This window comes from Roseateles sp. FW301-B2 (assembly GCF_058788955.1).
The window spans coordinates 1-56,464 of record NZ_JBYTBE010000019.1; the positions used below are offsets into that span (position 1 = coordinate 1).

General features: G+C 69.2%; 47 protein-coding genes (1 of these 47 cut by a window edge). 29 read left to right on the top strand and 18 right to left on the bottom strand.

The genetic code is table 11. From position 1 onward, the window contains the following. Positions 1-136: 136 nt before the first annotated feature. The 4 genes from AC3WQY_RS14125 to AC3WQY_RS14140 all read left to right on the top strand — a co-directional run bounded on the left by AC3WQY_RS14125 (position 137) and on the right by AC3WQY_RS14140 (position 3,735). The gene (locus tag AC3WQY_RS14125; RefSeq protein WP_492709218.1) at positions 137-1,057 is read left to right on the top strand and encodes a class I SAM-dependent methyltransferase; all 921 of its coding nucleotides are present in this window, start codon (positions 137-139) and stop codon (positions 1,055-1,057) included. A 92-nt stretch (positions 1,058-1,149) separates the two neighbouring features. Continuing rightward, positions 1,150-1,740 carry a LysE family translocator gene (locus AC3WQY_RS14130; protein WP_285234470.1) on the top strand — a complete coding sequence of 197 codons (591 nt, stop codon included), beginning with the start codon at positions 1,150-1,152 and terminating at the stop codon, positions 1,738-1,740. A gap of 10 nt (positions 1,741-1,750) precedes the next feature. Then, the gene (locus tag AC3WQY_RS14135; protein WP_492709221.1) at positions 1,751-3,193 is read left to right on the top strand and encodes an aminotransferase-like domain-containing protein; all 1,443 of its coding nucleotides are present in this window, start codon (positions 1,751-1,753) and stop codon (positions 3,191-3,193) included. 71 nt (positions 3,194-3,264) lie between these two features. Continuing rightward, a complete protein-coding gene (locus tag AC3WQY_RS14140) occupies positions 3,265-3,735 on the top strand; it encodes a c-type cytochrome (protein ID WP_492709223.1) in 471 nt (156 codons plus the stop codon). A 6-nt stretch (positions 3,736-3,741) separates the two neighbouring features. Here AC3WQY_RS14140 and AC3WQY_RS14145 read toward each other — a convergent pair whose 3' ends face one another. Then, a complete protein-coding gene (locus AC3WQY_RS14145; RefSeq protein WP_285234467.1) occupies positions 3,742-4,179 on the bottom strand; it encodes a universal stress protein in 438 nt (145 codons plus the stop codon). A 168-nt stretch (positions 4,180-4,347) separates the two neighbouring features. On the opposite strand from AC3WQY_RS14145, the gene AC3WQY_RS14150 reads away from it, so the two are divergent. The 3 genes from AC3WQY_RS14150 (at position 4,348) to AC3WQY_RS14160 (ending at position 7,024) form a co-directional block, all read left to right on the top strand. Further along, positions 4,348-4,599 (top strand): DUF3297 family protein, encoded by a 252-nt coding sequence (locus AC3WQY_RS14150; protein ID WP_285234466.1) that lies wholly within the window; start codon positions 4,348-4,350, stop codon positions 4,597-4,599. An 88-nt stretch (positions 4,600-4,687) separates the two neighbouring features. Next, positions 4,688-6,652 (top strand): RDD family protein, encoded by a 1,965-nt coding sequence (locus AC3WQY_RS14155; protein WP_492709226.1) that lies wholly within the window; start codon positions 4,688-4,690, stop codon positions 6,650-6,652. Positions 6,653-6,655: 3 nt separating this feature from the next. Continuing rightward, positions 6,656-7,024, top strand: a complete 369-nt coding sequence (locus AC3WQY_RS14160) for a hypothetical protein (protein WP_492709228.1) — start codon at positions 6,656-6,658, stop codon at positions 7,022-7,024. 25 nt (positions 7,025-7,049) lie between these two features. Here the strand turns inward: AC3WQY_RS14160 and AC3WQY_RS14165 are convergent, their stop codons facing one another. Genes AC3WQY_RS14165 through AC3WQY_RS14175 form a run of 3 tightly spaced genes read right to left on the bottom strand, consistent with a single transcriptional unit; the run spans position 7,050 to position 10,340 of the window. Further along, the gene (locus AC3WQY_RS14165) at positions 7,050-7,175 is read right to left on the bottom strand and encodes a hypothetical protein (RefSeq protein ID WP_492709230.1); all 126 of its coding nucleotides are present in this window, start codon (positions 7,173-7,175) and stop codon (positions 7,050-7,052) included. Positions 7,176-7,188: 13 nt separating this feature from the next. Further along, the gene (locus AC3WQY_RS14170) at positions 7,189-9,600 is read right to left on the bottom strand and encodes an FtsX-like permease family protein (RefSeq protein WP_492709232.1); all 2,412 of its coding nucleotides are present in this window, start codon (positions 9,598-9,600) and stop codon (positions 7,189-7,191) included. Beyond that, positions 9,597-10,340 (bottom strand): ABC transporter ATP-binding protein, encoded by a 744-nt coding sequence (locus AC3WQY_RS14175; RefSeq protein ID WP_492709234.1) that lies wholly within the window; start codon positions 10,338-10,340, stop codon positions 9,597-9,599. The genes AC3WQY_RS14170 and AC3WQY_RS14175 overlap by 4 nt, the downstream gene beginning before the upstream one ends. A gap of 94 nt (positions 10,341-10,434) precedes the next feature. Here AC3WQY_RS14175 and AC3WQY_RS14180 point away from each other — a divergent pair, with 94 nt between their 5' ends. The 6 genes from AC3WQY_RS14180 to AC3WQY_RS14205 all read left to right on the top strand — a co-directional run bounded on the left by AC3WQY_RS14180 (position 10,435) and on the right by AC3WQY_RS14205 (position 19,276). Beyond that, positions 10,435-11,013, top strand: a complete 579-nt coding sequence (locus AC3WQY_RS14180) for a TetR/AcrR family transcriptional regulator (protein ID WP_285234463.1) — start codon at positions 10,435-10,437, stop codon at positions 11,011-11,013. A 94-nt stretch (positions 11,014-11,107) separates the two neighbouring features. Then, positions 11,108-12,154, top strand: a complete 1,047-nt coding sequence (locus AC3WQY_RS14185) for an ABC transporter substrate-binding protein (protein WP_492709237.1) — start codon at positions 11,108-11,110, stop codon at positions 12,152-12,154. Between the two features lie 41 nt (positions 12,155-12,195). After that, on the top strand, positions 12,196-14,388 hold the full coding sequence (locus tag AC3WQY_RS14190) for a helicase-related protein (RefSeq protein ID WP_492709239.1): 2,193 nt from the start codon (positions 12,196-12,198) through the stop codon (positions 14,386-14,388). Between the two features lie 182 nt (positions 14,389-14,570). Beyond that, a complete protein-coding gene (locus AC3WQY_RS14195; RefSeq protein WP_492709349.1) occupies positions 14,571-16,379 on the top strand; it encodes an FAD-dependent oxidoreductase in 1,809 nt (602 codons plus the stop codon). Then, a complete protein-coding gene (locus AC3WQY_RS14200; protein ID WP_492709241.1) occupies positions 16,376-18,211 on the top strand; it encodes a 2-oxoacid:acceptor oxidoreductase subunit alpha in 1,836 nt (611 codons plus the stop codon). The genes AC3WQY_RS14195 and AC3WQY_RS14200 overlap by 4 nt, the downstream gene beginning before the upstream one ends. Before the next feature lie 12 nt (positions 18,212-18,223). After that, complete coding sequence (locus tag AC3WQY_RS14205) at positions 18,224-19,276, top strand: 2-oxoacid:ferredoxin oxidoreductase subunit beta (RefSeq protein WP_492709243.1); 1,053 nt, start codon at positions 18,224-18,226, stop codon at positions 19,274-19,276. On the opposite strand, the gene AC3WQY_RS14210 is transcribed toward AC3WQY_RS14205, so the two are convergent. From AC3WQY_RS14210 to AC3WQY_RS14230, 5 genes are read right to left on the bottom strand one after another with little or no spacing between them, the layout of a single operon-like run. Further along, entirely contained in the window at positions 19,257-20,057 is an 801-nt protein-coding gene (locus tag AC3WQY_RS14210) for an arginine N-succinyltransferase (RefSeq protein ID WP_492709245.1), read from the bottom strand. The two genes, AC3WQY_RS14205 and AC3WQY_RS14210, sit on opposite strands and share 20 nt — an antisense overlap. Then, a complete protein-coding gene (locus AC3WQY_RS14215) occupies positions 20,054-21,130 on the bottom strand; it encodes an arginine N-succinyltransferase (RefSeq protein WP_492709247.1) in 1,077 nt (358 codons plus the stop codon). The genes AC3WQY_RS14210 and AC3WQY_RS14215 overlap by 4 nt, the downstream gene beginning before the upstream one ends. After that, positions 21,127-22,158 carry a GlxA family transcriptional regulator gene (locus AC3WQY_RS14220; RefSeq protein WP_492709249.1) on the bottom strand — a complete coding sequence of 344 codons (1,032 nt, stop codon included), beginning with the start codon at positions 22,156-22,158 and terminating at the stop codon, positions 21,127-21,129. The genes AC3WQY_RS14215 and AC3WQY_RS14220 overlap by 4 nt, the downstream gene beginning before the upstream one ends. Positions 22,159-22,191: 33 nt before the next feature. Continuing rightward, positions 22,192-23,322, bottom strand: a complete 1,131-nt coding sequence (locus AC3WQY_RS14225; RefSeq protein ID WP_492709251.1) for a succinylglutamate desuccinylase/aspartoacylase family protein — start codon at positions 23,320-23,322, stop codon at positions 22,192-22,194. An 11-nt stretch (positions 23,323-23,333) separates the two neighbouring features. Beyond that, complete coding sequence (locus AC3WQY_RS14230; protein ID WP_492709253.1) at positions 23,334-24,746, bottom strand: cyanophycinase; 1,413 nt, start codon at positions 24,744-24,746, stop codon at positions 23,334-23,336. 267 nt (positions 24,747-25,013) lie between these two features. Between AC3WQY_RS14230 and AC3WQY_RS14235 the strand changes: the two genes are divergently transcribed. From AC3WQY_RS14235 to AC3WQY_RS14260, 6 genes are all read left to right on the top strand, one after another. Further along, positions 25,014-27,743 (top strand): TonB-dependent receptor, encoded by a 2,730-nt coding sequence (locus AC3WQY_RS14235; RefSeq protein ID WP_492709255.1) that lies wholly within the window; start codon positions 25,014-25,016, stop codon positions 27,741-27,743. Further along, on the top strand, positions 27,700-28,842 hold the full coding sequence (locus AC3WQY_RS14240) for a serine hydrolase domain-containing protein (RefSeq protein ID WP_492709256.1): 1,143 nt from the start codon (positions 27,700-27,702) through the stop codon (positions 28,840-28,842). The genes AC3WQY_RS14235 and AC3WQY_RS14240 overlap by 44 nt, the downstream gene beginning before the upstream one ends. Positions 28,843-28,894: 52 nt before the next feature. Then, positions 28,895-30,958, top strand: coding sequence for a M13 family metallopeptidase (locus tag AC3WQY_RS14245; RefSeq protein WP_492709258.1), 2,064 nt, complete (start codon positions 28,895-28,897; stop codon positions 30,956-30,958). A gap of 63 nt (positions 30,959-31,021) precedes the next feature. Next, positions 31,022-32,137: an ABC transporter substrate-binding protein gene (locus tag AC3WQY_RS14250; protein WP_492709260.1), complete on the top strand. Its 1,116-nt coding sequence runs from the start codon at positions 31,022-31,024 to the stop codon at positions 32,135-32,137. Positions 32,138-32,390: 253 nt separating this feature from the next. Continuing rightward, positions 32,391-32,858, top strand: a complete 468-nt coding sequence (locus AC3WQY_RS14255) for an Lrp/AsnC family transcriptional regulator (protein ID WP_285234449.1) — start codon at positions 32,391-32,393, stop codon at positions 32,856-32,858. Positions 32,859-32,861: 3 nt separating this feature from the next. After that, positions 32,862-33,827: an extracellular catalytic domain type 1 short-chain-length polyhydroxyalkanoate depolymerase gene (locus AC3WQY_RS14260; RefSeq protein ID WP_492709262.1), complete on the top strand. Its 966-nt coding sequence runs from the start codon at positions 32,862-32,864 to the stop codon at positions 33,825-33,827. Here the strand turns inward: AC3WQY_RS14260 and AC3WQY_RS14265 are convergent. Continuing rightward, positions 33,803-35,515: a phospholipase D-like domain-containing protein gene (locus AC3WQY_RS14265; protein WP_492709264.1), complete on the bottom strand. Its 1,713-nt coding sequence runs from the start codon at positions 35,513-35,515 to the stop codon at positions 33,803-33,805. The two genes, AC3WQY_RS14260 and AC3WQY_RS14265, sit on opposite strands and share 25 nt — an antisense overlap. 154 nt (positions 35,516-35,669) lie before the next feature. Here AC3WQY_RS14265 and AC3WQY_RS14270 point away from each other — a divergent pair, with 154 nt between their 5' ends. Further along, a complete protein-coding gene (locus tag AC3WQY_RS14270) occupies positions 35,670-36,047 on the top strand; it encodes a SirB2 family protein (protein ID WP_285234446.1) in 378 nt (125 codons plus the stop codon). A 6-nt stretch (positions 36,048-36,053) separates the two neighbouring features. Here AC3WQY_RS14270 and AC3WQY_RS14275 read toward each other — a convergent pair whose 3' ends face one another. Both AC3WQY_RS14275 and AC3WQY_RS14280 read right to left on the bottom strand, forming a co-directional pair. After that, positions 36,054-36,476 (bottom strand): VOC family protein, encoded by a 423-nt coding sequence (locus AC3WQY_RS14275; RefSeq protein WP_492709266.1) that lies wholly within the window; start codon positions 36,474-36,476, stop codon positions 36,054-36,056. 100 nt (positions 36,477-36,576) lie between these two features. Continuing rightward, positions 36,577-37,554, bottom strand: coding sequence for a hypothetical protein (locus tag AC3WQY_RS14280; protein WP_492709268.1), 978 nt, complete (start codon positions 37,552-37,554; stop codon positions 36,577-36,579). A gap of 206 nt (positions 37,555-37,760) precedes the next feature. Here AC3WQY_RS14280 and AC3WQY_RS14285 point away from each other — a divergent pair, with 206 nt between their 5' ends. Both AC3WQY_RS14285 and AC3WQY_RS14290 read left to right on the top strand, forming a co-directional pair. Further along, entirely contained in the window at positions 37,761-38,624 is an 864-nt protein-coding gene (locus tag AC3WQY_RS14285; RefSeq protein ID WP_492709270.1) for a hypothetical protein, read from the top strand. A 40-nt stretch (positions 38,625-38,664) separates the two neighbouring features. Continuing rightward, the gene (locus AC3WQY_RS14290) at positions 38,665-39,795 is read left to right on the top strand and encodes a helix-turn-helix domain-containing protein (RefSeq protein ID WP_492709272.1); all 1,131 of its coding nucleotides are present in this window, start codon (positions 38,665-38,667) and stop codon (positions 39,793-39,795) included. A 9-nt stretch (positions 39,796-39,804) separates the two neighbouring features. On the opposite strand, the gene AC3WQY_RS14295 is transcribed toward AC3WQY_RS14290, so the two are convergent. Further along, complete coding sequence (locus tag AC3WQY_RS14295) at positions 39,805-40,038, bottom strand: hypothetical protein (protein WP_492709274.1); 234 nt, start codon at positions 40,036-40,038, stop codon at positions 39,805-39,807. After that, on the bottom strand, positions 40,035-43,148 hold the full coding sequence (locus AC3WQY_RS14300; protein WP_492709276.1) for a diguanylate cyclase domain-containing protein: 3,114 nt from the start codon (positions 43,146-43,148) through the stop codon (positions 40,035-40,037). Before AC3WQY_RS14300 ends, AC3WQY_RS14295 begins: the two co-directional genes overlap by 4 nt. Positions 43,149-43,411: 263 nt before the next feature. Between AC3WQY_RS14300 and AC3WQY_RS14305 the strand changes: the two genes are divergently transcribed. Both AC3WQY_RS14305 and AC3WQY_RS14310 read left to right on the top strand, forming a co-directional pair. Then, positions 43,412-44,383 (top strand): nuclease-related domain-containing protein, encoded by a 972-nt coding sequence (locus AC3WQY_RS14305; protein ID WP_492709278.1) that lies wholly within the window; start codon positions 43,412-43,414, stop codon positions 44,381-44,383. A gap of 147 nt (positions 44,384-44,530) precedes the next feature. Beyond that, complete coding sequence (locus AC3WQY_RS14310) at positions 44,531-45,469, top strand: phosphorothioated DNA-binding restriction endonuclease (RefSeq protein ID WP_492709279.1); 939 nt, start codon at positions 44,531-44,533, stop codon at positions 45,467-45,469. Between the two features lie 20 nt (positions 45,470-45,489). On the opposite strand, the gene AC3WQY_RS14315 is transcribed toward AC3WQY_RS14310, so the two are convergent. The 4 genes from AC3WQY_RS14315 to dnaA form a co-directional block, all read right to left on the bottom strand. Further along, positions 45,490-46,647 (bottom strand): protein NO VEIN domain-containing protein, encoded by a 1,158-nt coding sequence (locus tag AC3WQY_RS14315; RefSeq protein WP_492709281.1) that lies wholly within the window; start codon positions 46,645-46,647, stop codon positions 45,490-45,492. Between the two features lie 28 nt (positions 46,648-46,675). After that, positions 46,676-49,228, bottom strand: coding sequence for a DNA topoisomerase (ATP-hydrolyzing) subunit B (gene gyrB, locus AC3WQY_RS14320; protein WP_492709283.1), 2,553 nt, complete (start codon positions 49,226-49,228; stop codon positions 46,676-46,678). Between the two features lie 97 nt (positions 49,229-49,325). Next, on the bottom strand, positions 49,326-50,450 hold the full coding sequence (gene dnaN / locus AC3WQY_RS14325; RefSeq protein ID WP_492709285.1) for a DNA polymerase III subunit beta: 1,125 nt from the start codon (positions 50,448-50,450) through the stop codon (positions 49,326-49,328). A gap of 129 nt (positions 50,451-50,579) precedes the next feature. Next, the gene (gene dnaA / locus AC3WQY_RS14330) at positions 50,580-52,079 is read right to left on the bottom strand and encodes a chromosomal replication initiator protein DnaA (protein ID WP_492709287.1); all 1,500 of its coding nucleotides are present in this window, start codon (positions 52,077-52,079) and stop codon (positions 50,580-50,582) included. A gap of 447 nt (positions 52,080-52,526) precedes the next feature. Here dnaA and rpmH point away from each other — a divergent pair, with 447 nt between their 5' ends. From rpmH to mnmE, 5 genes are all read left to right on the top strand, one after another. Then, entirely contained in the window at positions 52,527-52,661 is a 135-nt protein-coding gene (rpmH, locus tag AC3WQY_RS14335) for a 50S ribosomal protein L34 (RefSeq protein ID WP_047486751.1), read from the top strand. Positions 52,662-52,679: 18 nt separating this feature from the next. Beyond that, positions 52,680-53,186, top strand: a complete 507-nt coding sequence (locus AC3WQY_RS14340) for a ribonuclease P protein component (protein WP_342399175.1) — start codon at positions 52,680-52,682, stop codon at positions 53,184-53,186. An 11-nt stretch (positions 53,187-53,197) separates the two neighbouring features. Then, a complete protein-coding gene (yidD, locus tag AC3WQY_RS14345; RefSeq protein WP_285234432.1) occupies positions 53,198-53,512 on the top strand; it encodes a membrane protein insertion efficiency factor YidD in 315 nt (104 codons plus the stop codon). Further along, entirely contained in the window at positions 53,509-55,218 is a 1,710-nt protein-coding gene (gene yidC, locus AC3WQY_RS14350) for a membrane protein insertase YidC (RefSeq protein ID WP_492709290.1), read from the top strand. The genes yidD and yidC overlap by 4 nt, the downstream gene beginning before the upstream one ends. A 223-nt stretch (positions 55,219-55,441) precedes the next feature. Then, positions 55,442-56,464: the 5' portion of a tRNA uridine-5-carboxymethylaminomethyl(34) synthesis GTPase MnmE gene (gene mnmE, locus AC3WQY_RS14355; RefSeq protein ID WP_492709292.1), read on the top strand. The gene runs 354 nt beyond the window's last position; the window shows 1,023 of its 1,377 coding nt (coding positions 1-1,023); it begins with the start codon at positions 55,442-55,444; its stop codon lies beyond the right edge, outside the window.

Consider the following 56,464-nt stretch of genomic DNA (forward strand, 5'->3'; position numbering starts at 1 on the left):
GCGCTGCCATGGGGGCAAGGTCGAGGGTGGAAGCGGAGGACACGGGCGGGCCTTGGACGGGCGTTGGGAACAAGCCGCGACTGTCGGCGAAACTGCCGGCGCTGACAATCCGTGTTGACCCATCAACGCCGCCCCCATGCAAGCCCTGCTCTCCGCCATCGCCACCATGGCCCTGCCCACCGAGGCCCAGCGCATCTTCCACGGCCGCGGCGGCCTGCATGCCGGCTGCGAGCAATGGGCGCTGGACGCATTCCCGCCGGTGTTCCTGCTCACCAGCTTCGCGCCCGCCAGCGCGCCCGAACTGGCGGCCGTGCAGGCGGCGCTGGCGGCGCGCTGGCAAGACCTGGCCCCGGGCCAGGCGCTCAACTGGGTCTACCAATGCCGGCACGAGGGCCAGGCCGAGACGCGCCTGATGGCGGGCAGCGTGCCCGCGCCGCATGTGGTGAGCGAGCAGGGCCTGCGCTACCTGGTGCATGTGCTCAAGGGCCAGAACCACGGCCTCTTTCTCGACATGGCCGAGGGCCGGCGCTGGGTGGGCGAGCAGATGGCCGCCCGCCCGGGTGCCAAGGTGCTGAACCTGTTCGCCTACAGCTGCGCGTTCTCGGTGGTGGCGCTGCGGGCGGGCGCGCGCCAGGTGCTGAACATGGACATGAGCGCCGGCGCGCTCGCGATCGGCCAGCGCAACCACCAGCTCAACGGGCTGGCCGCGGGCGCCAGCTTCCTGGCCCACGACATCTTCAACTCCTGGGGCAAGATCACGCGCGGCGGCCCCTACCAGCTCGTCATCCTCGATCCGCCCAGCCACCAGAAGGGCAGCTTCGTCGCCAGCAAGGACTACGCGCGCCTGATGCGCCGCCTGCCCGAGCTGCTGGCGCCGGGCGGTCAGGCCCTGCTGTGCCTCAACACGCCCAAGCTGGGCATGGCCTTCCTACAGGAGCAGATGCAGGCGCTGGCACCCGAGCTGGTGTTCCGGCAGCGCCTGGCCAACCCCGCGGCCTTTGCCGACATCTCGGCCGAGCGCGCGCTCAAGGTGCTGGTGTATCAGGCGCCGGGCTGATACAGCAGCGCGCCGTGCGGGCGCGCTTGTCTCTTGGTGCGGCGGCGGGCCCCTCTTAGGCTTTGCGGACCTTGAACCAGGAGCCCGCGCCGATGTCTGAACTGCTGCCCTTGATGACCTACTGCTTCGTGATGTCCAGCACCCCGGGGCCCAACAACGTCATGCTCACCACCTCGGGCGCCAACTTCGGCTACCGCGGCGCGCTGCCGCAGATCCTGGGCATCAATATCGGCGTGGCGCTGCAGACCTTGGTCTGCTGCCTGGGCCTGGGCAGGCTGTTCGCCAGCGCACCGCTGCTGCAGGACGGGCTGCGCATCGCGGGCGCGCTCTACCTGATCGTGCTGGCCTGGAAGCTCAGCGGCGCCGGCGGCATCGTCAGCAGCGGTGCTGCGCCCCGGCCGGCCAGCTTCTGGCAGGGCCTGATGTTCCAGGCGGTGAATCCCAAGAGCTGGGTCAAGGCGGTGACGATCGCCTCGGTCTTCATGCCCGCCGGCCTCGGCCCGCTGCAGGGCGGCCTGGTGGCGGCGCTGCTGGGCTCGGTGATCGGCTTTCCCTGCAGCTCCAGCTGGGCCCTGTTCGGCGTGGCGATCCGGCGCTGGCTGGACGACCCGCGCAAGCGCCGCGTCTTCAACCTGAGCATGGGCGGCACGCTGCTGGTGCTGGCGATCAAGTTCCTGGCCTAGACTGGTCGCGATGTTCTCCATCGACCGCAACTCCCCCACCCCGCTGGCCGATCAGATCGAGGCGCGCCTGCGCGGCCTGATGCTGGGCGGCCAGCTGCCGGCCGGTGCCAGGCTGATGTCGATACGGCAGCTGGCGGCGCAGCTGGCGGTGAGCCCCAACACCGTGGTGGCGGCCTACGACCGGCTCGCCGCCGCGGGCCTGATCGACAGCCAGGGCACGGCGGGCTATTTCGTCAATGCCGGGGTGGCCGCGTTGCTGCCCGATGCCGCGGCGCTGGAGGCGGGTGAGGAGCAGGAGCCCGTGTGGCTGGCCCAGCAGGCCAACGACCAGCGCGCCGGCCTGCTGCTGGCCAGCAGCGGCGCCCTGCCCGCCAGCTGGCTGCAGGACGCCGTGCCGGCCAGCACGCTGACGCGCGCGCTGGCGCGCAGCCCCGCCGGCATGGCCACGCGCTGCCCGCCCCAGGGCCTGCCCGAGCTGCGCGAGCGCATCGCCATGCTGCTGCGCAGCCAGGGCATCGCCGCGGATGCCGGCCGCGTGCTCACCACCTTCGGCGGCACCCATGCGATCGACCTGATCTGCCGTGCCCTGCTGCAGCCCGGCGATACCGTGCTGGTGGAGAACCCCGGCTACTTCCTGATGTTCGGCCGCCTGCGCGAGCTGGGCCTGCGCCTGCTGCCGATCACGCGCCGCCCCGATGGCATCGATCTGGACGAGCTCGAGACCGCCTGCCGCGTGCACAAGCCGCGCCTGCTCTTCGTCCAGACCACCCTGCACAACCCCACCGGCTGGGGCAGCAGCCCGGCCAATCTGCACCGTCTGCTGATGCTGGCCCAGCGCCATGGCCTGCTGATCGCCGAGGACGATGTGCAGGGCCATTTCCACCCCGGTCACCCGACCCGGCTGGCCGCGCTCTCGGGGCTGGACCGGGTGATCTACTACTCCAGCTTCTGCAAGGCGGTGAGCCCGGCGCTGCGGGTGGGCTATATGGCCGCCGAGCCCGCGCTGCTGCGCGCCCTGCTGCGCGAAAAGATCTACCAGGTGCTGACCACCGCCGCGCTCAACGAGCTGGTGTTCCTGGAGCTGCTCGCCGCGGGCCGCTGGCGCAAGCATCTGGAGCGCCTGCAGCGCAAGCTCATCACGGCGCGCAACAGCTGCCTCAGGCAGCTGGGCGAGGCCGGCATGCAGATCGACACGCCCAGCGAGGGCGGCCTGTTCCTGTGGGCCGCGCTGCCGCCGGGGGTGGATGTCGAGACCCTGGTGCAGGACGCCTACCGCAACCAGATCCTGCTGGTGCGCGGCGCCACCTTCATGGCCGACGGCGCGGGCGATCCGCACCTGCGCTTCAATGTGGCGCAGAGCCAGCAGCCGCGCCTGGCCAGCTATCTGCGCGAGCGCATCGCGGCGGTGACGGGCGCGCAGCAGGCGCTGGCGCGGGTGGTGGCCAGGCCTTGAGGCAGGGCAAGGCCCGGCCTCGGGCGCGGCTCACAATCGGGCCTGGCAGCCAAGCACTGGAGGTGCCGACCATGAGCAAGCTTTCAATCGTCGCGATCGCGGCCGCATTGCTGAGCGCCTGCGCCGTCGAGGTGCAGAACCTGCAACCGGCGCAGGAGCTGGCCCGCCAGGCCAGGCCGCCCGGCTCGGTCTACACCGGCTGGCGCGTGTTCCAGGACAAATGTGCGCGCTGCCACGGCCCCGCCGCCACCGGCACGGCGGGCGCGCCCGACCTGCTGCCGCGCGTGCAGCAGATGGGCTCACGCCGCTTCGTGGGCCTGGTCTTGCAGCGTTATGACTGGAACCTGCCGGCCGCGCAGGCCGGCAGCGAGGGCGCCGCGCGCGACGCCCTCATCGAAGCGGTGCTGCAACGCCAGGCCGGCGCGCTCAGCATGCCCGCCTGGCAGGGCAACCCGGAGGTCAACGCCCATATCGCCGACCTCTACGCCTATCTGTCGGCGCGCGCCCAGGGCACGCAGGGGCCGGAGCGCCCGCTGCCCTGAGGGGCCTCAGCGCCACACCAGCACCGGCACATTGCTGTGCGTCAGCACCTTCTGGGTCTCGCTGCCCAGCAGCATCGACTTGAAGCCGCGCCGGCCATGCGAGGCCATCGTGATGAGGTCGCATTCGCGCGCCTTGGCGGTGCGGATGATGGCCTCGAAGGGATGTTCGTCGGCCACCGACAGCACATCGCAAGCCACCTTGCACTCGGCGGCGGCCTTGCTGATGGCCGCCAGATAGCGCGCGGCGCGCGCCTCGGCCTGGGCCATATAGGTCACCTTGGTGTCCTCGACCATCTCGACGTCATAGGCGAACACATGGAAGGGCTGGATCACGTGCAGGCCCGTGACCCTGGCGCCGCATTCCTGGGCCAGCATCATGGCCTTGGCGATCACCAACTCGGAGGCGGCGGAACCGTCGGTAGGCAGGAGCAGATGCTTGAACATGGCGCACTCCTTTCGGCAGCCGGGGGAAGAACCCCCTATTCATAAGCTAGGCCGCGGCAGCACGCTTGCAAGCCTGGCGCTGCAAGCTTGTTGCGCCCGGACAAGCCCGCGCGCCAAATCCTGGAAAATCACGCCTTACCCATCCTCTATTCGAGATCCAGAACCCCCATGACCGACGCAGCCCAAGCCAGCCCCGCCATGCCCGACCGCCTTTCGGTGGACCCGCGCAGCCCCTTCCACGATGCCGCCGTGTTCGAGCGCGACATCGGCATCCGCCTGAACGGCAAGGAGCGCTTCGATGTCGAGGAGTACTGCATCAGCGAAGGCTGGGTCAAGGTGCCCGCCGGCCGCACCGTGGACCGCAAGGGCCATCCGCTGATGATCAAGCTCAAGGGCAAGGTGGAGGCCTTCTACAAATAAGCCGGCGCATTCGGCTACCATCGCCTAACGCCGCGACAGCGGGCGCAAGACAGATAACAAACCCGGCAAACCGGGGCGAAGGGTGGGCGTGCAAGAGTTGAAACCTGCGGGTCTGAAGGTCCGTGCGATGGCGCTCGCCATCGATCTGCTGCTGCTCTATATGGTGCTGGCGCCGCTGGGCTGGCTGCTGCGCGGCGATGCCCTCGGCGCCGGCCCCGGCACGCTGGCGGCGCTGACCCTGGCCGCCGTGAAATGGCTGCTGCCCAGCGCGCTGGTGCTGGGTTTCTGGCATGCCTGCGGCGCCACGCCGGGCAAGCTGATCTGCGCGCTCCGCATCGTCGATGCGTCCGATGGCGGCCGACCCGCCCTGGGCCGGCTGGCATTGCGCTGGCTGTTCTGGTTGCTGTCGGCCCTGCCCCTGGGTCTGGGCCTGTTGTGGACCGCGATCCACCCGGCGCGCCAGGGCTTGCACGACAAGTTCGCCGGTACGGCCGTGGTGCGCAGCGCGCCGGCCAGGCCGGCGGAGTCCGGCGCCGCACCGGCGCTTGCACCGCTGCGGGCCTATCTGCTGTCGCACTGGCTGGGTGAGCTGCCCTTGGCCGTCAGCTTCTGGCTCAACACCGTGCTGGTGGCGCTGCCGCTGCTGGCCGCCGCGCTGGGCCTGGCGATGCAGGTCAACGTGCTGGGTTCGCTGCTGAGCCTGGGCAGCGCGGCCCTGCTGGCGGTCTGGGCACTGCTGTTGCTGGCGCTGTGCTGGGCCGTGCCGGGCTGCTGGCGCGCCGCCAGCGCCTATGCGCGCTCGGGGCCCGACCCGCGCCGCGCGCTCGCGACGCATGCGGCCCTGGTCGTGCTGACGGGCCTGGTGCTGATCGCCAGCGTCGTCGATGTGTTGCCGCGGGCCGGGCAGTATCTGCAGCTGGCCGGTGGCAGCGATCCGCTCGGCAACGCCGCCATCACGCTGTCCGAGGATGGCGGCCGCCTCGCGCTGAAGGGCCCGCTCGGGCGCGGTGACGGGGCCGAGTTCATGCGCATCGCGGCCGACGCCAAGCGCCTCAGGGTGCTGGAGCTGGAGTCTTCCGGCGGGCGCCTGGCCGAGGCCCAGCGCATCGCCGATTTCGTGCATGCCCGCAAGCTGCGCACGCGGGTGACCGGCAACTGCGAAGGCGTCTGCGCGCTGATCTTTCTGGCGGGCGCCGAGCGTCAGATCGTGCCGGCCGCGGCGGTGAGCCTGAGCGGTGCCGCCACGGGCCTGTTGAGCCCGCTGCTGGCGGGGCCGGTGGCCGTCGAGCTGGCGTCGCGCTACCGAGCCCTGGGTCTGCCCGAGCCCCTCATCGCGCGGCTGCTGCAGGCCGGCCCGGGTTCGCGCTGGCAGCTTGCGCGCACGCAATGGGAGGACGCCGGCCTGCTCGACCCCGCACCGGCCACGCTGGACGTGGCCCTGCCGGCGGCGGAGGCGGCCGATGCGCGCTTCGAGATCGCCGAGCACCTGCGCGGACACCCCGGCTGGTACTGGCTGAATCGCTATCTGCCCGGCCTCATCGATGCCGCGGCCGAGCGCATGGCGGCGGCGCTCGCGCAGGGCGACGAGGGTCTGGTGCAGGCCGAGGGCCAGGCGCTCGTCGCCGCCCTGCTGCCCGGGCTGCTGCAAAGCGCCGGCAACGAACTCCGGGTCGCTTATCTGGCGATCTGGAGCGATCAACTCAAGAGTGCCCGCCAGCTGGGCCCGATGCAATGCGCGGCGCTGCTGGCCGGGCAGGCGGGCGTCAAGCGTCAGCTGGACGAAGCGCTGATCGGCCGGGAAAGCGCCTGGCTGGTGCAGGCCGCGATGCAGGGCGAGGGCGCCGACTTCCGCCCGGTGAATGCCAACGAGCAGGTGGTGCTGCAGCACCGTCTGGGCGAGCGCGCACCGGCCATTCTGGCGGGCCTGTTCCAGGCCGGCCGCAAGGGCCAGCGGCGCCAGGACTGCGATCGCAGCATCGAGATTCTTGCGCTCGTGAACGCGCTGCCGCTGAATCTGCGCCAGGTGGCGGCACGCGCCATCTTTCAGGACTGAGCCATGCGCAAGGCCTTGCCACTGCTTGCCGTCGCGCTGTGCCTGCTGCTGGGCCTGGGCCTGGCCTATCCCGAGCAGGCCCGCGCCCGCTTGCACCAGGCCGTGGAGGCCGGTCGCGCGCTCGTGCCGGGCCGCGGTGTCGAGGCGGTGCACAAATGCGTCAAGGGCGCGGCGGTGCAGTACAGCAGCGCGCCCTGCCCGGCCGGCAGCGAGGAGGTGGCCATGACGCGTGGCACGGTGACGGTGATCGCGGCGCCGGTCGCGGCGGTGGCCGCGTCGGCACCGGCCTCGCTGCCGACGGTGCGCGATCTGCTGACCCCGCCCGGCGAGGTGGACCTGCAGCAGCGCCGCATCGACCGGGCCACGCGCTGACGCAGGGCCTGGCTGGCCCCTCCGCTCAGCGGCCGTGCAGCCGCTTCAGCAGCGCCAGCGCATCGACGTCGCCGAGCAGCCAGACGGCGGCACCGGCCAGCAGCACGAGCAGGAGGGCCCACAGCAGGGCGAGAGCAAGTTTCTTGTTCATGGCGTTGTTGGCATCAGTAGCTGTTGAGGGTTTCGCGTATCGTCAGCCGCGCGGCGCGGCGCGCCGGCCAGGCGCTCACCAGCAGCGCGCCGGGCAGCAGCAACAGCAACCACAGGCCCAGCGCCAGCGGTGAGAGCTGCAGCAGCAGTTGCTGTGGCGAGATCGCGCCCAGCACCGCGCCCACGCGGGCCGAGAGCCCAGTGGCGAGCAGCAGGGCCAGCAGCACGCTCAGCAGGGCGATCACCAGGCCCTCGGCCAGCACGCTGCGCAGCACCGCGGCCGAGCCCGCGCCGATGGTGCGCAGCACGCCAAACTCGCGGGTGCGTTCCAGCACCGCGCTGCCCAGCGCAGAGGCCAGGCCCAGCAGGCCCACCACGGCCATCAGGCCGGCGATGAAGGCGAGGGCGTAGACGAGGATGTAGACATGGCCACCCTGGGCGGCGCCAAAGCGCGCTTCGGTGAGCAGGAACTTCACGCCCATGCCGGCCCCTTCCAGCGCGGCCACCAGCGCCGTGGCACTCTGCTCGGTGTCGCTGCCATCCCGCAGCGCGATGCGCAGGGCATTGCTGTGGCCGGCCGTGCCGGTCAGCTCGGCATAGCTTTCCGGCGTGGTGTAGAGGGCGCTGGGGGTGAGCGGCTCCTTGATGATGCCTACCACCAGCAGGCGCTGCGGCCGGCCCGCGATCTCCAGGTCCAGCCAGTCGCCCGGCCGCGCGCCGCGCAGGCCTGACGCCTGGCTGGCGCCGCTGTTGAGCACCACGCTGCCGCGCTCGCCCGCGCGCAGCCAGCGGCCGGCGCCGAGGCGGTGCGCGATCAGGGCGGTGGCGGGCGGTGCGGCGCGCAGCGCCAGGCTGCCATGGCCGCCGTCGGGATAGCTGTGCACCACCTCCAGCCCGCCGCCCTGATGCAGGGAGGTGGCGCTGATGCTCCAGGATTCGAACGCGCGCAGGCCCGGCAGGGCGCCGCGCAACAGCGGCTCCAGCCGCGCCAGCGGCTGCGGCTGTTCCAGGCGCAGCTCGAGATCGAAATGCCGGTCGGCCGCCGCCTCCTGCACGCGCGCCTCCCAGGCCGCACGCAGGTTCAGGCTGGTGATGAACATGGCACCCGCGCCGCCCAGCAGCAGCAGGGTCATGACCAGGCGGGCGCGGCGTCGGAAGGTGTTGCGCAGCGCCAGGGTCAGGGCCGCATCGCCCAGGCTCAGGCGCGCCAGCAGCCGGGCCAGGCCGCCGCTGTCGGCCGCGGCGCTGGCGCTCACGCCATGGTCGTCGATGGCGGCGCGCACGGTGCGCCGTGCCGCCAGCCAGATCGGCAGCAGCGTGGCCAGCAGCGGCGCGACGATGCCGACGCCCACGCTGGCGGGCAGCATCCAGCCGGGCAGGGCCAGGCTGTCCAGGCGCAGATTGAGCAGCTGCGCCACCAGGCTCATCAGGCCGCGCCCGGCCGCCCAGCCGAGCGGCCAGCCGATCGCCACGGCGGCCAGGCCCAGCAGGCCCACCATCAGCAGATAGAGCGTGGCGATCTGGGCCGAGCGCGCGCCGATCGCCTTCATGATGGCGATCTGGCGCCGCTGCTGGGCCAGCAGGCCGCCGATGGTGCTGGCCGTCAGCACCGCGCCCAGCAGCAGGCCCAGCAGGCTGAAGATCAGCAGCATGCCCACCACCGTCATCATCTGCGACTGGTGCGGGTGCAGGCGCGGCGGCGGGATGCGCGCCTGCAGCACCGGCTCGCCCTGCTCGGCCAGCCAGGCGGCGAGCCGCTGCACCTCGGCCTCGATCGCCGGCAGCTCGGCATCGTCGTGCAGCCGCAGCTTGAGCAGGTTCAGCGGCAGCGGCTGGCCGCGCTGCGCCAGCGTGGCCTGGCTGACATAGGCGTAGACGGTCTGCTCCTGCCAGGCCGGCGCCACGCCGGGGTCGTGCACGGTGCCAGCCACGCCGATGCCGATGCGGCCGGCCGCGGGCAGCTCGACCTGCACCTGGCTGCCCACGCGGGCTTGGCTCATGGCCATGGCGCTGCGCTCGATCAGCAGGCTACCGGGCGGCGGCGGCCAGCTGCCGCTGTCGGCGTGCACGCGGTTGATCTGCCAGGCCTCGAAATCCGGCACCACGAACAGCATCAGCGGCATCCAACCCTGCGGGCCGACCTGGATGCGGCCAAGCAGAGTGCCGCCCAGCTCGGCGCCGCGCACGCCGGGCCGGGCGCGCAGGCGCTGCAGCAGCGCAGCCGAGGGCTCGTGCTGCAGCTCCAGCTGGGCCGCGGCGGGCTGGGTGCCCAGGTAGTTGAGCGGCACCTCGCGCGCCAGCACCAGGTAGGCGCTCAGCATCGTCACCACGCCGGCCATGCTGGCCGCCAGCGCCGCCACGATCAGCGCCATGCGGCCACCGCTGTGCTGCATATCGCGCCAGATCTTGGTCCAGCGCGGGCTCATGCCGCCACCCGCGCGGTGGCCGAGTCGTGCACCAGCCGGCCGTCGCGCAGCAGCAGGGTGCGCGTGAAGAAGTGCCCCAGCTCGCGCTCGTGGGTCACGGTCAGCACCGTCTTGCCTTCGCGCGTGAGTCCCGCCAGCAGGCCCATCACCTCATCGGCGGTGGCGGAGTCGAGATTGCCGGTGGGCTCGTCGGCCACCAGGATGGCCGGGTCGTTGGCCAGCGCCCGGGCGATCGCGGCGCGCTGCTGCTGGCCGCCCGAGAGCTCGGCCGGCAGCTTGTCGGCATGCTCGACGATGCCCAGGCGCTGCAGCAGATCGAGGGCGCGTGGGCGGCGCTCGCGGGCCGGGTAGCTGCCGCAGAAGTCCATCGGCAGCATCACGTTCTCGGCCACCGTCAGCGTCGGCAGCAGCTGGAAGAACTGGAACACCACGCCCACCTGGCGGCCGCGCCAGCGCGTCAGCGCCTCCTGGCTCATGCGGTGGATGGGCTGGCCGGCCACCAGGATCTCGCCGCTGCTGGGGCTGTCGATGCCGGTGAGCAGATTGATCAGGGTGGTCTTGCCGCTGCCTGAGGGGCCCATCACGGCCACGCATTCGCCCGGCTGGATGCGCAGGCTCAGGTCTTGCAGCGCGGTGCAGGGGCGCGCCGCCGATGCGTAGCGCTTGCTCACGCCGTGCAGGGCGATCAGGGCGGGGGTCAGGTCTTGCGGCATCGGGTCGCTGCTCTTGTTGCTTGGCATGGACCCGAACATACTGTTCAGCAGACCAAAAGCCCCGAACAAGCCGGCAGCGCCTGTTCGTTAGCGAATATCCAGCACCGCTTTGTTCGAGAACATGCCAGAACTTGTTGTCAAACCGCCCGATCGCCGCGCGCAACGCAGCCGCGAGCTCCTGCTGGAAGCCCTCTTCTCGCTGATGTGCGAGCGCGGCTACGAGCGCCTGACGATCCAGAACCTGCTGGACCGCGCCGGCGTCGGCCGTGCCACCTTCTATGCCCATTTCGAGAGCAAGGACGAGCTGCTGGGCCACAGCGTGCAGGGGCTGCGCGGCTGGCTGGAGTCGGCGCGTGCGCCGGATCGGCGTCTGGGCTTCAGCCTGGCCTTCTTCCAGCATCTGGCCAGCCACCGCCAGCTCTACCGCATGACGGTGGCGCGCGAGAGCGAGGTGAGCGTGGAGCGCCATATGCGCGCCATGCTGCGCGCCCTGGTGCATGCCGAGCTCGCGCAGGGGCAGCCGCCCGGCCAGGGCGGCGCGGCGGTGGATCTGGCCACCCAGTACGTGGTGGGGGCGCTCTGGTCGATGCTGGTGTGGTGGATGGACGAGGCGCAGGACTGGAGCGCCGAGCGCGTCAACGAGCTGTTCGAGCGCATGACCTTTCCCGGCCTGGACCTGACCCTGGGCACGCGGTTTTAGGGCCCCCCTGGGTCGCGGCGGCTTTTGCGGCGAAAATGCCCGCTTGCCCGCCACCTTCCCCCACTTCCGCACGCTGATGAACCGCCGCCGCCTGATGGCCCTGCTCGCAACCGGCATGGCCGCGCCGTCGCGGTCGGCCTGGGCCGAGCTGCCCACGCTCAAGGAGCTGGAGCGTGCCGCCCGTGCCGAGGGCCGCATCCACAGCCTGGGCATGCCGGACAGCTGGGCCAACTGGCGCGATACCTGGGCCGAGCTGCGCCGCCTGCACGGCCTGGTGCACAGCGACCGCAACATGACCAGCGGCGAGGAAATCGCGCTGCTGGAGGCCGAGGGCAAGGCCGCCACGGTGGACATCGGTGATGTCGGCTTCGAGTTCGGCGCGATTGCACGCAGCCGCGGCGTGACGCGCCCCTACAAGCCCAGCAGCTGGGCCGAGATTCCCGACTGGGCCAAGGATCCCGATGGCCATTGGGCGCTGGCCTATACCGGCACCATCGCCTTCATGGTCAACACCCGCCGCCTGCCCAAGCCGCCGCGCAGCTGGCAGGCGCTGTTCAAGGGCCAGTACCGCGTGCTGCTGGGCGAGGTGGGCCCGAGCGCGCAGGCGAATGCCGCGGTGCTGGCGGCGGCCGTGGCCCTGGGTGGCAACGAAACCCAGCTGCAGCCCGCGCTGGCCCAGTTCGCGCCCATGCACCGCGAGGGGAGGCTGCTCTACATCTACCCCGGCCCGGTGCCGATGAACCAAAACCTCGCCGATGTGCATGTGATGTGGGACTTCGTCGCGCTGGCGATGCGCAAGCGCGTGCCCAACCCGGGCGACTACGAGGTCTTCATTCCCGAGGACGGCTCGATCACCAGCGGCTACACCACCATCATCAACAAGCATGCGCCGCATCCCAATGCGGCCATGCTGACGCGCGAATACATCTTCAGCGATGCCGGCCAGGCCAATCTGGCGCGCGGCCATGCGCGCCCGATCCGCGTCGACAGCCTGGAGCTGACCCCCGATGTGGCGCGCGGCCTGATCGACGGCAGCCAGTACAAGGCCTCGCGCGCCCTGCATCCCGCCATCTGGGCCTGGGAGGCGAAGAAGCTGACCAAGCTGTGGCAGGCCGAAGTGCTGGCCCGGGCTTCCAAGTAACTCTCTTTGCTCCGCGTGCCCCTCAAGCCGGCACGCTCTCCATGCCCATTACCAAGCTCCTGCCTCATCCCCGCCATGCCAGCCGCCTGCCCGCCGAGATCGGCCTGGAGGAGTTGCAGCGCATACGCCAGGCCGCCTACCAGCTGCCGCAGGTCTGCACGCCGGCCGATTTCGGCGACGCCCATGAGGACGAGCTGGATCGCCTGGGCCTGATCCTGCTGCAGAAGGCCGTGGCGGGCACGCGCCCCAGCCGCTGGATCGCCCCCGCGCTGATGGCCACGGCGCTGCGCCATCTGGACGTGGTGGGAACGGCGCCCACGGTGCGCGCGCAGATGCAGCAGCGCACGGCCCAGCTGGAGGCGCTGGGCCTGCGCCGCGAGGGCCTGGCCTGGAGCCGCTTGTGCAGCCAGACGCTGACGCTGGACCGCCCCGGCTGGCGCGTGCCGGTGGCCTACCGCGTGCCGCAGGACGAGGCGCCCGTGTGGGACTTCTACCGCAGCGGCGAGGCGGCCGCGCTCAAGGCCGCGCTGGGCACCGCGCCGCGCTATGCCCAGGCGGCCGAGCTGCAAGCGCATCTGCAGGGCCTGCTGGCGCGCAGCGAGGCCTTCCACGAGGAACACCTCGATTCGCTGCTGCCGCGCCTGCAGGCCGAATGCGCCACGCCGCAGGCCCTGGCCGAGCTGAAGGCCGGCTGCACGCGCGCGCAGGACCGCTGGGAACACCGCGTGGCCGAGCTCAACACCCTCGCCGGCCTCACCAGCGAGCTGGCCTTCCAGGGCTATCCCGACACCTTCGACGTGGCGCGCCGCATGCAGCGCAGCGTCACGCTCTATGTGGGCCCGCCCAACAGCGGCAAGACCCATGCGGCCTTCGAGCGCCTGGCGGCCGCGCATGATGGCGCCTACCTGGCGCCGCTGCGCCTGCTGGCGCTGGAGGGCCGCGACCGCCTGGTGGGCCGCGGCGTGCCCTGCTCGCTGCTCACCGGCGAGGAGAACGTGCCGGCCGATGGCGCGCGCGTGGTCTCCAGCACCATCGAGATGGTCAACACCAACAAGCCCATCGACGTGGCGGTGATCGACGAGGCGCAGATGCTGTTCGATCTCTACCGCGGCTGGGCCTGGACCCAGGCCATCGTGGCGGTGCCGGCCAACGAGGTCATCATCATCTGCTCGGCCTATGCGGTGCCGGCGATCGAGAACCTGCTGGGCCTGTGCGGCGAGCGCTGCACGGTGCGGCACTTCGAGCGCAAGCAGGAGGTGCAGCTGCTGCCCGCGGCGGTGCCGATCGCGGCGCTCAAGAAGGGCGATGCGGTGGTGGCCTTCAGCCGCCGCGAGGTGCTGATGCTGCGCGACCAGATCGCACAGGCGGGCCATCCGGTCTCGGTGATCTACGGCGCCCTGCCGCCCGAGGTGCGGCGCCGCGAGGCCGAGCGCTTTGCCAATGGCGCCAGCCATATCCTGGTGGCCACCGACGCCATCGGCATGGGCCTGAACCTGCCGATCCGCCGCGTGCTCTTCAGCACTATGACCAAGTTCGACGGCCAGGCCGACCGCGCGCTGAGCGTCTCCGAGGTGCACCAGATCGCCGGCCGCGCGGGCCGCTACGGCATGCACGACGAGGGCTTCTGCGGCGTGCTGCGCGAGGCCGAGCCCAGCGCCGCGCGCACCCTCAAGGAACTGCTGCCCAAGCAGCCGCGTGCGCCGCGCGACTTCAAGGCCGCGGTGGCGCCCAACTGGTGGCATGTCTCCACCATCGCCGACCGCATGGGCCTCAACAAGCTGCGCGCGGTGCTGGACGTCTTCATGGACCAGCTGCGCCTGGACGATGCCCATTTCGCGGTGGCCGAGCTGGAGCAGATGCTGGAGCTGGCCGATCAGCTGGACCGCAGCGCCGGCACGCTGGGCCTGAAGCAGCGCTTCATCTACGCCCAGGCGCCGGTGGACACGCGCACCGACGCGCAGGTGCAGGAGTTCCTCGACTGGACGCACCGCCACGCCGTCACCGGCTCGGCCGGCTCGCCCTGGTTCCTGGAAGACGTGGACGAGCACAGCCGCCTCGACCGCATGGAACAGGCGCTGCGCAGCTGCACGCTGTGGCTGTGGCTGGACCTGCGCTTCCCCGGCATCTTCGGCCAGGTGGACGCGGTGGTGGACCTGCGCAGCCGCCTCAACGACGGCATCGAGCGGCATCTCAAGGGCAAGAAGCCCTTGTGGCAGACGCGCGGCCGGCGCTGAGCGCCGGCACGGGTTTGACGCGTGTCAGTCTTTGCCCAGCTTTGTGCCTGGGCGGGTTTGCCCGCGTCTCCCAAGCCGGTGCACCCGGCGTAGACTGGCCCGCGTAGTGAGGCCCCAGCTTGGCGCACGACGCCCGGAGTTGGTGAGTGCCTCGCACCGTTCCAGCACAGGAGGCGACCCAGGTGCAGCGCAGCGATACCCAAGACCCGGCCTATTTCCACAAGGTCGTTGATTGTCAGTGGGCCTGCCCGGCCCACACGCCCGTCCCCGAGTACATCCGCCTGATCGGCCAGGGGCGTTACGACGACGCCTATATGGTGAACTGGGTCTCCAACGTCTTCCCCGGTGTGCTCGGCCGTACCTGCGACCGCCCCTGCGAGCCCGCCTGCCGGCGCGGCCGGGTGGAGGAAAAGAACGTCGGCGAGAAGAAGCCGGAGGCGGTGGCGATCTGCCGCCTCAAGCGCGTGGCGGCCGACCACAAGAGCCAGGAGCTGCGCGCCCTGCTGCCCAAGCCGCTGCCGCGCAACGGCAAGAAGGTGGCTTGCGTGGGCGCCGGCCCGGCCTCGCTGACGGTGGCGCGCGACCTCGCCACCCAGGGCTATGCGGTCACCGTGTTCGATGGCGAGACCAAGCCCGGCGGCTTCATCCGCAGCCAGATCCCGCGTTTCCGCCTGCCCGAGAGCGTGATCGACGAGGAATGCGGCTACATCCTGGGCCTGGGCGTGGAGCTGCGCGCGGGCCGGCGCATCGAATCGATGCGCACCCTGCTGGCCGAGGGTTATGACGCCGTGTTCGTGGGCTGCGGCGCGCCGCGCGGGCGCGACCTGCAACTGCCCGGCCGCCAGGAGGCGGGCGAGCGCATCCGCATCGGCATCGACTGGCTGGCCTCGGTCTCCTTCGGCCATGTCACGAGCGTGCAGCCGCGCGTGATCGTGCTGGGCGGTGGCAATACCGCGATGGACTGCTGCCGCTCGGCGCGCCGCCTGGGCGCCAGCTCGGTGACGGTGGCGGTGCGCAGCGGCTATGCGCAGATGAAGGCCTCGCCCTGGGAGAAGGAGGATGCCGAGCATGAGGGCATCCCGATCCTGGACTTCCATGTGCCGCTGGCCTTCGAGCATGAGGGCGGCAAGCTCACCGGCATGCGCTTCAAGAAGGCGCAGACCGGCGAGGAAGTCAGCATCCCCTGCGACGAGGTGCTGATCGCGGTGGGCCAGGAGAACGCCTTCCCCTGGATCGAGCGCGATGCGGGCATCGCCTTCAACGAGCATGGCCTGCCGCTGCTGGACGCACAGAGCTTCCAATCCAGCCTGCCCCAGGTCTTCTTCGGCGGCGATGCGGCCTTCGGCCCCAAGAACATCATCACCGCGGTGGCGCATGGCCACGAGGCGGCGGTGTCGATCGACCGCTATCTGCACGCCGAGCCGGTGACGAAGCGCCCGCCGCCGCATGTCAACCTGCTCTCGCAGAAGATGGGCATTCACGAGTGGAGCTACGACAACGGCATCACCAACGAGTTGCGTCACAAGGTGCCCTGGGCCGCCGCCGAGAAGGCGCTGGCCAGCATCCGCGTGGAGGTGGAGCTGGGCTTCGACGCCGCCACCGCCTTCAAGGAGGCGCAGCGCTGCCTCAACTGCGATGTGCAGACGGTGTTTACCGACAAGCTCTGCATCGAGTGCGATGCCTGCGTGGACATCTGCCCGATGGACAGCATCAGCTTTGTCGAGAACGGCGCGGAAGCGGACTTGCGGCAGCGCCTCAAGGCACCGGCGCTGAACCTGGCCCAGGACCTCTACGTCAGCGGCACGCTGAAGACCGCGCGCGTGATGGTGAAGGACGAGGACGTCTGCCTGCACTGCGGCCTGTGCGCCGAGCGCTGCCCCACCGGCGCCTGGGACATGCAGAAGTTCCTGCTGCTCACCACCAAGGCCGGGCCGGCCTGCCGCGACACCCCCGCACGTGCCCCGCTTGCAGAGAGGAAGGTGACAGCATGAGCCGCATCGAAGCCGTCAACGACTTCGTCGTCAAGTTCGCCAACGTCAACGGCTCGGGTTCGGCCTCGGCCAACGAGCTGTTCGCCAAGGCCATCCTGCGCATGGGCGTGCCGGTCAGCCCGCGCAACATCTTCCCCAGCAATATCCAGGGCCTGCCCACCTGGTACGAGGTGCGCGTCTCCGAGGCCGGCTGGCTGGGCCGGCGCGGCGGCGTCGACATGATGGTGGCGATGAACCCGCAGACCTGGGACCAGGACGTCAAGGAGATCAGCCCCGGCGGCTATCTGTTCTACGACAGCACCAAGCCGCTGCCGCCCGAGGCCTTCCGCAAGGACGTGGAGGTGATCTCGATGCCGGTCACCGCGATCTGCAACGCCACCTACGAGGACTCGCGCCAGCGCCAGCTGTTCAAGAACATCATGGTGCTGGGCGCGCTCTCGCAGCTGATGGACATGGACCCGGCGGTGATCGAAAGGCTGTTTGCCGAGCAGTACCGGGGCAAGGAGAAGTTGCTGGACTCGAATGTGCGCGCCCTGCATGCGGGCCGCGAGTTCGCGCGCGACCACCTCACGTCCCCCGATGGAAAAGGCCTGGGCCTGAAGGTGCGGCGCGCCGACAAGGTGGGCAATCGCATCTTCCTCGACGGCAACAGCGCGGCGGCGCTGGGCTGCGTGTACGGCGGCGCCACCGTGTGCGCCTGGTACCCGATCACGCCCTCGTCCTCGGTGGCCGAGGCCTTCGACAAATACTGCAGCAAGTACCGCGTCGACCCCGCCACCGGCCAGCATCGCTACGCCATCGTGCAGGCCGAGGACGAGATCGCCTCCATCGGCATGATCACCGGCGCGGGCTGGAACGGCGCACGCGCCTTCACCGCCACCTCGGGGCCGGGCGTCTCGCTGATGACCGAGTTCCTGGGCCTGGCCTATTTCGCCGAGATCCCGCTCACCATCATCGATGTGCAGCGCGGCGGCCCCTCCACGGGCATGCCCACGCGCACCCAGCAGGCCGACCTGATCAGCAGCGCCTATGCCTCGCATGGCGACACCAAGCATGTGCTGCTGCTGCCGCAGGACCCGCGCGAATGCTTCGAGCATGCGGCGGCGGCGCTGGACCTGGCGGACCGGCTGCAGACCCCGGTGTTCGTGATGACCGATCTGGACATCGGCATGAACCAGCGCCTGTGCGAGCCGCTGGCCTGGGACGAGAGCCGCACGTACGACCGCGGCAAGGTGATGACGGCCGAGGAGCTGGAGGCCGGCAAGGATTTCGGCCGCTACAAGGATGTGGACGGCGACGGCATTCCCTGGCGCACCCTGCCCGGCACGCACCCGACGCGCGGCGCCTATTTCACGCGCGGCACCACGCGCGACGAATATGCGCGCTACTCCGAGGCGGGACCCGACTACCTGCGCAATGTCGAGCGCCTGCTGCGCAAGTTCGCCACCGCCGCGACGCTGGTGCCGCAGCCGGTGCTCAAGCCCGCGGCGCAGAAGACGCGGCTCGGGGTGATCTATTTCGGCTCCACCGCGCCGGCCATGGACGAGGCGCTGGAAGCGCTGGACGCGGCCGACATCCATCTCGACGGCCTGCGCCTGCGCGCCTTCCCCTTCCCGCAGAGCGTGCGCGACTTCATCGCCGCCCACGACCAGGTCTTCGTGGTGGAGCAGAACCGCGACGCGCAGATGCGCACCCTGCTGATCAACGAGCTGGAAGTGGCGCCGGCGCGCCTGACCAAGGTGCTGCACTTCGACGGCACGCCCATCACCGCGCGCTTCATCACGCAGGCGATCACGCGCCATGTCCATGCTTTGGCAACCACCCCGCGCTAGGAGAGCCGCCGAATGACCTACCTGGCCAAACCCAAGCTCCACCATCCCTCGCTGGCGAAGAACCGCGTCGGCTACACGCGGCGCGACTACGAGGGCAAGGTCTCCACCCTGTGCGCCGGCTGCGGGCACGATTCGGTCTCCTCGGCCATCGTGCAGGCCTGCTGGCAGCTCGACATCGAGCCGCACCGCGTCGCCAAGCTCAGCGGCATCGGCTGCTCCAGCAAGACGCCGGACTATTTCCTCGGCGCCAGCCATGGCTTCAACACCGTGCATGGCCGCATGCCCAGCGTGCTGACCGGTGCCAACCTGGCCAATCGCGGCCTGCTCTACCTGGGCATCTCGGGCGATGGCGACTCGGCCTCGATCGGCCTGGGCCAGTTCGCGCATGCGATGCGGCGCGGCGTGCGCATGGTCTACATCGTCGAGAACAACGGCGTCTACGGCCTCACCAAGGGCCAGTTCAGCGCCACCGCCGACCGCGGCTCGGTGGCCAAGAAGGGCGCGGTCAACCACGACGCCGCGATCGATCTGGTGAGCCTGGCCCTGCAGCTGGGCGCCACCTATGTGGCGCGCGGCTTCAGCGGCGACAAGGCCCAGCTGGTGCCGCTGATCGAGGGCGCGATCCGCCATGGCGGTGCCGCCTTCATCGACGTCATCAGCCCCTGCGTGGCCTTCAACAACCATGCCGGCAGCACGCGCAGCTACGACTATGTGCGCGAGCACAACGAGGCGGTCAGCCGCATCGACTTCATCGATCTGGCGCCCGAGCAGACCGTGGGCGGCGACGAGGACCTGGTGTGCGTGCCCCAACACGACGGCAGCACCATGCGGCTGCGCCGCGTCAAGCCCGACTACGACGCCACCGACCGCATCGCCGCGATGAACCAGGTGCAGGCCCTGCACGCCGCCGGCGAGATCGCCACCGGCCTGCTCTATGTGGACCCGGAGGCGCGCGATCTGCACCTGGGCCTGAACACCGTGGCCTGGCCGCTCAACACCCTGGGCGAGGCCGAGCTCTGCCCGGGCGGCGAGGTGCTGGAAAAGATCAACGCGGGTCTGCGCTGAGCGCCGGTAGGCGGTCTATGCAGGCGGCGAGCACCGGGCCGCCGTCGATGATGCCGATATGGTGGTCGTAGGCCAGGCCTTCGGCGCCCAGCAGTTCCAGCAGCAGCGTCGCCGAGGCATCCACCTGGCCGATGGCCGCCTGCGTGGCGGCCGGCAGGAAGGAGGCGTAGACCGGCTGGCGTGGCAGCAGCACGGCGACCAGGGCGCGCCAGTCGCGGCCATGGCGGGCCACCAGGCTGGCCGTATCGCCCACCACATCACCGGCATAGAAGTGCCGGCCCAGGCCTTGCCAGAAGGGTGAACGGCCCTCGCTGTCGCGCTGGCCAGGCAGTTCGATGATGAGGGTGCTGCCGTGCGCGGCGCGCTGCTCGGCCAGCTGCAGCAGCGCACCGCGCAGCAGCAGGCGCAAGGCCGCGGCCTGCTCGGCCAGGCTCAGGCCCGCGCGCGCCCAGCAGAGATCGGCCAGTTCGCTGGCGCCGGCATGGTCGCTGCCCAGCAGCAGGGTGGTCTGGCGGTGGAACAGCCGCAGTGGCTTGGCCGCGTGCACCACACAGCCCACGTGGTACCAGTGGCGCGGAGTCTGCAGGCCGATGCCCGCCCGCAGACGCAGGCAGGCGAGCGGCTGGCCGCTGGCCGTCTGCTCCACCAGCAGCCACTGTTCGGCGCTGCCCGCTGCCGGCAGGGTGGTGTCAGTATCGGCGCGCAGCAAGGCGCGCAGGCCATCGCTGGCGAGGTCCTTGGGGCTCACCGCGCGTACGCGCAGGCCTTGGCCTTGCATCATGCTTGCTCCTCAGGGCCATCCGGCGGGCCCGCCCAGTCCAGTGGCGCGGCCAGTACCGGCTCGCCGATGTGCAGCCCGAGCGCGGCGGCGCTGGCCTCGTCCAGGGTCAGGGCCGCGCCGGCATCGGCCGGCAGCAGCACGGCTCGGAAATCGCGCCGCCGGCCGTTGCTCACCAGCTGCCAGCGCGCGCCGGGCTGCAGGGTGCCGGCCTGGCTGGGCCGGCGGCGCGCGCGGCGCACCGATTTGAGCGTCTGCAGCCGCCCCTCCACGGTGGGGCCGCCGTCGTAGATGTTGATATAGGTGTCGGCCTCGAAGCCCTCGTCCAGCAGGATGGCGAAGGGCAGCTCGCCCACCGCGTGCAGCTGGCCCAGCGCCCATTGCGCGGGCTCGTCCAGCAGCGGCACATAGATCGGCGACTGCGGCATCAGCTCGGCGATATAGGCCTTGTTGCGGCCGCTGGTGAGGGCCTCGGCGCTGGGGTAGTCCATGTCGAAGAAGCGCCGCCCCACCGCGTCCCAGAAGGGGCAGCCGCCGTTGTCGTCGGCCGGGCCGGGGTTCTCGGAGGCGATGCGGTCGGAGAAGCGCTCGGCGAACTGCGCAATGAAGAGCAGGCGCGCGCGTGACAGCAGCTGCGGCGCCAGGCCGTCGGCATAGGCGGGGTCGATGTGGAAGCCGGTCAGCAGGCTCACGCCGGTGAGGTCGTGGCACAGGTGCAGGGTGTGGATGCGGTTGCGCGTGCCCAGTTCGGGGCTCACCTGCACGATGAACTCGTTGCGGTAGCTGTAGAAGCGATCGTGGAAGCCGGGGCTGGCCTCGATGCCGCTGGTGCCGATGATGGCGCCGTCGCGCGCCAGATCCTCCAGCACGAACAGATAGATCTCCTCGCCGGTGGCGTCGTCCTCGCTTTCGAAGGCATGGGCCGAGCGCTCCAGCTTGTCCTGCAGGGCCGCGCGGTTGCTGGGCAGGGAGGAGATGCCGATCGCGCTGGCATGGGCCAGGCGCTCCAGCGCCGCCAGGTCGGCGGGCAGGGCCGGGCGCAGCAGGTAGCGGCACAGCGGGTGGTGGTCACTCATGATGGCGAATCCTCATGCGGGGGGCGCCAGGCCTGGCTCTGGCGGCTGCGCTCCTCGCGCGGCGTGCAGCCAAAGCCGGCGCGGTAGGCGTTGGAAAAGTGCGAGGCGGTGGCGAAGCCGCAGGACAGGCCGATCTGCAGCACCGACTGGCTGGTCTGGCGCAACATGCGGCGCGCCCGCTCCAGCCGCAGGCTCAGGTACCAGCGCGCCGGCAGGGTGTCCAGATGCTGCTTGAAGAGGCGCTCCAGCTGGCGGCGCGACACGCCCACCAGGCCGGCGATGTCCTCGGTGGACAGCGGCTCGCCGAGATTGGCCTCCATCAGCGCCACCGCCTCGGCCAGCTTGGCCGAGCCGCCGTTGTTGCCGGCGCCGCCCAGGCGGCCGCTCTGGCGCTGGTGCTCGTCGCGGCCGCGCAGGCGCTCCAGCCCCAGGGCCATGGCCAGCTCCTGCGCGATGCGCTCGCCGTGGCGCTGGCCCAGCCAGGCCAGCAGCAGGTCCTGGCTGGCCTGCTGGCCGGCGCAGCTGAGGCGGTCGCGGTCCAGCTCGTAGAGATGCTGGCTCAGCAGCACCTCGGGGTGGCGCTCGGCCAGCGCCGCGCCATGCGGCCAGCTGAGCGTGGCGCGGTAGCCGCGCAGCAGGCCGGCCTCGGCCAGCCAGGCCGCGCCGCAGCCCAGGCCGCCCAGCACCAGCCCGCGCGCGGCGCAGGCGCGCAACCAGGGCAGCAGCGCGGGCGCCAGCGCCTCCTGCTCCTGCCAGGCGCCATCGCTGACCACGAACACCGCGTCCAGGCCGGGCTCGCGCGCGTCCTCGCCCAGCTGGCCCAGCTCGGCCAGCGGCTGGCATTGCAGGCGTGCGCCCACGCCGGCCGTGACGCTGCGCTCGGCCCCCAGCAGCAGGCTCTCGTAGGCCTCGCCGTCCAGCAGCTGCTTGGCGGCGGCCAGCGCCTCCATGGCGCCCGCCAGCGTCTGCAGGCCGAAGCCGGGCAGCAGCAGGAAGGCGCAACGCGTCAGTTTGATCGGGCCGGGCACCGACTCATCCTAAGGCCAATGCTGCACAGTCTCTCAGGCCGACAGCAGCTTGCCGGCGCGCAGCGCCTGGCGGCCCACCACCTTGCCCAGGCGCATGCCGGGCACCGCCATGCGGCGGTTCTCGCGCGCGAAGAACAGGCCGTCGATGGGGCTCGTGACGATGCTGCGCTGGCCGCTGATGGGGTCGATCAGCTCGGCCACCGGCTCGCCGGCGCGCAGGCGCGCACCGACCTCGCGCAGGAACACCAGCACCCCGCCCTGCGGCGCCAGCAGCGGCATCGAGCCCGACAGCGGCAGGCCCTCGCAAGCCAGCTCGGGCAGCTGCGCCACGGCGCCGCTGATGAGGCCGCGCTCGGCCAGGTAATGCACGATGGCCAGTGCGTCGCGGCGCGCCAGCTCGTGGCGCACATCGCCCTCGCCACGCAGCTCGATGGTGGCGGCCAGGCAGGCCAGCGGCAGCGGCCAGCCGGCGCTGGGGCCGTTGGCCAGGCGCGCGCGCAGCCGCGCCCAGACCATCGAGCAGGCCTCGTCGAAGGGATCGTCGCCCGAGGCATCGGCCAGCAGCGCCAGCTCGGCGCCCAGGCAGCGGCCCAGCAGGGCGGCCTCGGGCCAGAGCGCCTCGGCGGTATAGAAATGCAGCAGGGCCTCGCCATCGCAATGCAGGTCCAGCACGATGTCGGCATCGATCGCCAGGCTCAGCAGGGTGCGGCGCAGGCTGGCCAGCACGGTGCCGGCCGGTAGCGCGGCCACCGCCTCGCGCAGTGCCGCGCGCACCAGCTGCACATTGGCCAGCGGGTCCGGCCCCAACAGGCCTTGCACCTGGTGTGCCACCGGCTCGGCCAGGTCGGCATAGTGGCGGTTGAAGTTCTCGCCGCTGTAGAACTCGAAGCGGCCCTGCATGCCGCGCAGCTGCCACTGGCTCATGCCCAGCGGGTTGGCGGCCGGCACCAGCACGATCTCGCCCTCGATGCGGCCGGCGGCTTCCAGCTCGTCCAGCAGCTCGCGCAGGTGCTGGGCCACCAGCATGCCCGGTACCTCGTCGGCGTGCAGCGAGGCCTGGATGCTGGCCTTGAGCCCGTGGCCGGGGCGGCCGTAATGCAGGCTGATGAGTTCATGTGTCAGCCCCGGGGTGGCCGGGAGCAGGGCATGGCGGACGATCTGCATGGCCCGACCGCCTATTGCGCGCTGCCGTCGCGCTCGGTCGCGGCGGGGCTGGTGCCGCGGTTGGCCGGCGCCCAGGGGCCGTAGAGCGGCTGCGGCAGGCGCACCGGGGTGATGTCGAGGTAGAGGTTGATGACGGTGTAGTCCTCGGGGCCCAGCTCGTCGGTGCTCCAGCCTATGCTGCCGGGGCCCTTGTAGAGGCGGAACACGAAGCCCAGGTCGGCCAGGCTCTCGCCCGGCTTGGGCGCGGCCTCGAAGCTGATGCCGCGCACCTCGGGCAGGTTGCTGTCGATCAGATAGCTCATCGCGTTGGAGATCGCCGAATCGCCCAGCATGTCGGAATAGAACAGCGGGTCGGTGTAGTAGGGCTTGAAGTCGGGTGCGCCGGGCTCGAGCCTCTGGCTGCGCAGCTTCAGGGCTGACGGCGTGGTGACGCGCGTCTTCAGGTTGAAGCGGTCGCCATGGTCCAGATAGGTCAGGCGCGCATTGGTGAGGTTGAGCGCGCCCAGGGTCGGGTCGCTCTTCACGTCGGTCAGATCCACCAGCAGGGCGCCCTTGCCGCCGATCACCTCGACCTCGTCGCCGCGTATCACCGCGGCCGAGTTCTCCTCCACGCCCAGGCCCAGCTTGTAGCCCTTGGCCATCATCAGCGGGATCATGCGGCCGAAGCGGCCGCGCTTGAGGAAATGCTGGTCGACGAACAGATCGGGGCCGACGAAGCCGAGGCCGCGGTCGATCTGCTTGCCCTCGGTCCACTTGCCCTTCATGATGCTGATGACGCTGGGCGCGTCGCGGAACATCACCTTGCTCATGATGGCGGCGCCGGCCGAGGTGCCGGCCACCACCCCGCCGCGGCGGTAGACGTCCCAGATCGCGTCGAGCATGGGCGTGGCATGGCCGCCGGGGTAGAGCACGTCGACGATGCGCTCCTGCGAGCCGCCGGTGAAGAACACGCCCTTGGCATTGCGCACCTTGGCGATCAGGGCCGGGTCGCGCACCACCTTGTTGAGGTCCACCCAGCCGAACTTGGGCGCCACCGGCAGGGCCTCGGCCACCGCACCGCGGCGCTGCAGCAGCTCCACCACCTGCTTGGCGCTGCTTTCCGGATCTTCCGCGGCGGTGCCGAACACCACGAAGCGCGCGCCCTTGCCGCCGGCCAGGCTCACCAGCCGGCCCCAGACCTCGTCGTTGTCGGACTTCAGCGCCCCGCCGATCGGCACCGCATGGCCCTTGATGGCCGGCTCGGCCGCATCGCTGGCGGGCGGCGCGGCCAGCACATGGCTGATCGCCGGCGGGGTCTTGGGCGCGGGCGGCGTCTTGGCTGCGCTGGGCGTGGCGGCCTGCGCGGACAGCCAGCAGGCGCTGGCCAGCAAGAGGGTCAGGCCTTGCGCGCCGAGTCTCAGGGGGTGTCGGGAGTTGCTTTGCATGCTGGTGATGGCCAAGTGCCGCGTTAGGTGCCGATGATGGCAGCGCGGCGTGGCCCCGGCCATGCGGGGCGCTGCCGGCCGCGCAATTGAAAAACTACATGTCGCTTCCACGCAAGCGGCCGCGGCGCGGCTTGCCTTGAAGCGACAGCCAGTTGCAAGCAAGCGACTTGGCGCGAAAACCCGTGGTGGTCGCGGGGCCGGCTGTTCCTAGACTGGCCCGGCGCGTTCCGTCGTTCAATTGCCCGTCACCCCCTTGGAGAAGCAAGCATGAAACCAGCCCTGCGCCCCTACCTCGCCGCATCTTCGCTGCCGCCGCAAATGCGCAGCACCGCGCTGGCCGCGGCCCTGATGCTGGCCCTGCCGGCCTGGGCGCAGAGCACCGACACGCTGAACCGCGTGGAGATCACCGGTTCCGCCATCAAGCGCCTGGAGAGCGAGGGCGCGCTGCCGGTGCAGGTGATCAGCCGCGAGGACATCACCAAGCAGGGCCTCACCACCGCGGCCGAGATCGTCGCCCGGCTCAGCGCCAGCGCCAGCAACCTGACCGACGGCGGCAGCATCGGCTACGGCGGCTTCCGCGACCAGATGGGCATGAATGGCGCCAATCTGCGCGGCATCGGCGTGTCGTCCACGCTGGTGCTGCTGAACGGCCGGCGCATGGCCAACTTCGCCTCGCCCGGCGATGCCTCGGGCGTGGACCTCAACAGCATTCCGGCCGCCGCGATCCAGCGCGTCGAGGTGCTGCTGGACGGCGCCTCGGCGCTCTACGGCAGCGATGCCATCGGTGGCGTGATCAACTTCATCACCCGCAAGGACTACCGCGGCGTCGAGCTCAATGCCAGTGCCGGCGGCACCAGCGAGGGCGGCGGAGCCAAGCGCACCGCCTCGGTGGCCGGCGGCGCTGGCGACGTGAGCCGCGACGGCTTCAATGTGTTCGGCGTGATCGACCTGCAGCGCACCAGCAGCCTGAACGCCAACCAGCGCAAGTTCATCGACGAGCTGAAGATCCCCGAGCGCCTGCCGGACCTGCTCTCCAGCGCCTCCTTCCCCGGCAATATCCGGCTCAGCAGCGCGCAGCGCCGCTCACTCGTTGCCGACGGCTTCTCCACCAATGGCAAGAGCGTCATCAGCAGCCGTACCATCAACCCGGCCGCGGCCAAGGGCTGCAATGCGCCCTCCTCGCTCTACCTGCCGGACGGCATCGGCGGCGTGGACGGCTGCACCTACGACTACATGCGCGACATCGAGCTCTACCCGGAGTCCGACAAGGCCAGCCTGTTCGGGCGCGGCGTGTTCGATCTGGGCAGCGGCCACCAGTTCTTTGCCGAGGCCTCGCTGAGCCGCTCCAAGACCCTGTACACCGGCACGCCGAATCGCGTCGATGCCGACATGGATGTGTCCAAGGTGCCCGCGCTGGCCGGCACCAGCCTGGCCAAGCTGGCGGCCGACGACGAAGACCGCATCATGACCGTGCGCACCCGGCTCAGCGAGGCCGGCCTGCGCACCAGCGAGCTGGTGTCGACCAACCAGCGCTATGTGGCCGGCGTGAATGGCACGCTCGCCAAGTGGGACTACGAGGTCGCCTTCAACCACAGCAGCAGCACCGTCTCCGACCGCGACCACCAGGGCTATCTCAACGAGCCCATGATCCGCGACGGCTTTGCCGCCGGCACGCTCAACCCCTTCGGCCCCTCCAGCGCGGCCGGCCTGGCGCTGTACGAGGCGGCGCAGATCCGCGGCGAGGTGCGGCGCGCCGAGGGCAGCATGGACAGCCTGGACTTCAAGGCCAGCCGCGCGCTCGGGGCCCTGGCCGGCGGCGACCTGGCCCTGGCCCTGGGCGGCGAATTCCGCCGCGAGAAGCAGAACTACCGCCAGTCCGATGCGCTGGCGCAGGACCTGATCCTGGGCGAGACCTCGCAGGGCCCGGATGCCGACTTCGGCCATTCGCGCAAGGTGGCCGGCGTTTTCGCCGAGCTCAGCGCGCCGGTCACCAAGGAGCTGGAACTGCAGGCCGCCCTGCGCTACGAGCGCTACCAGGTCACCGGCAGCGCCACCAGCCCCAAGCTGGGCCTGAAATACGTGCCGTCCAAGGAGCTGCTGCTGCGCGCCTCGGTGGGCGCCGGCTTCCGTGCGCCCAGCCTGTCGGACCTCTACCGCCCGGTCACCCAGGGCACCGCCGCCACCCTGGTGGACCCGGTGTGCATGGCCGCCGACCCCGGCAACACCGTGACCGACTGTTCCGACACCTGGGCCACCTTCCAGTTCAGCAACCCCAAGCTCAAGCCCGAGCGCTCGCGCCAGTTCTCGCTGGGCGCGGTGCTGGAGCCGCAGCGCGGCATGAACTTCAGCCTCGACTACTGGAACATCCAGAAGCGCGAGCTGATCAGCACCCTGGGGGTGGATTCCATCCTGGCCCATCTCGACAAATATGGCAGCCTGGTGCACCGCGACGAGGACGGTGTGATCGACCACATCGACCTGGTGAAGGAAAACCGCGGCCGCCAGAAGATCTCGGGCGTGGACCTGGGTGTGGCGCTGTCGGGCCTGAAGAGCAGCATCGGCACCTTCGGCCTGCGCCTGAACGGCACCTGGACGCTGGAGTCCAAGCAGCAGACCGGCAATGGCGATCCCTACATCAGCAACCTGGGCCACTTCATCAACGATGGCGTGGTGCAGCGCTGGCGCCATACGTTGGCGGCGGACTGGGAGCAGGGCCCCTGGAGCGCCACGCTGTCCAACAGCTACCTGTCCGCCTACACGGACCAGACCGTGATCGGCAAGGTCGATCGCCAGGTGGGCGCCTACTCGCTGTGGGACCTCACCGGGGCCTGGAAGTTCAACGCCGCGCTGACCCTGCGCGCCGGCGTGAAGAACCTGTTCGACACCGCCCCGCCGTTCTCGCAGCAGGCCTGGTTCTTCCTGTCCGGTTATGACCCGAGCTATACCGACACGCGTGGCCGCTTCTTCTACCTCAGCGCGCAGTACCAGTTCCGCTGATACCGGGCGGCGCCTGAGCCTGGCGGCGCTGGCCATGCTGGCCCTGCCCGGGCGAGGGCGGGCGGCCGAGCCGGAGGCCGCCGACGCGCCCGATGCACGCCTTGCGCAGCTGGCGCGCGAACTGCCGGCCTGGCTGGCCGAGCTGGACGTGCCGGGCGCGAGCCTGGTGCTGCTGCGCGAGGCCAGGGTCTGCTGGGCCGCCCACCTGGGCCTGCGCGAGCGCGGCGGCGCCGAGCCGGTGCGCGCCGACACGGTGTTCGAGGCCGCCTCGATGAGCAAGCCGGTGCTGGCCTATCTGGCCATGCAGCTCGTGCAGGCCGGGCGGCTGGCGCTGGACCGGCCGGTGCTGGACTACGCGGACGAGCGCTTCGAACCTGCGCAGCCGGCGCAGGCGCGCATCACCGCCCGCATGCTGCTCTCGCACAGCTCGGGCCTGCCCAACTGGCGCGCCGGCGATGCCGAGCATGGGCCGCTGCAGCTCGGCTTCGAGCCCGGCGCGCGTTTCGCGTATTCGGGCGAGGGCTATTACTACCTGCAGCGCGTGCTGGAGCGCATCACCGGCCTGCCGCTGCAGGCCCTGGCCGAGCGCCAGCTGTTCCAGCCCCTGGGCATGGGCCACAGCGGCTTTGTGCTCACGCCCGCGCTGGATGCCTTGCGCGCGCGCGGCCACGACGAAGCCGGCCGGCCGCTGCCGGCCAGCGACTACCGCCGGGCCAATGCCGGCTACACCCTCTACACCAGCGCCGCCGACTACGCGCGTTTCATCGCCGCCCTGCTGGAGCCGCGGCCCGGCGCGGCGCATGCGCTCGGCGCCGAGTGGCGCAGCGCCATGCTGGCACCGCAGCTCGAGGCCGGCGACCGCCAGCCCCTGCCGCGGCCCGCGCGGGCGCGCGGCGACCGGGTGTTCTGGAGCCTGGGCTGGGCGGTCGAGCGCGGCGCGCAGGGCCTGATCGCCTATCACAGCGGTACCAACAGCACGGGGTTCCGCTGTTTCAGCCAGTTCGCGCCGGCGCGCGGCAGCGGCCTGGTGCTGATGAGCAACGGCCTGGCCGGCAACAAGCTCTGGCAGCGCCTGCTGGCGCTGCTGGGTGACCTTTGAGCGCGGCCCGCGCTTGGCCGAGAATGCCGGCTCTTCACCAAAGAGCCGCACCATGCCCAAGAAGCAGTTGTTGTTGTCCCTCGCCGCCGCCGCCGTCTGCGGCCTGGCCGCCGCCCAGGAGACGCCCCTCGCCAGCCTGCCCTACACGCCCAGCCTCGACCCGGCGGCGATGGATCGCACGGCCGATCCCTGCGAGGACCTCTACCAATATGCCTGCGGCGGCTGGCTGACCAACAACCCGGTGCCGCCCGACCAGTCGCGCTGGTCCGTGTATGCCAAGATGGCCAACGAGAACCAGCGCTACCTCTGGGGCACGCTGGAGCAGCTGGCCAGGGACGGCGCCGCCGGCGCCAAGCTGAGCGCCAACCAGGCCAAGATGGGCGACTACTTCGCCGCCTGCATGAACGAGGAGGCCGCCAACGCGCAGGGCCTCAAGCCGCTGCAGCCGCTGCTGGACCGCATCGCCGCGCTCGGCAGCAAGCAGCAGCTGCCGGCCCTGCTGGCCGCCCTGCACCTGGTCAGCGGCAACGACCGCCTGCTTTTCGGCTTCGGCGCCAACCAGGATTTCGCCAACTCCAGCCAGGTGATCGCCTTCGCGGTGGCCGGCGGCATCAGCCTGCCCGACCGCGACATGTATCTGCAGCAGGACGAGAAGGCGCTGCAGCTGCGCGAGCAGTTCCGCAGCCATATCGCGCGCACCTTCGAGGCCCTGGGCGAAAGCCCCGCCGCCGCGCAGGCCGCCGCCCGCAGCGTGCTGGCCACCGAGACCCTGCTGGCGCGCGCCACGCTCAGCCGCGTCGACAAACGCGACCCCTACAAGACCTTCCACAAACTCAACGCGCGCGGCCTGCAAGACCTGACCCCTGGCTTCGACTGGGCCGCCTACCGGCGCGCGCTCGGCGTGGATGCCAGGCTCAACACCGTCAACGTCACCGAGCCGGCCTTCTTCAAGGCGCTGGACAAGCATCTCAAGGCGATGAGCCTGGACGAGCTCAAGACCTATCTGCGCTGGCAGCTGGTGAGCAGTGCGGCGCCCTATCTCAACCAGGAGCTGGTGCAGCTGAACTTTGACTTCTTCGGCCAGGCGCTGAATGGCGTGCCGCAGCTCAAGAGCCGCTGGAAGCGCTGCGTCGAGCTGGTGGACGCGCAGCTGGGCGAGGCCCTGGGTCAGGAGTTCGTGCAGAAGAACTTCAGCCCCGAGCTGAAGGCCCAGACGCAGAAGATGACCGGCGAGATCGAGGCCGCGATGGCCGAGAGCGTGAAGGCCCTGCCCTGGATGAGCGCGGCCACCAAGGCGCGCGCGATGGACAAGCTGCACAGCATCGTCAACAAGGTCGGCTACCCCGACCAGTGGCGCGACTACGGCGCCTTCGAGGTCTCGCGCAGCGATTTCCTCGCCAATGTGCAGCGCGGCAACGCCTTCGAGGCCCGGCGCCAGCTGGCCAAGATCGGCAAGCCGCTGGACCGCGGCGAATGGGGCATGACACCGCAGACGGTGAACGCCTATTACAACGCGCAGATGAACGACATCAACTTCCCGGCCGCGGTGCTGCAGCCGCCGCTTTACGACGCCAGGCTCGACGCCGCGCCCAACTACGGCAACACCGGCGGCACCATCGGTCACGAGCTGATCCATGGCTTCGACGACGAGGGCCGGCAGTTCGATGCCAAGGGCAATCTGAAGGACTGGTGGACGCGGAAGGATGCGAAGGCCTTCGAGCAGCGCGCTGCCTGCGTGGTGGACCAGTACGCCCAGTACACCATCGTCGACGACATCAAGATCAACAGCAAACTCACGCTGGGCGAGGACCTCGCCGACCTGGGCGGCCTGGTGCTGGCGCTGTCGGCCTGGAAGGCGCACACCGCCGGCATGGCGCTGGAAAACCGCGACGGCCTCACGCCCGAGCAGCGCTTCTTCGTCGGCTTCGCGCAATGGGACTGCAACAACGCGCGCCCCGAGGCGCTGCGCGTGCAGGCGCTCACCAACCCGCATTCGCCGGGCCGCTACCGCATCAATGGCGTGGTGGTGAACATGCCCGAGTTCGAGAAAGCCTTTGCCTGCAAGCCCGGGCAGCAGATGGTCAAGCCGCAGGCCGAGCGCTGCAAGGTCTGGTAAACGCGCGGACCTGGCCGCGGGCGTTTGCTTTTTGGCGGCGGACCTGAAAGACTGCTCGGCACCATGCCGAACCGCTCGCGCCGCCGCGCCCTCTGGGCCTTCGCCTGTCTGCTGGCGGGCGGCGGTGGCAGCGCTGCCGCCGCCGAGGCCGAGCTGCGCATCGCCGCCTCGGCGGCGCTGAGCGGGCCGGCCGCGGCGCTGGGCCGGCGCTACCACGCCGGGGCCAGGTCTTGCTTCGAGCAGGTCAACCGGCATGGCGGCATCGCCGGCGCGCGCATCGTGCTCGATCTGCGTGACGACGCCTACGAACCCGAGCAGGCCGAGGCCAACACGCGCGCCTTCGTCGAGGACGAGCGCGTGCTGGCGCTGTTCGGCTATGTCGGCACGCCCACCAGCAAGGCGGCCCTGCCCTATGTGCGGCGCTGGCGCATCCCCTTTCTGGGCCCCTTCACCGGCGCCGACATCCTGTCGGAGCCCGGCAACCCGCAGGTCTTCAATGTGCGCGCCAGCTACCGCGAGGAGGCGGTGGCGCTGACGCAGGCCATGCACAAGGCCGGCGTGAAGCGCCTCAACGTGATGTACCAGGCCGATCTGTTCGGCCGCGCCGGGCTGGAGGCGATGCGCGCCGGCATCCAGCCCCTGGGTATCGCGCTGGGCGCGGTGGCCACCTTCAAGCGCAATACCGTGGACGTGCAAGAGGGCGTGCACGCCCTGGTGGGCAAGAGCAGCGCCGACGCGATCTTCGTAGTGGGCACCTACACCAGCATGGCGGCCTTCGTGACGCAGGCGCGCGCGGCCGGCTTCAAGGGCCGCTTCTACAGCCTCTCCTTTGTCGGCCTGGAGCCCCTGCGCGAGGCTCTGCGCGCGGCCATGCAGGGCGTGACCGTGGCCCAGGTGGTGCCCGATGCCGAGGATCGCAGCATCCCGGTGGTGGCGGCCTACCAGCAGGCCATGCGCGAGGCCGGTGAGAAGAGCTTCGACTCGATCAGCCTGGAGGGCTACCTGGCCGCGCGCGTGCTGGTGGAGGGCTTGCGGCACGCGAAGCCGCCGCTCACGCGCGAGAGCCTGGAGCAGGCGCTGGCGACGCTGGGCGAGCTGGAGCTGGGGGGCTTCGGCGTGCACTATGGCGCCGAGCAGCGCCGCGGCTCCAGCTATCTGGGCTTGAAGACCGGGCCTTAGCGCTGCGGCAGCCGCCGCGCCAACGCCGCAACCCCAGACGCTTGTGGTGCCTGGGGTGTTCGGGCTGCAGGGTCAGCGGTCTTGGTGGGCCGCGCCTGCACCGCATGGCGTTGGCCGGCGGTCTTTTTGTTCGCTGCTGATTGCAGTGCAGTCAGTGTAGGCGGCGGGGCGGGGCAGAAAATTGCGAAGATGGCTTGATCTTTGCGGACATTGGCAGAGAATTGCGTCAACCCTAGGATTGTGGACCGTAGTCATGGAGCTGGATCGAATTGACAGGCAGATTCTGCAAGTCCTCCAGGAGGACGGCCGCATCGCCAACCAGGAGCTGGCGGACCGTGTAGGCCTCTCGCCCTCGCCCTGCCTGCGGCGCGTGCGTGCGCTCGAGGAGGCCGGCGTGATCGCCGGCTACCGCGCCCTGCTGGACGCCAAGAAGCTGGGCCTGAGCCTGATGGCCCTGGTGCATATCTCCATGGACCTGCACACGCCCGAGCGCTTTGCCAACTTCGAGGCCTCGGTGCGGCTTCTGCCCGAGGTGCTGGAATGCCTGCTCATCACCGGCCAGCAGGCCGATTACCAGCTCAAGCTGGTGGTGCGCGACATGGACCATTTCCAGAGCCTGCTGCTGGGCAAGCTGACGCGCATCCAGGGCGTCACCGGCGTGCATTCGAGCTTCGTGCTGCAGCATGTGGTGAACCGCACCGCGCTGCCGGTGGGGGGCTGAGCGATGGGCTGGCGTGCGCGCCTGCTTGGCGCCCTGCTGCTGGCCTGCGGCGCGCTGTCGGCCACGGCCAGCCCCATCAGCGCGCCCGGCGACTACCGCCTCAGCCTCCAGCATGGCGGGCTGACGCGCCATTACCTGCTGCATGTGCCGCGCAGCCTGGTGCCCGGCCAGCCCGCGCCCCTGCTGCTGGCCCTGCATGGTGGTGGCGGGCATATGGAGCTGCAGGCCGATGACGCGAAATACGGCCTCATCAGCAAGTCGGAACAGGCCGGCTTCATCGCCGTGTTCCCGAACGGCAGCAGCGCCTTTCCAGGCGGCCGGCTGGCGACCTGGAATGCCGGCAACTGCTGCGGCCGCGCGCGCGACCAGGGTGTCGACGATGTCGGCTTCGTGCGCGCCGTGGTGGCCGATGTGCAGGCCCGCCTGCCGGTGGACGCGCGGCGCATCTACGCCACCGGCATGTCCAACGGCGCCATGATGGCGCAGCGCCTGGCCTGCGAGGCGGCCGATCTGTTCAGCGGCATTGCCGCCGTGGCCGGCACCGACAACACGCAGCAATGCAGCCCGGCGCGCCCGATCGCGGTGCTGCTGATCCACGCGCGCGACGACGACCATGTGCTGTTTGGCGGCGGCGCCGGCCCGCAGGCCTTCCGCGACCGCAGCCAGGTCACCGAGTTCCGCTCGGTGCCCGCCACCCTGGCCGGCTGGATCGCCCGCAACGCCTGCCAGGCCCAGGCCAGCCGCGTGCTCGAGCGGCCGGGCGCCTACTGCGACCGCTACGCCGCCTGCCGCGGCGGCGCGGCGGTGCAGCTCTGCGTCACCGACAGCGGCGGCCATGCCTGGCCGGGCGGCGGGACGGTGCGCCGCGCCAAGGGCGCGCCCTCGCAGGCGCTCTCGGCCAATGAGGTGATGTGGGACTTCTTCAGCCGCACCGAGGCCGCGGCTCAGCCGGCCACGCCGGCGAAGTAGGCGCGCTGGCGGCTGCGGTCGCTGTTGCCGAAGTAGCCGCGCCACCATCTGTCCTTCACGTCCAGGTGCTTGAACTCGGGCGTGGCGCCCGGCGCGCCGGCGGCCAGCCATTCGCGGAAGGCGTAGTGGTTCCACAAGCGCATGTACTCGCCCAGGTAGATGTCGGCCACGCGCTTGTTGCCGCGTATCACCAGCATGTTCTCGTCGTTGGCATTGGTGGAGGCGGCGCTGAAATTGGCCGAGCCGGTGATGACGATGGGGTCGGGGCCCAGCGGGTCGGCCAGCAGGAACTTGGTGTGGATGTACTGCACATGGCTGTTCAGGCCGGTGAGCGTCTCCTTGGCCCAGCGGTCGAAGCTGTTGGCGGCGATGCGGTTGCCCACCGCGAAGCGGTTCTGCGGCATCTTGCGCAGCGCCAGCATCTCGGCCTCTTCCGCGGCCTGCCTGGCCTTGCTGATGCCGGGGCCCAGCAGCTTGTCCAGCAGGGCGTAGCGCAAGGGCGCCTGACCCTGGCGGTAGGCGGCCTTGAAGAGATCGTTCATGCCGAAGGCGAAGGTCATGAAGAGCGCGCCGGGGCTGCGCGCGGCGATCTCGGCATACCAGTTCAGCGCTTCCAGGCCGGGCTGGGGGCTGAACAGCCAGTTGCCGCCCTTGAGGGGCTTGCCCGCGGGCCTGACGTTCAGCGCCGCCAGCGCCGGCTTCAGCTGCGCCGGCGTGGGGTTGGCGGCGATCAGCTGCCAGCATTGCAGATAGGCGGCCGCCACCTTCGGGTCCTGCACCACATGCACGACGTTGGACTGGCCGAACACCCCGCCCCGGGAGAAATTGGTGGAGCCGGTGAGCACCGCCTCGGCCGCCCCGCCCTGCAGGCGCACGATGAATTTGTGGTGCGAGATCGGCGGGTTCTTCACGCCGACCTGGGTCACGCGCTCGGTGCAGATGGCCTGCAGCTGGGCGGCCGCCGCGGTGGCGCGGTTGTCGTCGCGCGGGAACACCGCACCGGTCTTGGCATCGGGCGGGTTGGGGCAGCCGTCGTAGACGATCTGCACGTCCACGCCGCGCGCCCTGGCGGCACGCAAGGCCTCGGCCACGGCCGGCAGGCGGAACTCGTAGGCCGCCACGCGCAGGCCGAAGCCGGGCCCGCTGGCCGCGGCGATGAACTGCTCGATGGCTTCGAAGGCACCGCGCGAGAGCCAGGCCCAGCGCGGGTCGGTGTCGGGCGCCTGGGCCAGGCTGGGCGTGCCGGCAAAGCGGCGCGCGTATTCCTGCGAGGCGGCGGCGCCGCGGTTGAAGAACACATCGTGGTCGCCGCCGGCCTCGGTCTCGGTGGCCACCGTCAGCGTCACCGCCTCGCTGGCCAGCAGGTTCTGCGGGCTGCCGCGCAGCGCCACCACGCGGTAGCTGTAGCGATGGCCGGGCTTGGCGCTGAAGTCCGACCAGGTGAAGCCCTGGATGGGATGCTGGCGCGTCGAGTAGCGCGCCTCGGGCCCGAAGCCGGGGTCGGTGGCGGCGAAGGTCTTCATGCCCTCCAGCCAATAGGCCTCGTCCTCGTCGTGGTCGCTGCGGTGGATGGCAAAGCCCAGCAGGCCCGGGCAGCGGCTGGCATCCAGGTGCATGGCCAGCAGCACCACATGGCTGCCGGCAATGGCGCGCACCGTCAGGCCAGCACTCGTCTTGCGAACTCTCATGGCGGCTCCCGCAGGGCGGGCCAGGGCTTGGCCCAGGGAATGGATACCATGTCGCCCGGCCGGCCACAAGCGCCGGCCTCCTAAAGCAAGATGACAGCAGCCTGCCTTGACAGCGCCCCGGGCGCTGCCCAAGCTCTGCACAGAGGGATTCGATATGAGCTGGTTCTATTCGCAGATGCAGGACATGCACATCCTGCTGGCCTGGTGCAGCGTGGCGCTCTTTCTGGTGCGCGGCCTGGCCCTGCAGTTCAAGGCCGAATGGCCGTTGGACGTGCGCCTGCGCGCGCTGGTGTTCGGCGTCAACTTCCTGCTGGTGATCGCCGGCCTGAGCCTGTGGGGCTCGCTCAACTACAACCCCTTGGTGCACACCTGGCTGCTCGCCAAGTTCATCGCCATCGCCGCCTACCTGGCCTGCGGGCATTGGGCGATGGGCCGCGGCGAGTTCAGCCTGCTGGCCTATCTGGCGGGACTGCTGATGCTGGGCTATGTGATGGCCGTGGCCACCACACGCGATCCGCTGCTGGGTTTCTGAGCCGCCTCAAACGGCGATCAGCTCGCCATTGACGATCCAGGGCGTGCCGAATTTGTCGATCAGCATGCCCCAGCGCTTGGCCCAGAAGGCGCCCTGCATGGGCATGGTTACCTGGCCACCCTCGGCCAGGGTGGCGAATACGCGCTCGGCCTCGGCCGTGCTTGCATAGTCCAGCGTGATCGAAACGCCCTTGATGCCCTCGTAGGGCAGGTGGGCCGGTGCGTCGCCCGCGTACAGCATGCCGCCGCCGGGCAGCACCAGGCGCGCATGCAGGATGCGCTGCGCGAACTCGGGCGGGATCTGTGCCGCCATGGGCGACTCCGCGCCGCTCATCAGCACCTCGAGCTTGCCGCCCAGGGCTCGTTCGTAATAGCGCATGGCGTCGGCACAGTTGCCGTTGAAGGCGAGATAGGCGATGGCCTGGGTCATGAGAGGCTCCTTGATGGTGGTTGCGTGAAGCGCCGGCTGCTTTTGTAGCAGCCCGCATGCCCACGACGAAGGGCCGTGGCCGGATTCGACAGCGCCCGTCTCAGAACTTCATCTTCAGGCTGCCGCCCAGGGCCCAGGCGCGGCCGCGCGGGCTCAGCGCATCCGGGCGCGGCCAGAAATGGCCCACCAGCAGCTCGCCCAGCAGCCAGTCCTTGTGCAGCGGCTGCTCCCACTTCACTTGCAGGCCATAGTCCGACACCGCCACGCCCGAGCCCTGCTGGCCGTTGCACAAGGCCTCCAGCGAGAGCAGGCGCTGGTCGCCAAAGGAGCGGTAGGCGCCCAGCCCGCTGGACCATTCGAACTTCTTCGAGTGCTGGGTGATGGTGGCGGCATTCAGCCAGCGCATTGCCAGCGTGGCGCTGAAGGCATGCTCGTAGGAGAGCGCGGTGGTCGAGCCCAGGCGCTCGTCGAGCGACCAGAACAGGGTCTCGCGGAACTCCACCAGATCGGCCGGGCCGAGCTGCCAGGGCTTCTTGTAGCGCGCCTGCGCATAGGGCTTGAGGCCGCCGCGCAGGCCCAGGCGGAACTGCAACGACTCATGCGCCAGCAGGCCGATGCCGGCGAAGAAGGCGCGGTCGGCCGGGTTCTCGGGCAGCAGGCGTTGCTGGCGCGAGAAGGCGTCGGGCTTGTCGCTGATGACCTCGCGCCGGTCGTCGCGGCCGAGGAAGAGGTAGGCGCGGTCTTCGAGATTGGGCAGGCGCACGCGCGCGTTGAAGCGCAGGCTGAAGTCGGCCTTCTCATGCTGGCGCGTCAGCAGGGTGAGGCCCAGCAGGCCGTCGCTGACCTTGCCGCCCTGCGAGAAGGGCTTGTTGCCGAACCAGCCATCCACCCCGCGCGCCAGCCATTCGGTGCTGGAGCGCACCGAGCGGCGCGTGTTCTCAAGCGCTTGCTCCACCTCTGGCGAGGCCGCCTCGGGCTCATCGGCGGCCAGCGCGGCCCAGGGTATGCAGCACAGCGTGAGCGCGGCCAGCCAGCCATATGCCCCTGCCCCCCGCCCGTTTGGTCTGCTGCCCATCATGGTGTTGGATCCGGCTTGCCCTGCATCGATTGTGAACCCGCCTGCCGGGCGCGAATGCGAGCAATTGTGTGTTCCACCGGCGCCGCTGAAGGAGAGCTAGGCGTGCCCGTGTGCGTGACGCTGTCATCTTCGTTCGAAACACACAGGGTTGCCGGGCCGCCTTCACAGAATCGGTCTCCTGTTCAACCACGAGAGCCCGGCTCACCATGTCTACACCCACCGCTATCCCCTGCCAGCGCCGCCGCGCGCCTGGCGCCGCCCTGTCGCTGTCACTGGCGCTGCTGCTCGGCGCCCTGCTTCCCAGCGCGCCCGCGCTGGCCGATGCCGAACGTCAGGCCACGGCTAGCCTGGCGCCGAGTCAACTGGTCGGCCTAGACCTGAATCTGCAGATCGAGAAGGTGGCCCCGGCCGCAGCGCTGCCCAACCAGGGCGTGATCGTGAAGCGCTATCTGGCGCAGGGGCTCTGGACTTCGCAGGGCGCCGGCGGCCCCGGCCATCGCCAGGCCAGCGGCAGCTACCAACTGCGCCATGGCGGCGACCACATGCTGGAAGAGCGCTCGGTCGATGATAGCGGCCAAGCCCAGTCCAGCACCCGCTACAGCTTCGAGCATCCGCGTGGCGGCACCTGGGTGCAAAGCCTCAACCATGGGCAGCAACAGCTCAGCGGACATTTCACCGTCGCACCCAGCCAGCCCGGCCCGGCCCAGCAGCTGGCCCCGGCCAGCAACGCCGGCCTGCACGTGGCCCTGATCATCAAGCAGGCGCTGGCGCCGACCCTGCCGCCCGGCGTCTTCCCCTCGGCCGGCTTGGTGTTGCAAAGCTATGCCGCCGACGGCACGCTGAGCTTCCAGGGTTTCGGCCCCGGTAACATCAACTCCAAGGGCAGCTACAGCTACAAGCGGCTCTCGGCCAACACGGCGGTGGAGGAAGCCATCCAGACCAGCGACTTCTTCAGCCTGCCCTACACCATGGTCTACACGTTCAAGACGCCCAACTCGGGCACCTGGTACCAGAACTTCTACAACGGTCTGATCCAGTTCTCGGGCACCTTCGACACCTTCCCGCGCTGAGCGCACTTGCCAGGCGGCCCTGGGCCGCCTGCCTCCGATCATGACTCTTGACGCCGAAGCGCTGAAAGCCTGCCTGCTGTTCTCGTTCAGCCTCGGTTGCTGGACGCTGCTGACCCTGCTGCTGAGCCGCCGTGGCGAGCGAGGCGCCCGGCTCGGCATGGCCGCCTTCGTGGCGCTGCTGTTGCTGCCGCCCATGCAGGCCTATCTGGCCTTGGCGCGGCCTGCCCAGCCCATGGCCTGGCTGCAGGCGCTGCGCTACCAGCTCACCTGGGCCTATGGCCCGCTGATGCTGCTGTGCCTGCGGCAGGCGCTGCTACTGCCGCTGCCCGCGCGCGGTCCCTTGCTGCTGCACGCCCTGCCGCTGCTGCTGGTCGGCGCCGGGGTGCTGCTGGGCGCCGACTGGGTGAGCGCCCCGACCATGGTTTGGTTGCTGCTGCTGCAGGTGCTGGCCTATGCGGCGGCGGGCCTGTGGCTGCTGCGCCGCCAGCGCGGCCGCCTGGCGCAGTTGGCGCAGGGGCATCGCAACAGCAGCTACTACTGGCTGCTCTATCTGGCCGGCGGCCTGTTCGCCGCCACCTGCTTCGATCTGCTGATGCATGCGCTGGCCAGGCAGGGCCGGCTGCCGCCTGAGGCGCTGCTGCTCGGGGCCGCGCTGCTGCTGGCGCTCTATGTCGACCTGATCGCGCTGTTCGCGGTCTACCAGCCCGAGGTCTTCATCTCCGAGCGGCGCAGCGAGCCGCCGCCGGCCGAGCCGGCGCTGCCCGCCGTTGAGCCGCCCACGGTCGCGCCGCTGCGGGTGGTGGAGCTCTCGCCCGAGGTGGCGCGCGAACTGGCCGAGCGCCTGCAGGTGCTGGCAGCGCAGCATCGGCCGCATCTGGACGAGGCGATGTCGCTGGCCAAGCTGGCCACCCTGCTGGACGTGAGCCCGCACCAGCTCTCCGAGCTGCTCAATCTGCACCTGGGCAGCAGCTTCTACGACTATCTGAACGGGCTGCGCTACCGTGAGGCCCTGCAGCTGCTGGAGCAGCCGGACGGGGCGCACAGCCTGACCGTGGCCGACGTCGCCTACCGCGCCGGCTTCAACAACCGCAACAGCTTCTACAAGGTGTTCAAGGAAAGGACCGGGCTCACGCCCGCCGAGTACCGCAAGCGCTGGGCGCGGCAGGCCTGAGTGTGGCCCTCAGGCCGCCAGCCGCGTGCGGATGCGCGCGATGGTGGCCTCCACCGGGTCGTCGCGCGAGACCTCCAGCCCCAGCTCGCGCGCAATCTGGTTGACCTTGGCGGGGTGCAGGGGGATGCCGCCGGCATCGATGGCGGCGATCAGGGCGCGGGCGTTCTGTTCCGGCTCGGGCGGCGGGGCCGCTGCCGCGGGCGTGCGCGCGGCCAGCAGCTGGCGCAGCTTGCTCGGTTTCATGACGAGCCGCTCAGGCGCACCGTCAGGCCCTGCGCCCGCTGCCAGCCGGCCAGATCGCGCGGCGCCGCGGCGGGCGCCAGGCCATCGGCGCGCACCGCCCCGACATAGCCGTCGCGCCCCTGCGCTTTGGCGGCATAGAGCGCCGAATCGGCCAGGCTCAGGCTGGCCTGCCAATCCCAGGCGCGCGGCCGCTGCGGGTCCAGCGGGAAGGCGGTGAAGCCGATCGAGACGCTCACCTGCAGCGCCAGGCCATGGCCGATCTCGAAGGGCCGCTCGCGCACCGCGGCGCAGGCGCGCGCGGCCAGCTCGGCGGCATCGTCGCGGCTGGTCTCGCGCACCAGCACCAGCACCTCCTCGCCGCCCCAGCGCACCAGCGAGTCGGTCTCGCGGAACACGCGGCGCAGGCGCTCGGCCAGCTGCACCAGCACGGCGTCGCCGGCGGCATGGCCGTGCTGATCGTTGATGCGCTTGAAATGGTCCATGTCCAGCAGCATCAGGACGAGATCGCTGTCGGGGCCCGGCGTGATGCTCCTACCGGACTCGCCGCTTTCGAAGCGGCGCAGGCACAGGCGCAGATCGTCCTGCAGGCGCATCTCGAGGTAGCGGCGGTTGCGCAGGCCGGTGAGGGCATCGGTGAGGCTGGCCTCGCGCAGCTCGGCGGTGCGCGCGTCCACCAGGGCCTGCAGCGCGGCCTCGCGCTGGCGCAGCACGCGGGTGCGCCAGCGCACCACGCCCCACATCGCCAGCAGGCCCAGGGCCACACCGCCCAGCTGGGCCCAGAGCGTCTGCCACCAGGCAGGCAGCAGCTCGATGGGTAGCTCAAGCTGTGAGCTGCCCCAGGCCGCGGCATGCGCCGAGGCGCGCACCTGCAGGGTGTAGCGGCCGGGCTTGAGCGGGCCGAAGCTGGGGCTGCGCGCGCTCGCGTCGGCGTTGGTCCAGTCGTTCTCCAGGCCTTGCAGGCGGTATTGGTAGCGCAGGCGCGCCGGGTCGGCATAGTCCAGGCCGGCGAACTCGACCGCAAACGTGCGCGTGCCGGCGGGCAGCAGCAGGCCCTGCTGCCAACCCGGTGCGTGAGGATCTGGCTGGTAAGGCTGGCCGTTCACCCGCAGCGCGCTGATCACCAGCGGCGTGTCCTCGGCCGCCGGCGCATAGGCCTCGGGCTGGATGCGCAAGAGGCCGCGGCTGCCGCCGAACAGCAGGCCGCCGCCGGGCAGCTCGGTGCTGGCAAAGAACCAGAAGCTGCCGAAGGCCGCGCCCTCGGCGGGGCCGAAGCTGTCGAGCCGGTCGGCCTTGGGGTCGTAGACATAGAGCTGGCTCCAGATGCGGCCCTGGCCGTCCTCATGCAGATTGCCGCCGAACACGCCGTCGCTGCCATGGCGCTCGCCGATGCGCTCGAAGCGCGCGCGGCCCTGGGCATCCCAGCCGCGCAGGCGGTGCAGGCCGCTGATGGTGGTGTCCAGCCACAGCGTGCCGTCGCGCGCGCGCAGCAGGCCCATCACGATGGGGCTGGCCAGGGTCTCGCCGGGCGCTTGCGGCACCGCCTCGAGCCGGCCCGCGCGCTCGCGGAACAGGCCCTGCTGGCCGCCCAGCCAGAGCCCCTCGGGGGTGTCGATCAGGGCATAGATGCCGCCGTGCAGGGGCGCGCCGCCGGCGGGGTGCACGCGCTCCAGCGCCGTGGCCGCGGGCCCGGCGAGCCGGTACAGGCCCTCCTGCATGCCCAGCCAGACCTCGCCGCCGGCGCGCACCAGCAGGCGCTGGGCGCGCCCGCCGTCCAGCGGCCAGTCGCGCAGCAGCTGGCCCGCCGCGCTGCGGTGCTCCAGCCGGCCGGCAGCGGCCATCCAGAGGCTGCCATCGGGCGCCTCGGCGAGCGACTCCACCACCGTGCTGCGCTCACGCGGCAGGCTGCCCAGCGTGGCCAGCTGATGGCCGGGGCGGCCATCCAGGCGCGCCACGCGGCCGGCCTGGGTGGGCGCCAGCAGCTCGCCATTCTTCAGCGTCAGCAGCGCGCGCACATCGGCCTCGGCCAGCGGGCTGGCGGGGTCGGCATCGGGGCCGCGCACCGCCAGCGCCGGGTGCTGCTGATGGCGCTGCAGGCCCAGGCCATAGCCGGTCACCCACATGGCGCCGCTGCGGTCGCGCAGCAGGCCGCTGATGTCGTTGCCGGCCAGGCTGGTGAGGCGGCGCGGGTCGTGACGCAGCCGCGCCTCGATGGCGCCGCTCTGCGGGTTGATCCACAGCAGGCCCAGCTTGGAGCCCACCCACAGCCGGCCGTCGGCGGCCTCGGCCAGGGCCTGGATCGGCGTATTCAGCGCCTGCACCCAGCGCACCGCGCCACCCGGCGCCACCATGCCCAGATGCCCGTCCTGCGTGCCCAGCCAGATGCGGCCGTCGCGGCCCTCGGCCAGGGCCAGCACCGGCTTGCCCTCGTCCAGCCCGGGCAGCGGCAGCACCTCCCACAGGCCACCGGGGCGCAGGCGCGAGAGCCCGCGCCAATGGCCGGCCCAGACCGTGCCGTCGCGCCCCACCCGGAGCGCCAGCACGCGGCTCTCGGTCTCGCCCTGCCAGCGCAGCGGATGCGCCTCGAACTGCCTGCTGGCCGGGCTGTAGCGATAGAGGCCCTGGCCCACCGTACCCACCCAGACGGCGCCCTCGCCATCCTCGGCCAGCGCGCGTATCGGCGTGTGCGGGCCCGCCAGCCCCGTGGCACTGCCATGCGCCTCGACGCGGCCCAGCTCGGGGTCGTAGGCCATCAGGCCTAGGAACTCGGTGCCTATCCACATGCGCCCGCTCGCGCGCGCCGGCGCCAGCGCGCGCACCCAGCCCAGATTGCGTTGCGCCGGCGTCTGCCCCGCCTGCTCGATCGGGTGCAGGCGATAGCCGTCGTAGCGGGTGAGGCCCTTGTTGGTGGCCACCCAGATGAAGCCGGTGCTGTCCTGCGCCAGCGCGGGCGAGGTGTTCTGCGGCACCGGCACGCTGCGGAACTGCACCTCCAGCGTCGCACCGCCGGTGCCCGCGTCATGGCTGCTGGCTGCGTGGGCGGCGGCTGAGAGGAGGATCAGCGGGAGCAGCAGGAGCAGACGGGAGGCCAGGCGGCGGAAGGGGGACGGCATGGGGAAATCGTAACTGGGCGCGATGGAGCGCCGGCGTCGGCAGGGCGGCTGGCATGCGAAGAAATGGGCGATTTGTGCGCAGGGAGGCGGGAGCCGGCGCTAGCCGAACAAGGCTGCGGACGCGGGCCGTGCCGAGCCCTGGGGTAATCCCGGGGGAGGCAGGCCCGAACCAGCGAGCATTGCGCGTTCCGTGACATGTCACCGTCAGGCCCTGTGGCGTCGGGGTGCAAAATGTGCAGCACTCAGGGAGTTAGGGAGCAGCCATGCTGATCAAGACGGCAGATGACAAGCAGCGTCGCCTCAAGCTGCTGGAGGAGTTGCAGGCATCCCCATTGCTGGACCGGCAACAGCGCCAGTGGCTGCAAGACGAAGCGATGCGCTGCCAGCGCGGCCAGCAAGGCGAGCGCGACGCGGCGCACTACATCGACCACTGGAAGAAAGACAGCGAGCAGCACGCCGTGCTGCACGACCTGCGTTTCGTGGTTGACGGCGAGACGGCGCAGATCGACCACATGGTCATCAATCGCGCGCTGCACTTCTACCTGTTCGAGACCAAGTGCTTCAGCGGCGATGTGCAGATCAATGAGCAGGGCGAATGGACGGTGAGCTATCCGCGCGGTGGCCGCTATGGCGTGCCTTCACCGCTGGAGCAGAGCCGCCGCCATGAGCGCATCCTCGACAAACTGCTGACCAAGCTGGACATCACCGGCCGCGGTGGCCTGAAACCCACCTTTCATCACGTGGTGCTGTTGCACCCCAAGGCCACCATCGAGCGCCCGGACGAAAAACGCTTCGGCACCCGCGACGTCATCAAGGCCGACATGATCCAGCGCTGGCACGAGCAGTACATCGAGTCCGTGGGCGTGGTCGAGGTCTTCGGCAAGTTGCTGAACATCCACGGCAGCGACACCCTGCGCGCCTGGGCCGAGAAGCTGGCGCGCCAGCATCGACCGGTGAATCCGCTGGAATTGCCGGACTTCATCAAGCCGAGGGCGGCGGCGGCACCAACGCCATCGATGGGCACGACCAAGGCGGCCGCTCCTGCGTCTGCGGCTTCAGCAGGCCCGGCTGCGACGACGCCGAAGGCTGAGGACATCGCCGACCACCCGTTGTACCGCAAGCTTGTCTGCGCGACATGCCAGGCAAAGATCAGCTTTCCAGAGGGCAAGTTCTGCTGGAACCAAGAGAAGCGGTTCGGCGGGCTGCAGTATTGCCGAAACTGTCAGACTTCTTAGCCAACAAAAAGATCACTTGCCCGCATCGCCCCGGTATTCGTGCGAGTGATTACCTAGTTGATGTTCGGTACCCTCTTTCTGGATGCTGCTGAGTACTCGGGCAGCGCAGAATTCAGCGGCTAGCAATTCGGTGACGTGACCAATGCCATGAAGACAGCTGACGATGTGTTGAGGCTTTTTGACAAAGTGCGTCGCGCGCAACGTGCGGGGCGATACGCTCCGCACAAACCCCTGCTGTTGTTACTGGCACTGGCTCGCCTTCAGAGAGGCGAGCCGCGTCTGGTGGAGTACCTTGACGTGGACCAGAAGCTTGGCGAGTTGCTTCGAAGCTTTGGTCCTAGCAGCTCATCGAGTTCAAGACACTATCCGTTTTGGCACCTGCATACCGATGCAGAAGGCGCGTTGTGGGATTTAGAAGCAGATAAAGCGATGCTTGCTCGGCCGCCAAGCGCTACGCCCAACCTCGGTGAGTTGAAGGAGAAGCACGTTCGGGGCGGATTTTCGATCGAGATTGATCAAGCACTTCGCTCGATGCCGGGTCTGATTCAGGCTGTTGCGTGCCGTGTATTGGCGTCGGCGTTCCCTGAAACCCTACACGAGGATATTGCTGCTTGTTTAGGCCTCGACCTTCGTGAGCCGCTAAGTGCCCAGGAGGGCTCGACGCAATACGACGTCGTAGTTCGTCGTCGAAGGAATCCTGCGTTTCGCGACAGTGTCTTGCTGGCTTACGAATATCGCTGTTGTGTTTGCGGATTTGACTTGAAGGTCTGCCATATGCCAGCGGGTCTTGAGGCCGCGCACATACAGTGGCATATGAACGACGGCCCCGACATCGAGGCAAACGGCTTGGCGCTGTGCGCGCTTCATCACAAGCTATTTGACCTGGGTGCGTTCACCATTGAGCCAGTAGCGCTCAAAGTGATTTACAGCCAGCATGCTATTGCTCCGCTGCAATCTCATGAAGGGGAGTTGCGCCATCATGGAGTGCAATTGAAAGTGCCTCAGTCCAAGCACCTGCGCCCCGCTCCTGAATTCTTGGACTGGAATCTCAAGAATGTTTTCAAGGGCCCTCCACGGGTTGCCTGATCGCAGGCACGCGCCGCTACTTACGTGAACTGTGCCCGGTAAGTACTTGGGTCGAGGCGGCAGTGCTTTTCGATCGCACCAGGCAACTCAAACAGTCTCGGCATTTTGCGGAAGTCGTAGAGCCGGTATAGCCTGAACTGATTCCCCTTCTCCCTGGCAAAAGCAGCCTCGTTGGCGGAAACAAAGAACGGGGTTGTCTGGCCGAACGAAGTTGTCTTGACCTCGACAAAGCGCTCCTTGCCATCTGGCTCGAAAGACAAAATATCGAAGCCGAGACCGTCCCCCCGCGTGGCGGACACGTGTTCTACCTTCTCAGATAGTTTTTCAAAGCCCAACTTGGCCAATCGCCACTTCTCGAATTTCAATGCAAACAGCTCGCCAGCATTTCCAAGCGAGCGGTTCATTGTTTCGCGCTCCAAGTAATCACGCCTTGTTGCGCGACGGGTATAAGCGGGTGAAGGTTCTTGGACTTGGTGGGGAGTGCGAGGTGGTGGCGGGCTTTTGAGCACCTCGTCGAAGTCAAACGCTTCAGCGTCTTGAACTAGCACTGGCCGCTGAACGGCCGCAATAGCTGCCTCGTCTAGAGCGGCAAATCGATGCAGTTGACGCTCCAATTCGTCGTACAGCGCCCCCTGGACATTGCTACGAGGCTGGTAGCCAGCAATATACGGGTACCCCAGTTCGATCATGATCGAACTGATATTGCAGTGTTTGAACTCGATGGCAGACTCAGATCGTCTATCTAGTTGTGTGATTAGCCGACGACGGCGCTCAGCTTTCTTGTATGGCTGTCCGTTCAGTTCAAGCGTCAGCATTGCGAGGTAATCTGCAACGATCAAGGCTAGCTCATGGGCTGCCCAAGGCTGGGAGTCCTGGCCTGTGCTTGCGCGACCGAAATGCACACGAAAGCCCAACGCCCTCAAACGCTCGGCAACGGTCGCGTCACCACCCGAGAAGTCGCCATGCGTCAGCGGCGCTAGCAGAGGGTCAAGGTAGCTAAACGCTGCACCAAAAATCGCTTTCGAGTCACACAGCGTGCCGGTGACTGGGTTTTCAACGAAGTACGAGCGGGCCTTTCCGTAACCGTACTTCGATAGAAATGCTTCCCTACCGATGCGGTCGAACTCATCCAACGCCGCTTGCACGGCGCTGCTGTTTAGCTTCGCGAGGTCAGCCACGCTCGCAAGCGCTAGGAAGGTAAATACCTCAAACGTCGATATTCGCCGCCCTCAGCGCATTCGTCTCGATGAAGTCGCGGCGCGGCTCCACTTCGTCGCCCATCAGCATGGTGAACACGCGGTCGGCTTCGATGGCGTCGTCAATCTGCACGCGCAGCAGGCGGCGCACGTTCGGGTCCATGGTGGTTTCCCAGAGCTGCTCGGGATTCATCTCGCCCAGACCCTTGTAGCGCTGGCGGCCCACTGAGTTCTCGGCTTGCTGCATCAGCCAGTCCATGGCGCCGCGGAAGTCGCTGACCTTGGATTCCTTGGCCTTCTCGCCCTCGCCCTTGCGGACCAGGGCGTTCTCGCCGATCAGGCCCTTGAAGGTGCTGCCGGCGCGGGCCAGCACTTCGTAGTCGGCGCCATGCACGAAGTCGGCATTGATGATGCTAGAGCGGGTGTTGCCGTGGTGCTTGCGGCTGATGCGCAGGAACAGCTTGTCGGTGCGGGCGTCGTACTCGCTGGTGACTTGTGCCTCGTGCAGCGCGCCTTGCATGGCGGCAGCGGCGGCCTCGGCGGCTTCCTTGCTGTCGAGGTTGATGGCCAGGCCGCTGGCCAGCACGCGCAGGGCTTCGAAGTCCATCCAGTTGGACAGGCGGGTGATGACGTTCTCGGCCAGCACGTAGTTGCGCGCCAGCGCTTCCAGGGCCTCGCCGCTCAGCACGGCATCGCCGATGCCGGTGTGCAGATGCGCGTCTTGCAGCGCCACCTTGAGCAGGAAGCCGTCCAGCTCGTGCGCGTCCTTCAGGTATTGCTCGTGCTTGCCGACCTTGACCTTGTAGAGCGGCGGCTGGGCGATGTAGATGTGGCCGCGCTCCACCAGCTCGGGCATCTGGCGGTAGAAGAAGGTCAGCAGCAGGGTGCGGATGTGGGCGCCGTCCACGTCCGCGTCGGTCATGATGATGATGCGGTGGTAGCGCAGCTTGTCGGGGTTGAAATCGTCGCCGCCGGCGCCGCGGCCGATGCCGGTGCCGAGGGCCGTGATGAGCGTGAGGATTTCATTCGAGGTGAGCAGCTTTTCGTAGCGCGCCTTCTCGACGTTCAGGATCTTGCCGCGCAGCGGCAGGATGGCCTGGAACTTCCGGTCGCGGCCCTGCTTGGCGGAGCCGCCGGCGGAGTCGCCCTCCACGATGTAGATCTCGCACAGGGCGGGGTCTTTTTCCTGGCAGTCGGCCAGCTTGCCGGGCAGGCCCAGGCCGTCCAGCACGCCCTTGCGGCGCGTCATCTCGCGCGCCTTGCGCGCGGCCTCGCGGGCGCGCGCGGCGTCGAGGATCTTGCCGCAGATGATCTTGGCGTCGGTGGGGTTCTCCAGCAGCCAGTCGGTCAGCTTGTTGGCGACGATGTCTTCCACCGGGCCGCGCACTTCACTGGAGACCAGCTTGTCCTTGGTCTGGCTGGAGAACTTGGGCTCGGGCACCTTCACCGAGACCACGCAGGCCAGGCCTTCGCGCATGTCGTCACCCGCCACCTCGACCTTGGCCTTCTTGGCCAGGTCGTTGTCGGTGATGTACTTGTTCAGCACCCGGGTCATGGCGGCGCGCAGGCCGGTGAGGTGGGTGCCGCCGTCGCGCTGCGGGATGTTGTTGGTGAAGCAGAGCACGTTCTCGTTGAAGCCGTCGTTCCACTGCATGGAGACTTCAACGCCGATGTTGGTGCCCTGGTCCGAGGTCTTGTCGCCCTGGGCGTGGAAGATGTTCGGATGCAGGGTGTTCTTGCCCTTGTTGATGAACTCCACAAAGCCGCGCACGCCGCCCGCGTAGGCGAAGTTGTCTTCCTTGTTGTTGCGCTCGTCGACCAGGCGGATCTTCACGCCGTTGTTCAGGAACGAGAGCTCGCGCAGGCGCTTGGCCAGGATGTCGTAGTGGAAGTCGTTGTTCTGCTGGAAGATCTCGGTGTCCGGCAGGAAGTGCACCTCGGTGCCGCGCTTGTCGGTGTCGCCGATCACGCGCATCGGGCTGGTTTCGAAGCCGTCCACCACCTCGATCAGGCGGTCTTGCGGGATGCCTTGCTTGAACTCGATCTGGTGCACCTTGCCGTCGCGGCGCACCGTCAGGCGCAGCCACTTGGAGAGGCCGTTCACGCAGCTCACGCCCACGCCGTGCAGGCCGCCCGAGACCTTGTAGGAGTTCTGGTTGAACTTGCCGCCGGCATGCAGCTCGGTCAGCGCGATTTCGGCGGCCGAGCGCTTGGGCTCGTGCTTGTCGTCCATCTTCACGCCGGTGGGGATGCCGCGGCCGTTGTCGATCACGCTGATCGAGTTGTCGGTGTGGATGGTGACGATGATGTCGTCGCAATGGCCGGCCAGCGATTCGTCGATGGAGTTGTCCACCACTTCGAACACCAGGTGGTGCAGGCCGGTGCCGTCGGAGGTGTCGCCGATATACATGCCGGGGCGCTTGCGCACCGCTTCCAGGCCTTCGAGGATCTGGATCGAGTCCGCGCCGTAGACCGCGCCCGAGGATGCTTCCGCCGTGACGGCAGCCTGCTGCTTCTCGGTCAGGCCATCGGGGTTTTGTTCGTTGCTGGGCACATCACTCATCGGGGACTCTCTCTCACTCGCGGGCCCATGCATGCGGCCCTTTAAAAGCACTGAAGCGGGCCGGGGCCCGCTGTTCATGAATCGGTTTGAACCGGCGTCAAATCCTCATCGGCATGACGACGTACTTGAAGCCGGTCTGCTCGGGGATGGTGATCAGCGCGCTGGAGGCGCTGTCGTTCAGATCGATGCTGACCATGTCCTGGCTCATGTTCTGCAGCGCATCCATCAGGTAGGTGACGTTGAAGCCGGTCTCGATGAGGTCGCCGTTGTAGTCGATCTCGATCTCTTCCTTGGCCTCTTCCTGCTCGGCATTGCTGGAGGCAATCGAGAGCAGGCCGGGCTCGAAGGAGAGGCGCACGGCCTTGAACTTCTCGCTGGTCAGGATGGCGGCGCGCTGCAGGCTGGAGAGCAGGGTCTGGCGGCCCAGCGTGACGTTGAACTTGTGGTTCTTGGGGATCACGCGGTTGTAGTCGGGGAACTTGCCCTCCACCAGCTTGGTGACGAACTCCATGCCGCTGAACGAGAACTTGGCCTGGTTGCCGGCGAAGCGCATCTCGATCGGCTGGTCGTCCGAGCCATCCTTGCCGCCGTCCTTCAAGAGGCGCATCAGTTCCAGCACGGTCTTGCGCGGCAGGATCACTTCCTGCTTGGGGATGTCGGTTTCCAGCGTGGCCTGGGCCAGCGCCAGGCGGTGGCCGTCGGTGGCCACCAGGGTCAGGTTCTTGCCCTCGGCCACGAACAGGATGCCGTTCAGGTAGTAGCGGATGTCGTGCACCGCCATCGAGAAGTGCACCTGGTTGATCAGATGCTTGAGGGTCTTCTGCGGCACGGCGAAGGCGGGGCCGAAGTCGGCCGCTTCCTGCACCAGCGGGAAGTCGTCGGCCGGCAGGGTCTGCAGGGTGAAGCGGCTCTTGCCGCCCTGCAGCGTCATCTTGCTGCCGTTGGCGGTGAGGCTCACCGTCTGGTCGGCCGGCATCGAGCGCAGGATGTCGATCAGCTTGCGCGCACCCACCGTGGTGGAGAAGTTGCCGGCGTCGCCGTCGAACTCGACCGTGGTGCGCACCTGGATTTCCAGATCGCTGGTGGTGAGCTCGACCTGCGAGCCCTGCTTGCGTATCAGCACGTTCGCCAGGATGGGCAGGGTGTGGCGGCGTTCCACGATGCCGGACACGGCCTGCAGGGCGCCCAGTACCTTGTCCTGGGTGGCTTTCAACACAATCATGTTTTCTACCTCTCTCCGCTTGTTCTGAGGGGGTTGCCGCCGCTCGCCGGGGTGAACGCGCGCGCGTGAGCAGCGCGCATTGTCGCCCAGGAATGAGGTCTTACCCGGGGGTGTAAACCAGGGGTCGGATCAACCTTTGAGCGTCTGCTCCAGCACGTGCAGCTGCTGGTTCAGCTCGGTGTTCTTCTGGCGCTCGCCACCGATCTTGCGCACCGCGTGCAGCACGGTGGTGTGGTCGCGGCCGCCGAAGAGTTCGCCGATCTCGGGCAGGCTCTTCTGCGTCAGCTCCTTGGCCAGGTACATGGCAATCTGGCGCGGCCGCGCGATGCTGGCCGGGCGCTTCTTGCTGTACATGTCGGCGACCTTGATCTTGTAGAAGTCCGCCACCGTCTTCTGGATGTTCTCCACCGAGATCTGGCGGTTCTGGATCGAGAGCAGATCCTTCAGCGCCTCGCGCGCCAGCTGGATGTTGATTTCCTTGTGCGAGAAGCGGCTGTAGGCCAGCACCTTGCGCAGCGCGCCTTCGAGCTCGCGCACATTGGCGCGCACGTTCTTGGCGATGAAGAAGGCCACGTCCTCGGGCATCGGCGCCTGTTCGGCCTCGGCCTTCTTGATCAGGATGGCCACGCGCATTTCCAGCTCGGGCGGCTCGATCGCCACCGTCAGGCCGGCGTCGAAGCGGCTGGTGAGGCGCTCGTCAATGTCCACCAGACCCTTCGGATAGGTGTCCGAGGTCATGATGATGTGGGCGCGCTTGGCCAGCAGGGCCTCGAAGGCGTTGAAGAACTCCTCCTGCGTGCGGTCCTTGCCGGCGAAGAACTGCACATCGTCGATCAGCAGCAGGTCCAGCGAGTGGTACTTGGCCTTGAGCTCGTCGAAGGTCTTGCGCTGGTAGTTCTTCACCACGTCGGAGATGAACTGCTCGGCGTGCAGATAGAGCACGCGGGCGTCGGGCTTGTCCTTCAAGAGGGCATTGCCCACGGCATGGATCAAATGGGTCTTGCCCAGGCCCACGCCGCCATAGATGAACAGCGGGTTGTACATCTGGCCGGGGGCGCCGGCCACATGCAGGGCGGCGGTGCGGGCCATCTGGTTGGCGCGGCCGGGCACCAGGGTGTCGAAGGTGAGCGCCGGGTTGATGCGGTGGCGCGTGCTGCTGGGCGCCGGGCCCTGCGCATTGGCGCCGCCCGGGATGATGATGGCGGGCCCTTGCGGCGATTGCATGCCCACCACGCTGGCCTGCTCGACGCTGGCCGTATGGGAAGGGCTGTTGACCGGCACCGGCCGCAGGCCGTTGTGCAGCACCTGGCCCACCGACACCGCCTGGTTGGCGGGCGGCGCCATACGGGCCAGCGCCTCGCGCGGCGCCAGTGCCAGTTCCAGGCGCGTGGGGCGGCCGGCCAGCTCGCTGAGGATGGATTCGATGCGGCCCGCGTACTGGTTGCGGATCCAGTCGAGCTTGAAACGGTTGGGCACGCGCAGGGAAACGACCAGCCCTTGCGCGCCCGAATCGGCCACCTCGGCCGGGGGCAGGGGGCGGATCCAGGTATTGAATTGTTGCTCGGGCAACTCGGCGGCCAGGCGTTCACAGCCTTGCTGCCACAGTGCCGTCAGGCCATCTGCGCTCATTGTGGAAAACTTGTTCTTGAGCGGCCGGATTGTACGTATTCGAGGCCGCCGAAGTAGAGGTTATCCACAGAAATTTCCGCGGGGTCAAGCCCCGGTAATCCCCAGGGCCTGCTGCGGCAAAGTTGACCGGGCGGGCATTCTTTGGTGTAATCGCGGGCTTTCCCGGACGCCGGACGTATTTGCATGGGCGCGTGACTTTTGAGTAACAGAAGTCAAACCCCTTGCGGTAGGTCCACCGCGCCGATCGCCCAAGCGTGCAAGAGCTCGCCTGGGTGGGCGGCGCACGCGACAAGCGGCGCACCGGCGCGGCGCACATCAAGGATGTGCCTCATCAGCAAGCATGCCAACGCGCATGTTGCGGGCGGGGCCACTGGGATGCAAACCGCATCCGATTGATTTGCCCACGGCTATATAGCGTCAACCGACGCGCCCACTGAGGTTCCCATCATGAAACGCACTTACCAAGCCTCCAAGACCCGCCGCGCCCGTACCCACGGCTTCCTCGTCCGCATGAAGACCCGCGGCGGCCGCGCTGTCATCAACGCTCGCCGCGCCAAGGGCCGCAAGCGCCTGGCCGTCTAAGGTTCAAGCAGCCGCATCGTGATCGGCCGCATCCTGCGATCGGCCGACTTTGAGCGCGTGCTCGGTTCCTCGAGCCGCGCGCGCAGCAGCCATTTCGCTGTGCATCACCTTGCGGCCGTGCCGAGCCTGCCTGGCAAGCGCTTATCCACAGCTGCAAGCCAGTTATCAACAGGCGATGCACCGATGATCCACATGCTTGTGGATGACGCGCCCCCCACGGCCCCGCCGGCCCCTGTTCAGGGCCGCTGGCTGGGCATGGTGGTGCCCAAGCGCCATGCGCGACGCTCCGTCACGCGCACCCTGCTGAAACGCCAGATCCGCGTCGCCTTTGCCGAGGGCGAGGCGGCGCAGCTCTTGCCGCCCGGCTTGTGGGTGGTGCGCCTGCGCATGCCCTTCGACCGCAAGCAGTATCCCAGCGCCTCATCCGACGCGCTGCGCGCCGCTGCGCGCGCCGAATTGCAGGGCCTGGTGGCCAAGCTGGTGCGTGCGCCGCGGCCCGCCAAGCCTGAGCCGGCCCAGCCCTGAGCCCGAACATCATGCGGAAGACGCCGACATTCGCGCAGCGCTTCATGATGGGACTGGTGCGCGGCTATCAGCTGTTGTTCAGCCACTGGATACAGGCCGGCTGCCGCTACCAGCCCAGCTGTTCCGCCTATGCCATGCAGGCCCTGGCTCGGCATGGCGCATGTGCCGGCAGCTATCTGGCGGCCGCCCGCATCCTGCGCTGCAACCCATTCTGTCTGGGCGGGCATGATCCGGTGCCTGACAATGCGCCCGGTCTGTTTACCCGGCTGGGCTGCGTGCAGCCCGCCCGCCCCTCTCCTTCCTCCAATCCTGAAGCTTCCCCATGACTGATATACGCCGCACCGTGCTGTGGGTGGTATTCACCATGTCACTCGTCCTGCTCTGGGACGGCTGGCAAAAGTACAACGGGCATCCTTCAATGTTCAGCCCCGCCGCGCCCAAGCCGGTGGCTGCCGCCGGTTCGGCCGCCGTGCCGGCGCCGGCCGGTGCTGCCCTGCCCGCCGCTGCTGCTGCTACCGGCACCGTCGCCCCCCAGGCCGGCGCCGCCACGCAGGGCGAGCAGATCACCATCAGCACCGATGTGGTCAAGGTGACGCTGGACACGCTGGGTGCCGACGTCACGCGCGTGGAGCTGCTCAAGTACCTGAGCTTCCCCGAGCACCGCTGGTACGAGCCGCTGGCCGAGCTGGTGGGCATGCGCCCGAAGCAGAGCGTCGAGGGCACGCCCATCGTGCTGCTGGACGCCGCCCATGGCTACCGCGCCCAGTCGGGCCTGGTGGGCAGCAAGGGTGAGCAACTGCCCACGCACAACACGCTGATGCGCCTGGTGTCCGGCGAGCGCGCGCTGAAGGATGGCGCCAACGAGCTGGTGCTGCGCTTCGAATCGCCCGAGGTGGGCGGCGTGAAGCTGGCCAAGACCTATACCTTCAAGCGCGGCGACTACGTCGTCGGCGTCAAGCATGAGGTCGTCAACGTCGGCGCCGCAGCGCTGACGCCGCAGCTCTATGTGCAGCTGCAGCGCGACGGCCAGCCCGCACCGGGCGGCTCGGGCTTCTACTCCACCTTCACCGGCCCGGCCGTCTATACCGAGAAGAGCAAGTTCCACAAGATCGAGTTCAAGGATCTCGACAAGGACAAGTTCGAGATCGAGAAGACCGCCAACGACGGCTGGGTGGGCATGGTCCAGCATTACTTCGCGAGTGCCTGGCTGCGCAATGCCGAAGGCGCGCGCGAGTTCTATGCCCGCAAGCTCGGCAACGGCCTCTACTCGGTGGGTATGGTGTTCACCCTGCCGACCCTGGCGCCCGAGGCCAAGGCCAGCACCGAAGAGCAGCTCTTCGTCGGCCCGCAGGAAGAGAAGAAGCTCGCCGCCCTGGCCCCCGGCCTGGAGCTGGTGAAGGACTATGGCTGGTTCACCGTGCTGTCCAAGCCGCTGTTCTGGCTGCTGGACCAGTTGCACAAGGTGTTGGGCAACTGGGGCTGGTCCATCATCGCCCTGGTGGTGCTGCTGAAGATCGGCTTCTACTGGCTGAACGCCAGCGCCTACCGCAGCATGGCCAAGATGAAGGCCGTGAATCCCAAGATCACGGAAATGCGCGAGCGCCTGAAGGACAAGCCGCAGGAGATGCAGCAGGAGATGATGCGCATCTACCGCGAGGAGAAGGTCAATCCGATCGGCAGCTGCCTGCCCATCTTCCTGCAGATGCCCTTCTTCATCGCGCTCTACTGGGTGCTGCTGTCCAGCGTGGAAATGCGCGGCGCGCCCTGGCTGGGCTGGATCGGCGACCTGGCCGTGCCGGATCCCTTCTTCATCCTGCCGGTGCTGATGACGCTCTCCAGCCTGTTCCAGGTCTGGCTGAACCCGACGCCGCCGGACCCCACCCAGGCCAAGATGATGTGGATCATGCCGCTGGCCTTCAGCTTCATGTTCTTCGCCTTCCCGGCTGGCCTGGTGCTGTACTGGCTGGTGAACAACATCCTGTCGATCGCCCAGCAATGGGCCATCAACAAGCAGCTGGGTGTGACGAATTAAGCATCACCCACCTGTTTGAAGGCACGAGCCCCCGCATCCGGGGGCTTTTTTTTGACCCGGCTCAAGCCTTTAATGCAACTCATGCGGGGCAGAGACTTTCAGACGGGATCTCCACAACCGGGCTGAGAATCCAGGCGAGAGCCCAGCGTTCACGCGAGCGCTGTGCCGGCCTCCCCCGCGCCATACACCGTTGGCGGTGGCAGCATCGGCGAGAATCCACGCGATGCTGTCCCGTCACCAAGACCCCATCGCCGCCATCGCCACCGCCCCCGGACGGGGTGCCGTCGGCATCGTGCGCGTCTCGTCGGCGCAAGACCTGACCCCGCTGGTGAACGCCATCTGCGGCCGCGCGCTGAAAGCCCGCGAAGCCAGCTACCTGCCCTTCAGGGCCGCCAACGGCGACGCCATCGACCAGGGCCTGGCCCTGCTGTTCCCAGCCCCGCATTCCTATACCGGCGAGCATGTGCTGGAGCTGCAGGCCCATGGCGGGCCGGTGGTGCTGCAGCTGCTGCTGGCGCGCTGCCTGGAGGTGGGCGCCGAGATGCGCCTGCGCCTGGCCGAGCCCGGCGAATTCACCCAGCGCGCCTTTCTGAACGGCAAGCTCGACCTGGCCCAGGCCGAGGCGGTGAGCGATCTGATCGACGCCAGCACCGAGGCCGCCGCGCGCAGCGCCAGCCGCGCGCTGGCCGGCGCCCTCTCCAGCGAAGTGGGCGAACTGCGCGACGCGCTGATCAAGCTGCGCATGCTGGTGGAAGCGACGCTGGACTTCCCCGAGGAAGAGATCGATTTCCTGCAGCAGGCCGATGCCCTGGGCCAGCTGGAGCGCCTGCACGCGCGCCTGGCCGCGGTGCTGGACCGTACCCAGCAGGGCGCGCTGCTGCGCGAGGGCATCAAGGTGGTGCTGGCCGGCCAGCCCAATGTGGGCAAGAGCTCGCTGCTGAACGCCCTGGCCGGCGCCGAACTGGCCATCGTCACCCCGATCCCGGGCACCACGCGCGACAAGGTCAGCCAGACCATCCAGATCGAAGGCGTGCCCCTGCACGTCAGCGACACCGCCGGCCTGCGCGAAACCGAAGACGAGGTCGAGCGCATCGGCGTGGCGCGCAGCTGGGATGCGATCGCCGACGCCGACGTCGTGCTCTTCCTGCACGACCTCAGCCGCATCGGCCAGCCCGACTACGAGGCCGAGGACAAGCTCATCACCGAGCGCCTGACGGGCGTGGACCCGAGCCGCATCCTGCAGGTC

Excerpts from the sequence above, each read along its gene's own strand:
- AC3WQY_RS14210 (WP_492709245.1), bottom strand. The coding sequence starts at position 20,057 with ATGATGCAAGGCCAAGGCCTGCGCGTACGCGCGGTGAGCCCCAAGGAC.
- AC3WQY_RS14255 (WP_285234449.1), top strand. The coding sequence starts at position 32,391 with ATGGAGCTGGATCGAATTGACAGGCAGATTCTGCAAGTCCTCCAGGAG.
- AC3WQY_RS14310 (WP_492709279.1), top strand. The coding sequence starts at position 44,531 with ATGAAGACAGCTGACGATGTGTTGAGGCTTTTTGACAAAGTGCGTCGC.
- AC3WQY_RS14235 (WP_492709255.1), top strand. The coding sequence starts at position 25,014 with ATGAAACCAGCCCTGCGCCCCTACCTCGCCGCATCTTCGCTGCCGCCG.
- AC3WQY_RS14140 (WP_492709223.1), top strand. The coding sequence starts at position 3,265 with ATGAGCAAGCTTTCAATCGTCGCGATCGCGGCCGCATTGCTGAGCGCC.
- AC3WQY_RS14205 (WP_492709243.1), top strand. The coding sequence starts at position 18,224 with ATGACCTACCTGGCCAAACCCAAGCTCCACCATCCCTCGCTGGCGAAG.
- AC3WQY_RS14260 (WP_492709262.1), top strand. The coding sequence starts at position 32,862 with ATGGGCTGGCGTGCGCGCCTGCTTGGCGCCCTGCTGCTGGCCTGCGGC.
- AC3WQY_RS14295 (WP_492709274.1), bottom strand. The coding sequence starts at position 40,038 with ATGAAACCGAGCAAGCTGCGCCAGCTGCTGGCCGCGCGCACGCCCGCG.
- dnaA (WP_492709287.1), bottom strand. The coding sequence starts at position 52,079 with ATGAGCGCAGATGGCCTGACGGCACTGTGGCAGCAAGGCTGTGAACGC.
- AC3WQY_RS14175 (WP_492709234.1), bottom strand. The coding sequence starts at position 10,340 with ATGCCAAGCAACAAGAGCAGCGACCCGATGCCGCAAGACCTGACCCCC.
- AC3WQY_RS14250 (WP_492709260.1), top strand. The coding sequence starts at position 31,022 with ATGCCGAACCGCTCGCGCCGCCGCGCCCTCTGGGCCTTCGCCTGTCTG.
- AC3WQY_RS14135 (WP_492709221.1), top strand. The coding sequence starts at position 1,751 with ATGTTCTCCATCGACCGCAACTCCCCCACCCCGCTGGCCGATCAGATC.
- AC3WQY_RS14185 (WP_492709237.1), top strand. The coding sequence starts at position 11,108 with ATGGCCCTGCTCGCAACCGGCATGGCCGCGCCGTCGCGGTCGGCCTGG.
- AC3WQY_RS14265 (WP_492709264.1), bottom strand. The coding sequence starts at position 35,515 with ATGAGAGTTCGCAAGACGAGTGCTGGCCTGACGGTGCGCGCCATTGCC.
- AC3WQY_RS14275 (WP_492709266.1), bottom strand. The coding sequence starts at position 36,476 with ATGACCCAGGCCATCGCCTATCTCGCCTTCAACGGCAACTGTGCCGAC.
- AC3WQY_RS14150 (WP_285234466.1), top strand. The coding sequence starts at position 4,348 with ATGACCGACGCAGCCCAAGCCAGCCCCGCCATGCCCGACCGCCTTTCG.
- AC3WQY_RS14225 (WP_492709251.1), bottom strand. The coding sequence starts at position 23,322 with ATGCAGATCGTCCGCCATGCCCTGCTCCCGGCCACCCCGGGGCTGACA.
- yidC (WP_492709290.1), top strand. The coding sequence starts at position 53,509 with ATGACTGATATACGCCGCACCGTGCTGTGGGTGGTATTCACCATGTCA.
- AC3WQY_RS14215 (WP_492709247.1), bottom strand. The coding sequence starts at position 21,130 with ATGAGTGACCACCACCCGCTGTGCCGCTACCTGCTGCGCCCGGCCCTG.
- AC3WQY_RS14230 (WP_492709253.1), bottom strand. The coding sequence starts at position 24,746 with ATGCAAAGCAACTCCCGACACCCCCTGAGACTCGGCGCGCAAGGCCTG.
- AC3WQY_RS14145 (WP_285234467.1), bottom strand. The coding sequence starts at position 4,179 with ATGTTCAAGCATCTGCTCCTGCCTACCGACGGTTCCGCCGCCTCCGAG.
- AC3WQY_RS14300 (WP_492709276.1), bottom strand. The coding sequence starts at position 43,148 with ATGCCGTCCCCCTTCCGCCGCCTGGCCTCCCGTCTGCTCCTGCTGCTC.
- gyrB (WP_492709283.1), bottom strand. The coding sequence starts at position 49,228 with ATGAGTGATGTGCCCAGCAACGAACAAAACCCCGATGGCCTGACCGAG.
- AC3WQY_RS14130 (WP_285234470.1), top strand. The coding sequence starts at position 1,150 with ATGTCTGAACTGCTGCCCTTGATGACCTACTGCTTCGTGATGTCCAGC.
- AC3WQY_RS14160 (WP_492709228.1), top strand. The coding sequence starts at position 6,656 with ATGCGCAAGGCCTTGCCACTGCTTGCCGTCGCGCTGTGCCTGCTGCTG.
- AC3WQY_RS14170 (WP_492709232.1), bottom strand. The coding sequence starts at position 9,600 with ATGAGCCCGCGCTGGACCAAGATCTGGCGCGATATGCAGCACAGCGGT.
- AC3WQY_RS14180 (WP_285234463.1), top strand. The coding sequence starts at position 10,435 with ATGCCAGAACTTGTTGTCAAACCGCCCGATCGCCGCGCGCAACGCAGC.
- rpmH (WP_047486751.1), top strand. The coding sequence starts at position 52,527 with ATGAAACGCACTTACCAAGCCTCCAAGACCCGCCGCGCCCGTACCCAC.
- AC3WQY_RS14290 (WP_492709272.1), top strand. The coding sequence starts at position 38,665 with ATGACTCTTGACGCCGAAGCGCTGAAAGCCTGCCTGCTGTTCTCGTTC.
- AC3WQY_RS14165 (WP_492709230.1), bottom strand. The coding sequence starts at position 7,175 with ATGAACAAGAAACTTGCTCTCGCCCTGCTGTGGGCCCTCCTGCTCGTG.
- AC3WQY_RS14270 (WP_285234446.1), top strand. The coding sequence starts at position 35,670 with ATGAGCTGGTTCTATTCGCAGATGCAGGACATGCACATCCTGCTGGCC.
- AC3WQY_RS14305 (WP_492709278.1), top strand. The coding sequence starts at position 43,412 with ATGCTGATCAAGACGGCAGATGACAAGCAGCGTCGCCTCAAGCTGCTG.
- AC3WQY_RS14245 (WP_492709258.1), top strand. The coding sequence starts at position 28,895 with ATGCCCAAGAAGCAGTTGTTGTTGTCCCTCGCCGCCGCCGCCGTCTGC.
- AC3WQY_RS14285 (WP_492709270.1), top strand. The coding sequence starts at position 37,761 with ATGTCTACACCCACCGCTATCCCCTGCCAGCGCCGCCGCGCGCCTGGC.
- AC3WQY_RS14125 (WP_492709218.1), top strand. The coding sequence starts at position 137 with ATGCAAGCCCTGCTCTCCGCCATCGCCACCATGGCCCTGCCCACCGAG.
- AC3WQY_RS14190 (WP_492709239.1), top strand. The coding sequence starts at position 12,196 with ATGCCCATTACCAAGCTCCTGCCTCATCCCCGCCATGCCAGCCGCCTG.
- yidD (WP_285234432.1), top strand. The coding sequence starts at position 53,198 with ATGCGGAAGACGCCGACATTCGCGCAGCGCTTCATGATGGGACTGGTG.
- dnaN (WP_492709285.1), bottom strand. The coding sequence starts at position 50,450 with ATGATTGTGTTGAAAGCCACCCAGGACAAGGTACTGGGCGCCCTGCAG.
- AC3WQY_RS14280 (WP_492709268.1), bottom strand. The coding sequence starts at position 37,554 with ATGATGGGCAGCAGACCAAACGGGCGGGGGGCAGGGGCATATGGCTGG.
- AC3WQY_RS14200 (WP_492709241.1), top strand. The coding sequence starts at position 16,376 with ATGAGCCGCATCGAAGCCGTCAACGACTTCGTCGTCAAGTTCGCCAAC.